Raw genomic sequence first — 57,671 nt, forward strand, 5'->3', positions numbered from 1 at the left:
GGGGGGGGGGCGACAGCCCGGTCTATCGACTTAGGTAGTTAATACACGTAAATAAGAAAATAATATTAATTATTATTTAATCACTTTTTTATACATAAGGCAATTTGACAATAAAAAATTATTACGCAAAGTAAAAAATTCACATGCTATTTAAGATATGAGGCTGCAAATATCGGTAGAACATGGCATTATGCTGGTTGTTTATGTGATAAAAAAACTACAAACTAATAAAAAAATATCATTATAGCGTTTACAATTGTGTAACTAAATGATACGATATTATCGTAATAATAATTTATTATCAATCCGGATTAAGACGTCACCGATAATCGATTATTAATAAAAAATAAAGAAGGTTTAGCATATGTTATCTATTCTTATAGGTGTTGTAATGCTCTTCTTGGTTATTGCTGCGATGAGTTTATTTACGTTTAAAGCTCCTCACGGTAAACAATCAGTGAGTGCATTATCAGGAGCCGCATGTGCCACGTTCTTACCACAAGCGTTTCTAAGTTACGCGATTGGTGAGGTCTTCCATGTTCAATTTGCGGAACAAGTTGGTAATGTCATGGGATCAATGGGTGGCTTAGCTGCTGGTGCTTTAGTGCCATTAGCGTTTGGTATTAGTCCTGTATTTTCTATGATTATCGGAATCTCTTTAATCAAGTTTAAGTTACTTCCTGCATTTATTGCTGCATATTTAATTTCTTTCCTTGTTAAGGAGATCGAAAAACGTGTTACTGGTGGTCTGGATTTAATTGTTGTTATCTTGGTTGCACCATTATTAGCAAATGGGATTGCCATGCTGATTCAACCGGGTGTTATGGCAATTTTGCAAGTAATCGGCGGTTCAATCAAGCAGGCAGAAACAGCAAATCCATGGGTAATGGGTGCAATTCTTGGTGGAATTATTCCGCTAGTTGGTATGACGCCACTATCCTCGATGGTCTTAACAAGTCTAATCAATCTTCTTGGTGTTCCAATGGCAATTGGGGCTCTAGGGTGTACAGGTAATTCATTCCTGAACTTCTCATTCTTCCGTTTGATGAAATTCGGAGATAAAGCAACAACAATTGCGGTAACTATTGAACCATTAACGCAACTAGACATCATTTCTGCAAATCCAATTCCAATTTTTATTACGAATTTATTTGCTGGTGCTGTAAACGGAATTATTGTTACGGCTTTTGGGTTAGTAGTTCATGTTACAGGGATGGCTACACCATGGGCAGGTTTAATTGTTGTGTTTGGAATGAACCCATGGTTGAAGACATTGGAAGCAGTAATTTTAATCTTAATCAATAGTACTATCTGGGCCTATATCGGTCATTGGGTATTTAAGAACTTTAAGATTCATACCGTTTCTGAAATTCGTAAAGGTGACATTGTCAAAGAAAGATAAAAATTTTACTTGTTGAATTAGCAGGAAAAGAGGAACCTACAATGAGTGGAAATTATAGAAGTGTTTTTGATATTATTGGACCAATTATGATTGGGCCTTCGAGTTCACATACTGCAGGAGCTGTTGCTATTGGTCAAGCCGCTAATAAGCTTTTTGGCGGTGTACCTAAAAAGGTTACGGTTCACTATTATGGATCATTTGCTCAGACACACCGTGGACATGGGACAGATTATGCAATTGCTGCAGGGGTAATGGGTTTTGCTACCGATGATCCACGAGTTCCAACTGCTCCAGAAATTGCTCGTGATAACGGAATTGATATCCGTTTTGTGGAAGAATCCGGTGAAAGTCCGATTAATCATCCTAATACTGCTGTTTTGGAAATGTCAGCACCTGGCAAAAATGTACGTATTTCAGGCTGTTCGATTGGTGGAGGGGCTATTGAGATTCGTGACTTTGTATTGGATGGGGTTGAAGTCCAACCATCTGGTCCTTTGCCGATTATCATTTATGTTGATAAAGAAAAAAAGCATGAGAATGCTCTTCCTGTTACAGCTGAGCTTGAAAAGGTTGCTCCATTTAGTCGTAAACAAGTATTACAAGGTAAAAATTGTGATATTTATGAATACGATATTAAAAACTATATGCGTGATGAAGTAATTAAGGAATTAAAGAATAAGTTTGAAAATATTATCTGCTTATAGGTTAAAGGGGAGTGTTCATTATGTACGATAGTATTAAAGAAATCGTTGATGACTCAATGGAATCAGGGAAACCAATCTCAGAATTGATTATTGAACAAGAATGCAAGTCATCGGGTTTGTCACGGCAAGAAGTTTGGGATAAAATGAAGCATAATCTTGAAACGATGCGAGCTGCGGTAAAGAAGGGTTCTGATGGCCAGGGAGTTTTCTCTAAGACAGGACTTACTGGTGGTGAAGCGGTTAAAATTAAAAATTACCGTCAGAATAAGCGTTCTCTTTCGGGCGATGCAATGATGGAGGCAGTCCAAGATGCAATTTCTACTAATGAAGTAAATGCGTCAATGGGGATTGTGTGTGCTACTCCTACTGCTGGATCAGCAGGGACATTACCAGGAATTATTTTTATGCTTGAAAAACGGTTGGAATTAGACGAAGAACAAATGGTTCGCTTCTTATTTGCCGCAGGTGGTCTAGGAATGGTCATTGCTAACCATGCTGGGATTGCAGGAGCAACTGGTGGCTGTCAAGCCGAAGTTGGTAGTGCCTCAGCAATGGGCGCAGCGGCTGCTGTTGAAGTTGCTGGTGGTAATGCTGAGCAGAGTTCACAGGCGCTTGCGATGGCGATTGCTAATCTATTAGGATTAGTTTGTGACCCTATTGCTGGTCTTGTTGAAGTCCCTTGTGTTAAGCGTAATGCTATTGGCGCTGGTAATGCATTGATTTCAGCTGATATGGCATTAGCAGGCTGTGTAAGTAAGATCCCTGCTGATGAATGTATTGAAGCTTTGGATAAAGTTGGTCATGGCTTGCCAGAATCGCTACGTGAAACAGGCCTTGGCGGATTAGCCGGTACACCAACTGGGAAAGCAATTCGTGCAAAAATTTTCGGCGATAAAGCCTAAAATAGGAAAGTAATTATGAGAGATAAACAAGCAATCAAAGACGACATCGTCCAACAGTTATCAACAGTAATTGACCCCGAACTTCATATTGATATTGTTAATTTGGGCCTTGTTTATACAATTGACCTCGATAACGATGGGATATGTTTAATTGAAATGACCTTAACGACAATGGGATGTCCGTTGACTAATGTTTTAGCTGACATGGTGGTTAAAGCAGTTAAGAAGGTGCCCGAAGTAAAAAACGTCGATGTAGAATTCGTTTGGGAACCGGTTTGGACAATTGATCGAATGAGTCGTTTCGCTAAATTATCGCTCGGTGTTCATTGATATTTAAATATTGGATAAAGGGAGAAAAGCTTTTCAATTTTGAAAGGCTTTTTCTTTTTGGAAAGGAAAAGTAATCGAAATATATAAAATTTTTGAAAAAAGTTTAAAAATAGTGGAAAAAGGGTAGTGAAGTTATTTATTATAATAGATAGTTATTTAGACAAGGAGCATGCTTATGGCGAGTGTAGAAACTAATAGTGATGCGCTTGATGTTACTCAAGCCATCAACCAACAAATTATTACAAAAGTAAAGTATTTACGACGCTTTAACGACGCAATTTCAAATCACCGTGATCGGGAAATCTACCAGTTGCTAGATAACCAACGCTATGCTAAAGAAATTGAACATCGCGAGCAGCAGCCAAATGATAAGGGTGTAATGAACTTAGTGGACGACCTGGCTGACCAGTTAAGTAATTACCTCAGTGAAAACTTAATTAAATACTTAGGCAAGACATATCCATTTTTCTATTACGAAGAATATCAGACGGGTCATTACCGGATTTATTTTGGTAATTGGTGGGATCGTCGCCAGTTTGGTGAATTAGATGTGTTAAATGTCCGTTTTTCTTTTGATCAGACGGAATATGAGAAACTGCGCACTGCTTTCGAACTTTCACGTGATAATAAGCGTTATAATAGCGAACGAATTAATAAAATTTCTAGTGAAAATGATCGGCTGCAAGACCTTATTGATCATCAGCGAGAGCGTGAAGAACGCAAAGAAGCACTCCAAGAACAGTTAAAAGATATTAGTTCCCGTTCTGGTATTTGGGAATCAAGCCGAAATAAAGAGAGTCGTCAGGAACTTGTGGAGCAATTGCAAAAGCTGGAAGACCAAGAAGACGAATCTCGTAATGCGGTTCAAACGATCAAAGATAATGAACGCGTTGTATTATCCTTATCTAAGGAAAATACAATTTTGAGTTATGAGCAAAAGAGTATTGTCGATACTTTTGGCAGTTTTGAAGATTTTGAACTAGCCAATCGCAACTTATATGCTAATTACTTAGAAAGCTTAAATGAAACAAACGGAAAGCAGGTGGATAGCGATGAGCAATAATCGAATCGTGACTTCTCCTAGTGAGCGAGTACAAGCGCTTTCTGATTCATTTAAGGATGTCTTAAGCTTAGGACAAAAGTATGTTGACTTACTAGATCGATTAGCGCAGACCAAGGACACTAAGGACCTTCTAGCAGCTACAATAAAGTTAACGAAAATGGATTTAGCAAATGCATTTGTTAACTTTCCTCCGCATTATAAAGCGGCTGATTACTTTTTGATTTTCATGGACCGCCTTTTGAAAATGCATGGGGATACTGCTGTTAATGTTACAGAGAATGAACTAAACCATGAATTTGAAGCGACAATGGCTTCAATCGGTAATGAAGCAATATTTAAATTTGAAATTGATAGTCGCGGTGAGGCTGCCTTTACTGAACAAAGCCAGCATGAACCTTTGTTTTACCTCAGTTTAGAAGATAAGCTAATGCAATTTAACAATCGTGCTTTGGTAAATTACTTCATTATATATGCGCTGAATCAACACACGGATCTTGAGTTGCGAGACGCGGTAAAACCATTGATTGATTTTGCTAAGTATCTGCAACAAGACCTTGATTTTACAATTGACCTCGGTATCCTTGCAACTGCTAATGATCGTCGTTTTATGCTGGATAAACCAGATCTCCCATTGACCGTAATTGACCGTCTATTTGTTGCAACTGCAGATGAAGATTATATGCTAATGAACCTACCGCGTAATAATGGGGCTGAATTAATATTAGATCAGGGTACTAAACTTGATATTGCTTTTGATCCAGATGATTATAGTCAAGAATGGGCCTTTTTAGTTGAAGATCCTGATGAACAGGTTTCATTCTTTGATGTCTTACTTCATTATGAATTAGTTCGTAAATGGTACTTGGCAGACCGCGATTCGCTAGCTGTTAGGACTGATCATATGGAAATAGCCGATGATGAAGAAACGGTGCCTGATAGTAATAGCTTGGCAGAAGACCATTCTGATGATGAAGCAGAAGTAATAGCAGAAAAAGATGATTCAGAAGAAACTGATGAATAATTGTTACTGCTTTTTTGTTGCGGAGGTAAAAGATGTTAGATATTACTAAAATGCTTCACCAAATCATTGACTTAGAATTAAAAATTGACGATGAAAAAGAATTGTTAATTGGCCCGGAAGTACGAAAGCAAACTATTTTTCTTGATCTCGATATTTCCTTATCTGATATGGCTGAAGCCGCTGGCTGGTATAAAGTTATTAATCCAAGTGAAGTGGATGAAAAGAAATTATTAAAAGCGTATGCCGAATCAATGGGGCTATTTCTTCTATTTAGCGCTAAAATGCAATGGACACATTTAGTAGTATTAGATGAGGAAGCTTGGCGTCGTATAACTGATGCGAAAAGGGCGACCAAGTTAGCTGACTTGAATAAATCCTATCTGGCGATTAAACACTTTTTAAGTGATGCATACTTTAATCATCAACAAGAGAGCTATCGTCATGCTTGGCATCTCTTATTAAAAATGGGGATCGTTGACTGGAAATTAACGCCGGAACAAATAGCAAAGGCTTACCAAACAATGATTGATCAATACTAAAATAACATTATGATCACGAAAAGGGTGCGAGATAATTATCATCTCGCACCCTTTTGTTGAACGGAATATAAGATTAAGCTTTTCGATCTCGTAAGTGACTGGTAGTAGCGCCATGTTTGCCACTCTCTTGGTTGTTGAGGCTGCCGAACATGAACTCACCAATTACTGACGCAACCAAAATTAAAACAATAATAAAAAATGGTAGCATAATAATCACCTCAAAAAGCAATCTCTATATACATTATTATTAAATAAGTCCATTTTTGCAATCAATTTGTAACATGAGATGAGCTATTTAATAAAATATTAAAAATTAATAAGAGAACCGCAACTGCGATGGGCCATTATTAGCTTTAAAGATAGAAAAGAGGCTGAGACATTTCCCAACCTTTTTTGTAAGTACACTATGAAAATGGAGCGAGCGAGACTTGAACTCGCAACCCTCGGTTTAGAAGACCGATGCTCTATCCAGTTGAGCTACCGCTCCAGACAGATTTAAGTATATAATTTTAAACTAAACTTTGTCAATAACAAAAAACTGATTATAAATAAATTGTTAATATAAAGCTAGTTATTTCATTGACAAAACGCTTTCATAACAACTATACTTTAAATTAGTAGAAGTACGAAAGCGGAAAGGACTTAAGCTGTATATGGAAGGATGATGATTAAATGGCTGCTAATAAGACAGATCCGCGTGTAATAAAAACACGTAATAGTCTGCGTAAAGCTCTTGTATATCTGATGAGACGTGAAAAGCTTGAAGATATTAGCGTCCAAAAGATTACTGAAACTGCCAACATCACCCGCGGGACCTTCTATCTACACTACAAGGACAAACATGATTTTATTAAATCAGCAATTCAAGAGATTATTGATGATTTCTTCAGCCAAGTAATGATTGATAGTAATTGGTCGAAAGAACAAATGGTGCAGGTATTTTCACTCCGCAAGGCATTTCAGTATATCGAAAACGATGCCGATATTTTTGATGTTCTATTGAATAATGAAAAGAATAACTTCTTTTATGAGCAACTTTATAATCGGCTGGCAAATGAGATGACGCATTTTAATGAGCAGGTTAATAAAAACCAGCAGTTAGAAGTTCCATTAAATTTGCAGATTTCCTTCGTTGATTCAGCGTTTTTAGGATTAGTAAGTCGCTGGTTAGAAGATGGTATGATTTACACCCCACGATACATGACTCAAAGTGTGGCAAAAATGCTGGATCAATTTAGTGGTGACAGTATTTCCTTGGTTAATTTCTTTAACGGTGAAAAAGAAGCGACCTTAGAGGAAATATAACGTTTACCGCAATTTAAGAGGATGGGAAAATAGTTTTTTCCATTCCTTTATTTTTATTTTGCATTAATTAAATCTCTGGGCAAATTAGAGTTGACGAAAAGAGGAATATTTGATATTATACAAACGTTGTATTTGTGAACCAACAACTACAACCGCACGTTACTAAGTTAAAAGCCATTTTAGCTGCTTGGAACGGCGAGTCTTAGATACTAAGGAGGTGCACAAAGTATGTACGCAATTATTGTTACTGGTGGTAAGCAATACAAGGTAGAAGAAGGTGCTTCTATCTACGTTGAAAAGCTTGAAGCTAAGGAAGGTGACAAGGTAACTTTTGATCAAGTTATCTTTGTCGGTGGAGACGACACTAAGATCGGTACTCCTGTAGTTGACGGTGCTTCTGTTGAAGGTACTGTTGACAAGCAAGGTAAGGAAAAGAAGGTTGTTACCTTTAAGTACAAGCCTAAGAAGCACACTCACACTAAGCAAGGTCACCGTCAACCTTACACTAAGGTTACTATTAACAAGATTAACGCTTAATGTGGAGGTGAGGTCATGATTCGAGTGCAATTTTCTCTAGATTCGAATCAGCGGATCACTTCTTTTAAAATGACTGGACATGCTGATTCTGGTCCGTATGGTCAGGATATCGTATGTGCAGCTGTTTCTGCATTATCTATTTCAACGATTAATGGTCTTGAGCAAGTAGTCCATACAAAGCCTGACCTTAATCAAGATAATGTCAATGGTGGCTTTCTCGAAGTTACTAAGCTGGATCTAGGTCATGATAGTCAGATTCTTCTTAGAACTTTGCTAAATGGATTACTTGATATTCAAGAAAGCTACCCAAAAAACATTGAAGTAAAAATGTTTAATTAAAGTTCATTGCTGGAGGTGAACAACTATGATTATGAATTTACAATTCTTCTCCCACCACAAGGGGGGTGGTTCCACTGCTAACGGTCGGAACTCAGCTGGTCGTCGTCTTGGTACAAAGGCTGCTGATGGTTCAATCGTAACTGCTGGATCAATCATCTACCGTCAACGTGGTACTCACATCAACCCAGGTGAAAACGTGGGTCGTGGTGGAGACGATACTTTATACGCTAAGGTAGCCGGTGTTGTTAAATTTGAACGCATGGGTCGTAGCAAGCGTAAGGTATCAGTATACCCAGTTGCTGAATAAGAATAAAAAGGCTTCAATTTTCCTTTTAGGAGAACAGAAGCTTTTTTTATTTTTTAAAATAATTTAGAATTAATACGAAAGCAAAGGAGTATATTTCATATGGATATTATCGAAAAAGGCGAAACGGTAAAAAAGCGGATTATTGCTGCTTGTAAACGAAGTGGTAGAAATCCGCAGGAAGTACAATTGCTTGCTGTTAGTAAAAATCACTCAGCAGATGATATTTTGCAGTTGAATAAATCGGGCTGGACAGATTTCGGTGAAAATTATGTTCAAGAACTGGCTAAAAAGCATGAAGAATTGCCTCAAAGCATTAGTTGGTATATGATAGGCCACTTACAAAGAAACAAGGTTAAATATATTGCTGATTATGTCAAAATGATTCAATCTGTTGATACGGTTAAACTATTACATACTATTGAAAAAGAAGCTAAGAAACATAATCGTCAAATTCCTGTTTTAATTGAAGTGAATGTTGGTGAAGAAGAGAGTAAATTTGGTGTTAGACCAACTTTAGAAGATTGTATGGAACTGGCTGATGAGTGTTTGAAATTACCACATGTGAAATTACGCGGTTTGATGACCAGTGCGCCGTATTTTGAAGATCCTGAGGAAACACGACCTATTTTTCGGAAGGTAAGAGAATTACGAGATGAGATGAATAAGCAAAATAGCCAGTTAAAGTTAGACGTTCTGAGTATGGGAATGACACATGACTTTGAAATTGCAATTGAAGAAGGGGCTACTTGCGTTCGAGTGGGAACGGCGATTTTTGGCCCGCGTGATTATGCTAATCGGCAATATTAAAAGGGAGAAATAATGTCTAGAATTAAGCGATTACAAAAGAAGTTTGATAAGCTGTATATTGATGCTTTTTTAGTTACTAATCCTGAAAACATCTATTATTTAACAGGTTTTCAGCTTACTGCTGGAGATGGTTGTTTATTGATAACACAGGATAATGCAATCATTATTACAGATGATCGTTACCAACTTGCGCTTGAAGAATTTGAGAGTGATGAGGCTGTGGGGATGATTACCCGCGACTACTACGGAACCCTCAATAAAATTTGTCAAGGCATTAAAATAACTGTGCTTGGGTATGAAGATACTCTTTCGTACTATTTATTTGACGTTTTAGATGAAACAATGAGTGCAGATATTGTTCCTTTTCATTATCAGATTGAACAAATGCGCATGGTAAAAGATAGTAGCGAGGTAGAGCTTTTACGGCAGGCAGCCAATTTGCATTCAGCGGGGTATCAGTATGTTTTAGCGAATATTCATCGTGGGATGACTGAACGCCATGTTGCTAATTTACTTGATTTTTGGATGAAAGAACATGGGGCAAGTAGCACATCATTTCCAACCATCGTTGCTAGTGGTAAAAATGCTGCCAAGCCACATGCTACAGCTTCAGAAAAAATAATTGAAGATGGTGATATTGTTACTCTTGATTTTGGCTACTATGTCAATGGTTATACGGCAGATATGACAAGGACATTTGCTGTTGGTTCAATTGATCCAGAATTACGTGATGTGTATCAAATTGTTAATGAAGCGCGTCAAGCAGTTATTGAGGCGGCACATGTTGGTCAACGTGGCGATCAGCTTGACTTAGCCGGGCGACAATTGATTGAAGAGGCAGGCTATGGAGATGAGTTTAATCATGGGATGGGCCATGGAATTGGGTTATCTGTCCATGAGTTACCTGCAAGCTATGGGCCAAATGCTAAGAATGTCAAACTTCGTAATAATGAAGTGATTACCGTTGAACCTGGTATCTATATTCCAGAAATTGGGGGAGTTCGAATTGAAGATGATATCCTTATTACCCATGGTGGTGTTGAAGTTCTAACAGATGCGTCTTCAGAGTTAATCATTGTTGGTGATTAAATGAAACTAGATGAACTGTATAATAATATCAACCAGCAGGGAATATTAGCGATAAAGAATCATCAAGAACAGCTAGACAAGTATTTATTAGCTCCAGAGACAGATCTGCGTCGTGGCTTGACAATAATTAACCCGCTCCCAGCGCACATTCGCCGTAATATTATGTTTTGTATCCAAAAATTGACAACAGTTGAGCCGGTTCAATATTTTTATCCTGCTTCTGATTTGCATATTACCGTAATTGATCTTATTGCGGCGAATAACAAATTTGATCTTCCCGTAGCTGAGAAGGAGAAATATATAGAAGTACTATCGAAAATTGTTGCCCAAGTTAATCCGATTCATTGGAAACTAAAAGGGATTATTGCTAGTCCCGGCGCCTTCTTAGTTAAGGGTTACTACTCTCATGAGTTGCTGGATTTACGTAATTTAATTAGAAAAGAACTTCCAGCAAATAATCTCGTATTACAGGAACGCTACCAGACCATTTCTGGACACGTAACATTTGCTCGGTTTACCAAACCTTTTCACGGGTCGCGGCAACTTCTCGATGTTTTAGCGGAAATGAAAACAATTGATTTAGGACAATTTACGACGAATACACTCGATTTAGTAGTTCATGATTGGTATAATCGTAGTCCACAGCTGATTTCTAAATTGCCGTTACGTTATTAACCAAGTTGTTGCAATTCATGCTGACATAGTGCAAAATAGAAATGATTACTATATAAGAGAAGAAATAAATTGGAGGGCTGACGATGGCTGAAGAATCAAAGATTGTTTTAAGCAGTGAAGATCAATCACTCGGGACAATTCAAATTTCGCCACGAGTTTTAGAAATTATTGCGGGAATTGCCGCAAGTGAAATTGACGGTGTTTCAAAGATGTACGGTTCATTTGCAAATAGCGTAAGTGAACTTTTGGGACGCTCAGATCGCCGACGTGGAGTAAAGCTTTCCAGCAATGATAAAGATATATCGCTTGATGTCGATGTTTATGTTGAATATGGGGTATCTGTACCTAAAGTTGCCGCAATGATTCAAGATAAAGTAAAACAACAAATTAATTTGATGACTGACTTAAAAGTTAAGGAAGTTAATGTTCATATCAAAGGAATTGTAACTTCAAAAGAAGATCAAAAGGTGGATCCAGATGACTTATTTGGTGAACACTTAGATGACGAGGCTGGTGAATAAAATGAGTTTAAACCGACACATGATTCGTGAAGAGGCGTTTCAGGTTCTCTTTGCATTACAATCAGATCCCGAAGCCGACATTCAAACGGTTTATGAAGCAATTCCTCATCATGATGAAAAGCAGATTCCTGCCTACTTAATGACACTTGTAAATGGAGTCCGCGAACACCAAGAGCAACTTGATGAACAAATTAACGGTTTGCTAGCAAGGGGCTGGACGCTTGGTCGTTTAGCAAAACCGGATTTGATAATTTTACGTCTTGCATTGTTTGAGATGCAATATGCAGAAAACGTTCCGGCTGTTGTTGCGATTAATGAAGCGTTAGAATTGACCAAGACTTTTAGCAGTGATAAATCACGAAAGTTTATTAATGGTGCACTTGGTAAGTTTGAAAAACAAGAAAGCCTAAATAATTAAATACATGGAAGGCTTTGTTAAGTAAAGTTATTTATGCCTTTTTACTATTTATTTCAATAACGCGATATGACTAAAGTGAGCAGTCATCCTCGCAGGAGTGGAGAGAAGTTATTATTGACTTTTGTTTCCACTCCCTTTTTATATGTTAAATATCACTGGACGTTTATTATGGTAGAATAAAAATTGGAAAATTAACGAGGAGGAAATCATGGTGGCAACAATTATTGATGGTAAAGCTCTCGCTAAAAAGGTTAATGCGCAGACCCAAGAACGAGTAGCAAAATTAAAAAAACAAAATATAACTCCCGGAATTGCAGTTGTACTTGCCGGCGACGATCCAGCAAGTTTAATTTATACGCGGAATAAACATAAAAAGGCAATCAAATTAGGTATTAACTCAATTTTGAAAAAATTCCCTGCTGATGTTAGTCAGGAAGAACTTCTCGCTGAGATTGATCGATTAAATAATGATGATTCAATTGATGCGATTTTAGTTCAGCAACCGTTGCCAGCCCAGATCGATCCAGAAACGATAACAAGTGCGATTTTACCGGAGAAAGATGTCGATGGATTAAATCCTTTAAATTTAGGGAAATTATATGCTAATCAACGTGGTAACTACCCGGTTGCTTGTACACCACGGGGAATTATGCGAATGCTGACTGAGTATGGGGTTGACTTAGAAGGCCAAAAAGCGGTAATCGTTGGTCGCAGCATTCTAGTAGGGAAGCCATTATTAGCCCTGCTTAATAATGCTAATGCCACGGTTACAATGGCGGGGAGCAAGACTGTGAATCTACCTTCTTTAACCCAAAATGCTGATATTTTAATTGTTGCTACCGGCACTCCTTCTCTTATTAAGCAAACAGATGTAAAACCTGGCGCGGTTGTGATTGATGTTGGAATTAACCGCTTGAGTAATGGTAAATTAGTTGGCGATGTGGACTTTGAAAATGTTAAGGAAAGAGCAAAAGCAATTACGCCAGTACCAGGGGGAGTTGGTCCAATGACGATTGCTACTCTAATGGAGCAAACAGTTGACTTAGCGCAATGGAGGCATCATGGATAGAAGTCGGTATTTAACAGTTAGTGAATTAACTAAATACTTAAAAATGAAATTTGATCGTGACCCATATCTGCACACAGTTTATTTAACCGGTGAACTTTCAAATTTTCGCTTGCGGCAACGTCACCAATATTTTAGCTTAAAAGACGATAACGCTGTAATTGATGCAGTAATGTTTGAACATCAATTCCGAAAAATTAAATTTACCCCAGAACAAGGGATGAAAGTTTGCGTAATAGGACATGTTAGTCTTTACGAGAAGAGTGGCCGCTACCAGATTTACATTGATCAGATGGAACCTGATGGCTTAGGGTCATTATATTTAGCGTTTGAACAACTAAAAAAGAAGTTAAGTGCTGAAGGGCTTTTTAACCTGCCTAAAAAACAAATTTCGATGTTTCCTAAGCGGATTGCGGTAGTAACTAGTATTGATGGTGCAGTTATCCGTGATATTAATACCACAGTTCGTCGGCGCTATCCAATTGCCCAGGTTGTTTTGTACCCAACAGTAGTTCAAGGTGATAAAGCTGCTGCAGATATTGCAAGGCAAATTAAGCGGGCAAATGAGCGGGGAGACTTTGATACTCTTATCATTGGTCGTGGTGGGGGATCATTGGAAGATTTATGGCCGTTTAATGAAGAAATAGTCGCTCGTGCAATTGCCAATAGTAAGATTCCCGTTATTTCATCAGTGGGTCATGAAACAGATACAACAATTGCCGATTTGGTAGCTGATCAGCGTGCAGCAACTCCCACGGCGGCGGCAGAATTAGCTACGCCGATAAAGCTTAATGATGTTTTAATGACGATTAGGGATAATCAAAATCGGTTATTTAATACAATGAGGACACAGATTAACTTCGATCGTCAACAGTTAAATAAACAGTTGCAGAGTTATATTTTCCAGCAACCAACACGGCTATATGAGAATTATGCCCAAAAAGTGGACCAATTAACCCACCAGCTTAACCAATCGGCACAGAATCAAATGAGAGATGCACGGGTTAATGTTGAACGATTAAGTGCGAAGCTAATGAATTATTCACCCCTTCATCGTGTTCAGCAACAACGTCAACTGGTTGGTCAACTTCAAAAGCAGCTTGTTAGTGCAACGGTTGCTAATCAAAATGAAAAAAAGCAGCAAGTTGCAAGCCTCATTAAGCAGCTGGATTCATTGAGTCCGCTAAAAATTATGAGTCGTGGCTATACATATGTTACAAGTGATGAAAAAGTAGTTAACCATGCCCAACAGTTAACGGTCGGGCAAAATGTTCAATTACATTTTGATGATGGTGACGTCCAAGCAGAAATTAAAAAGATAAAGGAGCACTAAAATGGCAACAGAAAAACCAACCTTTGAAGAACAACTAACACAACTGCAAGAAATCGTTAATCATTTAGAGCAAGGAAACGTTCCTTTAGAAGAAGCACTTCAGCAATTTCAAGAAGGAATTAAGCTATCAAAAGAGCTGCAAACAAAGTTAACAACAGCGGAAAAAACATTAGGCCACTTAATTGACGACAATGGCGATGAAAAAGTATATGAAAAACAAAGCGATGATCCAAGCAACAACGGTGGCGGTAACCGCGGATTCGGCAGTGAAGATGAGTAATAGCGAGAGTAGTAAAAAATGATTACTTCAATTCCAGACTTAAAAGAACAAATTGATAATTATTTAGCAAAATTTCTCCCCCAAGATATTGATCAAGATACTTTACGTAATTCGATGGAATATTCAGTGATGGCTGGTGGGAAACGGCTTCGACCGGCCTTAACTTTAGCAACAGTTGAATTACTCGGTGGCACAATAAATGAAGATATTTTGCGGGTAGCAACAGCGTTAGAATTACTTCATACTTATTCTTTGATTCACGATGACTTACCAGCAATGGATAACGATGCATTGCGTCGTGGGAAACCAACCAATCATTGTAAATTTGGTGCTGGCATGGCGACTTTAGCTGGTGATGGCCTGTTAACGTTAGCGTTTCAATGGGTCACGGATAATAATCTTTCCGCTGATATTCGTAGCCGCCTATCATTTGAACTTGCCAAAGCTGCTGGTCCGGCAGGGATGGTTGCTGGTCAAGCGCGTGATATCGAAGGGGAACATCAGCGATTAAGCTTGGAGCAGTTAAGATACTTACATCGGCAAAAAACAGGCGCACTCATTCAGTATGCTGTTCTTGCTGGGGGAATTATAATGGATCAGCCTGCAAAGGTACAGCAAGAATTAGCTGCGTTTGGGGCAAACTATGGATTAGCCTTTCAAATTTATGATGATTTAATGGATGTCCTTGGTACAACTGAACAGATGGGGAAAGCAGTTCATAAGGATGCTGCTGAACAAAAAAATACCTATCCCGGTTTACTCGGAGTAGACGGTGCTAAGAAACAGTTACATAATGCACTTATTGCTGCTACTCAAAGTCAACGACAACTTGAAAAACTAACTAGTAAATCGTTTGCTGGTTACGATGAATTTTTAGCATACTTCAAATAGTAAGGACAAGAAAAATGAAAAAAGAACGTGTAGATGTATTATTAGTTCAACAGGGGCTTTTTAACTCACGTGAGCAAGCAAAACGTGCGGTAATGGCTGGTGAAATTCTTGGTAAAAACAATGAACGGTTAGATAAGCCAGGGCAAAAGATTCCGATAACAACTACTCTTCATATGAAGGGCCATAAAATGCCGTATGTCAGTCGAGGCGGACTAAAATTAGCAAAGGCATTAAAGGTTTTCGATATTTCGGTTAAAGATAAAGTTGTTTTAGATATTGGTTCCTCAACGGGGGGATTTACAGATGTAATGTTGCAAAGTGGCGCAAAACTAAGCTATGCCCTTGACGTTGGTACTAATCAGTTAGTGTGGCAATTGCGAGAGGATCCACGGGTAGTTGTAATGGAGCAAACAAACTTCCGTTATAGCAAGCTCGCTGATTTTACAAGTGGTCAGCCAGAATTTGCCTCAATTGATGTTTCGTTTATTTCCCTCCGCCTTATTTTGCCACCGTTAGCACAAATTCTTAAAATGGGTGGCGAAGTAGTTGCTTTAATTAAGCCGCAGTTTGAAGCTGGAAAGGAACATGTGGGAAAGAATGGTATCATCCATGATCATAAGGTTCATCGGGCAGTATTAGAAAATGTTTTGAATTTTGCTCGTGAAGATCACTTTGATGTTTTAGGATTAGATTACTCGCCAATAAAAGGAGGACAAGGAAATATGGAATTTCTCGTTCATCTTCGTTTGAGTGAAAATCCAGGCATCCTTGCTCAAAATGTTAACATTGATGAAGTTATTGAAGCCGCTGATGAGGATTTAAATCATAAAGAATAAACAAGGGTGACTTTATAAATGAAGAAATCAGAACGACAACAAAAAATTCGTGAAATTATTACCAGTGAGAGCATTGAACGACAAGATGACCTTGTTGAAAGTTTACGTAAAATAGGTTTGACAGTTACACAGGCTACTATTTCACGAGATATCAAAGAAATGCAATTAATTAAGGTTCCCGCAGATAATGGCGGATACCGGTACGGATTACCCACGTACCACCGTCAAGGACACGAAAATCAGTTAGCGTCAACATTACGTGATAGTTTAGAACAACTAAAACGTAATGACTGTTTTTTAGCACTAACAGTTCATCCGGGAAATGGTCCGGTAGTAGCGAGTCTAATTCGTAAAATGGATTTCCCTTCTGTTTTTACAACAATTGGTGATGATGGAAATGTACTGGTAGTATGTATGTCTGCAGAAGCCGCAGTGACATTAGAAGATAAGCTTAATGCAATGCTTGACTAAGTGAGGTGGCTATTTTTGTTACAAGAATTGACAATTGACAATTTAGCGATTATCAAACATCTTACACTAACTTTTGCTAACCAAATGACAGTTTTAACTGGAGAAACAGGTGCTGGTAAATCAATAATTATTGATGCGGTTGGATTATTAGCCGGTGGACGCGGTTCGCAGGAGTTCATTCGTCGTGGTGAAGAAAAATTAAGTTTGCAGGGTCAGTTTGCGATTCCAGACGATCCAGGATTTGATCAGCTGCTTGATTCTTTAGGAATTGATCACGAAGATGGAATCCTAATTGTATCACGGGAGATTCATCGAAATGGGCGTAATACAATTCGCGTTAACGGTCAATTGATTAACACAACTACTCTTCGCCAAATAGGTGCAGGCCTAGTTGATATTCAAGGTCAGAATGAACACCAACAATTAATGCAGCCAGAAACGCACTTGGGGATGTTAGATCAATTTGCCGCTAAAGAGGTTCACCCCCTTTTAGAGCAATATCAGGAAGAATATAAAGCATACTCAAAATTAAAGGCCGCAGTAAATAAAAAGCAAGCTAATGAACAACAGTGGGCCCAGCGATTAGATATGCTTCGTTACCAGGTAAATGAGATTTCAGAAGCTAATTTAAAAGAAAACGAAGAAGATGAATTGATTAGCGAACGTGACCGATTGGAGCATTTTCAACAAATTAATAATGCCCTTCAGTTGGCAGTAACGACTTTTAATGAAAGCGATCAAGCACCGGTTCTTGACCAAGTGGCGACGGTCATGGATGCAATTAGTGCAATTGCAGAATTTGATGATGCTTATGATAATCTTAGCAAGTCGTTAAATGATGCTTATTACGCTTTGCAAGATGTTGCTAATGAAGCTAGTCAGCAGCTGGATATGCTTGAATTTGATGATGAACGGTTAGCACAAATTGAGCAGCGTCTTACGACAATTGGTGACTTAGAGCATAAGTATGGGGATACATTGGCGGATGTCTTAAAGTACTATGCCAAAATAAAAAAAGAACTTGATTCGATGGAAGCAGCTGCCGATTCAAGCAATGATTTGGAACAGCGATTAACTGAAGTAGAGAATAAGCTTCGTGAAACCGGTCGTAAGCTAAGTCAAGTACGACAAAAAGCAGCTCATGAACTAGGTAAAAAAGTTCACCAGCAGCTTAAAGAACTTTATATGGAAAAAGCAGAATTTGAAGTCCATTTTGATAATCCTAGCCATGAGCAATTCACGCCTACTGGAATTGACCAGGTTGAATTCTATATTCGAACTAATCCTGGTGAGTCGATGGGGCCACTGGCTAAAATAGCATCTGGTGGAGAATTATCGCGGGTAATGCTGGCACTAAAAACAATCTTTGCACAAAAAGAAGGTGTCACTAGCATTATTTTTGATGAAGTTGATACTGGGGTTAGTGGACGAGTAGCGCAAGCAATTGCCGATAAAATTAGGTTGATTGCGCAACATTCTCAAGTTTTATGTATTACCCATTTACCACAAGTAGCAGCGGTTGCTCAACATCATTTTCTTATTAAAAAGTCAGTTCATGATGAACGAACTACAACTCGGGTAACACCATTAAAAGAAGATGAAAGAGTGGAAGAACTTGCACGGATGTTGTCAGGAGAAAAGATTACCCAGTTAACTAAAGAACATGCTCAGGAACTGCTTAATATGGCAAAATAAAAAATCAATGTATTCTACTATAAACGGTGGAATACATTGATTTTTTAAATAACTATGTATAAGTCCTATAAGTTCGCAATATAACGAATTTGGTCAAAATTAACAACGTAGCTTACATTTCGATTAGTGATAAGATATCGATCTGTGTCAGCTAATTGAGCAATGTTACCAGTAACGTTAACCGGATAACCATCATTATTAATGGGCATTAGTTGAAACGTTGCCTTAATTTTGTCTTTAATTGCTCGCTTTAAGAATAATTTTCGCTGCTGAGCAGGCTGTGGGGTTAATAATCCCGTTTGATCATCGTTGAGTGATTCTTCAAATAAGTGACGAAGCTTATTACTAATAATTTGTGGCGTAAATTTAAAAAGAGATTTTTGTTCAATTTGCATAATCGCGCCTCCGAACATTCGTTTGATTATAGTATACGAACATACATTCAGAATTGCAAGTAAAAAGCTCAATAATTTTTTGCTGTACATTTGCTTGATTTCGGTTCTAATCTAGTGCATTATAGTAGTAATACGATTAAACAAATAGGAGCGTTATAATGGCAAATCGTGGAATGTTAATTGTGCTTTCTGGTCCTTCAGGGGTCGGCAAAGGGACTGTTCGGAAAGCTATTTTTGATTCAAATGATAATGATTTTCAATATTCTATTTCAATGACAACTAGAAAGCCGCGGCCAGGTGAAGTTAATGGGGTAGACTATTTCTTTGTTAGCAAAGAAGAATTTGAACATCATATTCAAACCGGCGGAATGCTTGAATATGCTAAGTATGTTGACAACTATTACGGTACACCATTAAAATATGTTAATGAAACCTTAGATTCTGGGAAAGATGTGTTCCTAGAGATTGAAGTCAACGGAGCAATGCAAGTCCGATCTAAGTGTCCAGATGGCGTATTTATCTTCTTAACACCACCTGATTTAGATGAATTAAAGCAACGGCTGATTCATCGCGGAACTGATAGTATGGAAGTTATTAACAAGCGTATTCATAAAGCTTTTAGCGAGATCCAAATGATGCAAAACTATGATTATGCGGTTGTTAATGATGAAGTTCCAAAAGCGGTTGAGAAGATCAAGGACATTATCCGTACTGAACGGCTTCGTGTAACACGAGTTATGCCACGTTATCTTGAAATGTTAGGAGATTCCGAAAAATGATTCTATTTCCATCAGTTGATGAATTATTAAAACATATTGACTCACGTTATTCATTAGTAATGCTTGCTAGTAAGCGTGCTAACGAACTTGATGCAGGTGCTGCACCGTTACTTGAACATTATGATTCAAGTAAGTCAGTAGGAAAAGCTCTTGAAGAAATTCTTGCTGGAAAAGTAACGATTGATCCTGATCACACTGAAGATTTACAAGATTAATCAAACTACACAAAGATGACAAAAGGGACTAGAGCAAAACTGCGCTGGTCCTTTTTTGGCTCATAAAAGTCCAGATAATAAAGATAAAATGCTATAATCAACTATGGAAAATAATGAAGCTGAGGTGGAAAAATGACACGGATTGCAGTATATCTTACAGGCAGTATTGCTGCATATAAAGGGGTAGAAGTGGTACGCGGACTTCAAAAGATGGGACATGAAGTTCGCGTAGGGATGACAGATGCTGCTACTAAACTTGTTGCACCTGCCACGCTTTTTGCCTTAACTAAGAAAAAGGTTCTTACTGACCTTTGGGATGAGCATTCGACACCGATTCCGCATATTGAACTGGCAGATTGGTCTGAACTGGCAATCGTTGTTCCAGCATCAGCCGATATTATCGCTAAAATGGCACTTGGCCTTGCTGATGATGCGGTTTCAACAACTTTACTTGCAACGGCAGGACCCAAGATAATTGTTCCTGCGATGAATAACCATATGTGGCAAGCCCCGGCGACACAGCGCAATATTTCGCAGTTGCAACAGGATGGGGTAAATGTCATGCCACCAGCTAGTGGACGGTTAGCGGAAGGATATACTGGTCGGGGAAGACTGCCAGAACCAGCAGCAATCTGCCAATATATAAAAGATTTTTTAGCAGCTAAAAAGATTTTACAAGGTAAAAAAGTAATCGTGACTGCTGGCGGTACTCGAGAAAATATTGACCCAGTTCGTTTTATCGGCAATCGTTCTTCTGGTAAGATGGGAATTGCAATTGCACAGGCTGCCGCTCAAGCAGGAGCAACAGTCAAATTAATTGTCGGCCAAGTTTCAGTTGATCTTCCCCAGTCACCAGCTATTGAAGTTATCAAAATTACTACGACAGAAGATCTTTTTAAGGTTTTGCAAGAGCGCTTTCCAGAGAATGATATATTGATCATGGCGGCAGCAGTGGCTGATTATCGTCCAGTCGATTTTGCGGACCATAAGATTAAAAAGAAAGCAGATGATCCTAACATTACGTTAGAATTGACTGAAACGGTAGACGTGCTAAAGAAAATAGCAAAAACAAAAAAGAAAGACCAGCTTGTAGTGGGCTTTGCGGCTGAAACTAACGATTTGTTAACAAATGCTAATCGTAAACTTGCTAGTAAAAATGCAGATATGATTATTGCTAATAGTGTTGCTGGTAGTGATGGGGCGTTTGGCAATGATGAAAACCAGGTAACGGTTCTGCAGAAAAATCAGCCGCCAATTAGGATGGCGCGTCAATCCAAGAGCAAAGTTGCAACTAAAATTATTGAATTAATTAGTTCAAAGTTAAAGCAAGGTGATTAAATGCCAGAATTGGCCCAAGTAGTTGTTGATGTCCCAACCATGCAAACAAATCAGCCATATACATATCAAATTCCGCCAACATTAGAAAAGCAAATTCAAGTTGGTGTAAGGGTGATTGTCCCGTTTGGCAATGGAAGACGAACAGTTCAAGGGTTCGTTGTGGGAATTGATCAGGAAACAAAGTATGAGGGAAAACTTAAACCGATTCAAGCAATAATGGATTTACAGCCGGTAATTGGTTCTGAATTAATGGAGCTTAGTAAGTGGTTAGCGGATAGCACATATTCTTTTTGGATTTCTTGTCTATATACCATGTTGCCTAGTTTATTAAAAGCTAAGACGACAAGAATTATTCGGATCATTGATGAAGTTGATGAACATGTAGCATTTGATATTTTCCATGGTAAGGATGAATTAGAGATGACTGATGTTCAAGATAATCCAAAAATTTTAAGTGAATTATTAAAACTCCAAAAAGCAGGGAAAATAGCAATTGAATATCAAGTAGAAGACCGCGCTCACGCTAAAACGGTTACTGGAATCCGTCCTAGGCTTAATTTTGAACAATTAGAAGATGAGCGGATTTCACTTCATTCAAATGCCCATGCTCAAAATCGCCTTATCTCATATTTACAGTCATTGAATGGACAGACGGTTAAGTTCAAAGAAGCACAACGGATAACGGGGTTAAAGCCAGCTACCTTCAATCAGGGACAGAAAAAGGGATGGCTAGAAAAAGTACCGATTGAAGTCTACCGGCAACCTTTGGACATGCAGGGGACACCGGATGACCAACATTTAGCAGCCCCGCTTACCCTTAACGCAGATCAGGAAGCAGCGGTTAATAAAATTAATCATGCAATTGACGATCATGCTTCACAAGTTTTTTTACTTCAAGGAGTAACAGGAAGCGGTAAGACAGAAGTATATTTACAATCCATTGCTAATGCCTTGAAACAAGGGAAGACCGCCTTAATGTTAGTTCCTGAGATTTCTTTGACGCCACAAATTGTTAACCGTGTTCGTCGTCGATTTGGTTCTAAAGTAGCAGTGTTACATAGCAGCCTGTCAAATGGTGAACGATACGATGAGTGGCGACGAATTGAACGCGGTGAAGCACAGGTTGTTGTAGGAGCACGTTCCGCAATTTTTGCCCCGTTAAAGAATATTGGGTTAATTGTCTTAGATGAGGAACATGAATCTAGTTATAAGCAGGATGAGTCTCCCCGTTATCATGCGCGTGAAGTTGCAAAATGGCGGGGGAAATACAACCATGCGCCAGTCGTCTTAGGGTCTGCTACTCCTAGCCTTGAGAGCCGTGCACGGGCAGTGAAAAATGTCTATCATCTGCTAAGATTACCGCATCGCGTAAATCAGCAAGTACTTCCACCAATTAATATTGTTGATATGCGTGATGAGGTAAAAAAGTTTGGTGAGAGCAATTTTTCACAAACACTATTAGAAGAACTGGCAGACCGGCTTCAAAAAGGTGAGCAGAGCATTTTAATGTTAAATCGTCGTGGCTTTTCATCATTTATGATGTGTCGTGATTGCGGAGCTGTGTTAAGATGCCCCAACTGTGATATTTCGCTGACTTTACATATGGATACGCGAACGATGAAGTGTCATTATTGTGGTCATGAAGAGCCGATTCCTCATGAATGTCCGAACTGTCATAGCCGTCAGATCCGTTATTATGGAACAGGGACCGAAAAAGTTGAACAAGAATTGCATCGATTATTACCGGGTGCCTGCATTATTAGAATGGATGTTGATACAACACGGCGTAAAGGAATGCATGCTAAATTATTGCGTCAATTTGGTCATCATCAAGCAGACATTTTATTGGGCACTCAAATGATTGCAAAAGGGCTCGATTTTCCTAATGTTACCCTAGTAGGAGTTTTAAATGCCGATACTGGATTAGGATTGCCGGATTTTCGTGCAAGTGAACGGACCTTTGATTTACTGAGTCAGGTTAGCGGACGTGCGGGTCGTGCGAATAAGCAGGGAAAGGTCATTATTCAGACCTACAATCCGGACCATTATGCTATTCAAGATGCTAAAGAGCATAATTATGAAAAGTTCTTTAAGCAAGAAATGATGTTGCGACGGCAGGCAGGGTATCCGCCTTATTATTACACGGTACGGTTAATGGCAAGCCATCCAGAAGAAGCAAAGGCAGCGGGTGCGATGGCCAAAATTTACGAACAGTTAAAAAATGGACTTTCTTCGTCTACTATTATTCTCGGACCAACCCCCCGGGCAATTGCACGAATGAAAAGACGATATTATTATCAAATAGTAATTAAATATAAAAAAGACCCGCACTTACACCAATTATTATTTGATATTCTTCAAAACACTCAGAGTCGCGGGTTTAAAGATGTACAGGTAAGTATAGATCCAGATCCACAATATTTTATGTAAAAGAAAGGATGCATTTTAATGGCAACATCAATCGTTTTTATGGGTACACCAGAATTTGCTGTTCCCATTTTACAAAGTTTAATTGACAATTCAGAGTATGATGTTAAGGCTGTATTAACACAACCAGATCATCATATTGGTCGAAAGAAGACACTTCATAAATCGCCAGTTAAAGAATTGGCCGAGCAAAATAATATTGAAGTTTTACAACCTGCTAAATTGAGCAAGAGCCCAGAAATGGAAAAAATCATCGCCATGAAACCAGACTTGATGATTACGGCTGCATATGGTCAATTTTTACCAACAAAGCTATTAGCGGCGGCCCAAATTGCGGCCATTAATGTTCACGGTTCGCTCCTGCCTAAGTATCGCGGTGGTGCACCAATTCAATATTCAATTATTAATGGCGATAAAGAAACCGGTGTCTCCATTATGTATATGGTGAAGAAGATGGATGCTGGAGATGTATTAGCTCAAAAGGCAATTCCAATTGAGGATAATGATGATAGTGGCACGATGTTTAAGAAGCTTAGTCTGCTAGGTCGTGATTTATTATTGGAAACATTACCAAAGCTAATTAGCGGGGATGTTCATCCGGTTGCGCAAGATCCGGATAAAGTCGTCTTTTCGCCAAATATTACAAGTGAGCAAGAACAGATTGATTATCATTTGCCTGCTCGTTTAATTGATGCGAAGGTTCGTGGATTACGGCCAGCACCACTTGGCAACATGGTTATTGATGGCTTACGGACAAAAATTTACGATGTTACGCCATTAGATGAACAGACAGACCTTGAACCGGGAAAGGCAGTCCGTGTTACTAAACATCAATTGGTGATTGCAGCTGGTGATGGGACAACTTACCAGATTAATAAATTGAAACCAGCGGGTAAGAAGGCAATGGATATTACATCATATCTTAATGGGCATAAAGATATTACCGAGGGAGGACAAGTTGTAAGTGATGACTAAATTTCAGCCACAAAATGCGCGGGAATTAGCATTAGTAGCCTTGGAAGGAGTAGTCGAAAAAGGTGCTTATTCAAACCTGCAAGTAGATCAGCTACTTAAAAAATATCCTTTAGCAGATAAGGACCGTCGATTAGCAACTAATATTATTTATGGAGTATTGCAGCATAAACTAACCCTTGAATATTGGCTGCAATCCTTTGTTAAGGGAAAGCGTCTTGATCCATGGGTTAAAACATTACTTCTTTCTGCTATTTACCAATTTCATTATTTAGAACGAGTACCGGATTGGGCTGTTACTGATGAAAGTATAAAAATTGCAAAACGCCGCGGAAATCCCGGAATTCGTAAATTCGTTACAGGTGTTTTGCATGCCGTTTTAAGAGAAGGATTGCCCGATTTAGGGAAGATTAATAATCCTAATTTGCGGTTGAGTTTGCAAAGCAGTGTTCCGCAGTGGTTAGTAGCTGAGCTTATTACTGAATATGGACAGGAAAAGACGGAAAAGGTTCTCCAATCCATTAATGAACCGGCTCACCAAGTTGTTCGTGTAAACACTGCTAAAACAGACATGGAAACAATAAAAGAAGCATTGGATAAAATGGGCGTTGAGTATCATGAAAGTCAAGTGGCACAAGATGCCCTAGTAATTACTAAGGGTGAAGTTGTTACATCCAGCTTGTTTGAAAGCGGAAAAATCACAATTCAAGATGAAAGTGCAATGCTCGCTGTTGAAAGTATGCACATTAATCCTAACGATAAGGTGCTTGATGCATGTGCTGCCCCCGGTGGTAAAACTGCCCAAATAGCGGAAAAGCTTATTGGCGGTCATGTCGATGCGCTTGATATCCATCAGCATAAGGTTCGGTTGATTGAAAAAAACGTCCAACGCTTGGGAGTAGACGACCGTGTTACTGCTAATGCGCTTGATGCCCGTAAGGTTAACGAATTATTTACTGATGAGAGTTTTGATAAAATTCTTGTTGACGCTCCTTGTAGCGGAATGGGATTACTAAGACGTAAACCCGAAATTCGCTATACCAAGACACTAGATGACAGTAAGAAATTGCATCAAATTCAGTTGTCAATTTTAGATGCAGTCGCTGCAAAAGTAAAAAAAGGCGGTATAATCACATATAGCACGTGCACGATTTTACAACAAGAAAACGATCAAACTGTTCAGGCATTTCTTACTAAGCATCCTGAATTTGAGTTAGTAAAGACAACAACTGCACGTAAGATTAAAGATAATCGTCACTCATTAACTTTAACTATCTTACCGAGTGACTTTAATTCTGATGGCTTCTTTATTAGCAGCCTTAAGAAGGGAATATAGTAGATTGATGAAAGTTGCTTATCAAACAGATATTGGTCATCAACGAAAGCAAAATCAAGATCGGGTTGCTGTCTTCACTAATAAATTTGGCAATCAATTGCTGGTTATTGCTGATGGTATTGGCGGAAACAGAAGCGGCGATATTGCTGCAGAACAGACCGTAACTATTCTTGGCGATCAATTTAAGAACAGGCCGCCACGGACACCGATGGAAGGGATACGTTGGTTTGCTCGAGAAACGCAATCAATTAATGACCAAATCTTATCGCAATCAAAACATAACCTTCAGATGCAGGGAATGGGAACGACGATGGTTGCAGCCATTACTTTTAACGATGCAGTTGTCGTTGCTAATATTGGTGACAGTCGTGGATATATTCTCCACCAGAATCTGTTAACGCAGATCACAGTCGACCATTCTCTTGTTAACGAGTTAGTTAAAACTGGTGATATTTCTGAAGACGAAGCATTAAAACTACCGCAAAGCAATATCATTACGCGTGCCATTGGGATTTCTCCTGACGCACAAATAGAAGTGAACCGTTTTGAGCTAAATCACGGTGATCAATTATTAATGTGCTCTGACGGTCTATTTAAAACTGTTGCTAAGGATCAAATCATTAAGGTTTTAGAGTTGCCGATTCCACTTGAAGAAAAGTGTGCGCAACTAGTAAAAATGGCAAATGATGCAGGCGGTCCAGATAATATTACCGTTTTAATCGGGATTAATAGTGACCAGGAGGGATAAGCAATGAATCCTGGATACGAAATTGGTCACCGGTATAGGATAATTAAATCGCTGGGCGAAGGTGGAATGGCAAATGTCTACTTAGCTCATGATTTAGTATTAGATCGAGATGTTTCGGTTAAGCTTCTCCGGCTTGACTTACGAGATGATCCTAATACTAAACGGCGATTTCATCGTGAGGCGATGGCAGCCACACAGTTAAATGATCCGCACATTGTTGGTGTTTATGATGTTGGTGAAGATCATGGGCTGCAATATATGGTGATGCAGTATGTGAAAGGAACCGACTTAAAGGCATACATAAAAAAACACCATCCAATACCGTTGCCGCAAGTTATTGATATTATGGAACAGGTGCTTTCTGCTGTTGCTACAGCGCACGCCCACGGTATTATCCATCGTGACCTAAAACCGCAGAATATATTAATTGATGAAAATAAAAATATAAAAATTACTGATTTTGGAATTGCTGTTGCCGTGTCACAGGACTCCTTAACGCAAACCAATACATTAATGGGTTCTGTACATTACTTATCACCGGAACAGGCCCGCGGAAGTATTGCAACAAAGCAGTCTGATATATATTCTTTGGGGATCATCCTTTTCGAATTATTGACAGGAAAGGTGCCATTTGAAGGCGAGACCGCAGTATCAATTGCGTTAAAACATTTCCGTGAAGAGATCCCATCGGTGCGGGAACAGAATAAACAGATTCCCCAAGCACTAGAAAATGTAATAATTAAGGCAACCGCTAAGGAACCTGCTAATCGATATGCCTCGGTTGACGAGATGGCTGCTGACTTAAAGACTGTTTTAGATCCGCAACGGGCTAATGAGCCACGTCTAAAGCTGCAGGAAGATGATAATGGTGAGACAAAAGTATTAGATGTTAAACATTTAAAAAATGAAAGAAACCATCAAAAAAATACTGATGATCAACAGCAAAAACAACGGCCATCAACAAAATCATGGTGGAAAAAGTACGGGATTATTAGCGGAATCGTTATTATCGTTTGCCTAATGCTTGTTGGTGGCTGGTGGTTCTTTGTTCGACAGGTTATCATCCCAGATGTTGAGGGGATGACCGTTGTCAAAGCGGAACAACGATTACATCAACAGGATTTGCGAATTGGTAAGATTACCCGTGTAAATAGTCAGACTGTTGATAAAAATCGTATTGTGACAACAAGCCCGCACATCAGCCATAAAGCACGAGTAAGTACCCCCATCAACTTAACCGTAAGTACAGGGGTAAAGCAGTGGACAATGGCAGATTATGTAGGAGAAGATTATTCATCGGTGGCTGCTAATTTACGCCGCAAAGGCTTTCAAGTTCACCAGGAAAGTGTTTATTCCGATGATATTGATAAGGGACAAATAATTAAGCAGAATCATAAAAAAGGTGCGATTGTTAAAACGGCATCTGACACAATTGTCTTTCGTGTTAGTGCAGGTAAGGAACCGATAAAAATACCTAATTTTACGAATCAAGATATTAGTGCCGTTCAACAATTTGCAAATAAAAACAATTTGCAATTAACAACACAGGAGAAAAAGTCAAAGACAATTGCGACTAACCATGTTATTAGTCAGACTCCGCGAGCGGGGTCGACGCTAAATCATGGCGATACCTTGACAGTCTCGATTGCTAATTCTGGTAATCAGACGAAGACGACAAATATTCAGATCAATATTCCGTTTGATGGTAATGGTGGACAAAGAGAAAACCGAGTACAAGTGTATATTCGGGACGCAAACCATAACTTAACAATGGAATATCAAGATATTACGATTAATCAGGAAACGACAATTAACGTGCCGTTTACCCTTAAACAAGGCCAAATGGGAGCCTATCGGGTTGTTCGTAACGGGCGGACAATTATGAGCGCAACAAATATTACAGGATAATGGAGGTGCCATTTGAAGAAAGGAATAATTCAACAATCATTAAGCGGCTTTTACGATGTTTTTGCTGATGATAAAATTTATCGAACAAGAGCACGAGGCAATTTTCGACAACGGAAAATAAAGCCTGTTGTCGGTGATTACGTCGAATTTAGCGCGGAAAACCAACAAGAGGGGTATTTACTCAAAATTTTACCGCGACGAAATCAATTAGTTCGGCCGCCTGTTGCGAACGTAGATATGGCGGTTGTCGTCACTTCTGCTAAGGAGCCGGCATTTTCCGCTAACTTATTAGACCGGCAATTAATCGCATTGGAAGCGCAAAAAATTACCCCTTTGATTTATTTTTCAAAAACCGATTTACTTACTGCAGAGGAGTATCAGCGATTATTACCAACAGTTGAAGGATATAAAAAAATCGGCTATCAGGTTTATGCGGATTACGATCCTTTTAATCCGCAACAGTTAGCTGCTGTGATGAAAAAGTTAACGGGTAACGTGGTGACAATGATGGGCCAAACTGGAGCTGGTAAGTCAACACTACTCAATCATTTGGCACCACAATTAAAATTGGCAACCGGCGAAATTTCGCAAGCTCTTCAACGTGGTCGGCACACGACAAGAAAAGTAAGCCTGTTAGATGTTAATGGGGCATTAATTGCCGATACACCAGGATTTTCATCGTATGAAACCTTTGATATGACCGTTAATGACCTACCATTACTATTTCCTGAAATGGTAGAATTATCTGCTAATTGTAAATTTCGTGGATGCCTTCATTTAAAAGAGCCACAATGTGCTGTGAAGGAAGCGGTAAACAATGGTATAATCATGAAGAGTCGGTATGATGATTATGTTCAGTTCCATGAATTGATTGCTAATCAAAAACCAAATTATAAGAAATGAGGGAATTAGAATGATTAAAGTTGCACCATCAATTTTAAGTGCAGATTACGTAAACTTGCAAAAGGATATCGAAAAGGTAGAAAAGGCTGGTGCGCCATACCTTCACATCGATGTTATGGACGGTACATTTGTTCCAAGTATCTCTTATGGACCAGGTTTTGTGAAAGCTATTCGTCCTATTACAAATATGGTGTTAGATGTACACTTGATGGTTGAAAGTCCAGAACACATCTTGCCAATGTTCATTGATGCTGGAGCTGACATTATTGGTGTTCAAGTCGAAGCTACCCAACACATCCATCGTGCTCTTCAGATTATTAAGAACGGCGGAGTTAAAGCTGAAGTTGTTATTAACCCCGGCACGCCTGTAGCCATGATCGAACCAGTATTACACATGGTTGATCAAGTATTAGTAATGACAGTTAACCCTGGTTTTGGTGGTCAGAAGTTCTTGCCAGAAACTGTTGATAAGATTGCGCAATTAAATGCAATTAAGGAAGAAAAGGGCTACGACTTTGATATTGAAGTTGATGGCGGCGTTAACGATAAAACGGTTGCTGACTGCTACAAGGCTGGTGCTACAGTAGCAGTTGCTGGTTCTTATGTTTTTAATGCTGAAGACCCAGCTGAACGAATTAAAGCACTTGAAGATGCGACAAAGTAATTAGTTGCTGAGGAATAAGAAGGTCTTTGGTGTTCAGGAGATATCCGAATGCTAAAGACTTCTTTTTTGTTTTGACGAAGTTCTTAGTTTTAGAGGATAGAATAATGCGGATAAATGTACTTGTCGGCGGTCCTGTTGAAATGGTTCCGACTGAACTCATCTTAGAGCGTAAGAATGAAAAGTGGATTGGCGTTGATCGCGGAGCAGTAAGATTATTGAAATGGGGGATTAAACCACTAATTGCAGTTGGTGATTTCGATTCAATTGATAAAGAAGAATTATTAGGGCTAGAAGATACCTTAGAACAGATTAAAATCTATCCACCAGAGAAAAACTATACCGATACCCAACTCGGTATGAAATTTGCTATAAATGAAAATCCTGATGAAATTAATGTCTTTGGTGCAACTGGTGGCCGGTTGGATCACTTATTGGCAAATTTGTTTCTGCCCCTGCAAGAAGAATTTAAGCCTTATCTTACACGGACTAAATTTATTGATTGTCAGAATGTAGTAAGTTATTATTTACCGGGTGAATATACTATTTCAAAGATACCAGCGATGAAATATCTTGCTTTTGTTAACCTTACCCCCGTTCGCGGACTGACCCTAAAAGATGAAAAGTATCCCTTAGAAAATTGGAGCAGTCAAATTCCATTTTCCTGGACCAGCAACGAATTTACAGCTGTTAATAATCATTTTTCGTTTAGAAGTGGAGTAGTGGCTGTAATCCAATGTAACGATCCATTAAAATAGTAATTTGCGGGTGTTAAAAAGTGTGTCAAGGAAAATTACTTGAAAGAAAACTATTGCATTGTGGTGGCGCCTATGGTAGATTAATTAGGTGAGTTACATCGCAGTTTTGCGTAAACGAAAAAATTATGAAGCAAAGAGGAGGGTATCACCAATGGCTAAAGATTTTATCAACGGTAAACGGACGCAATTTGGTAACAAGCGTTCTCACGCCCTTAACTCAAGTCGGCGTAGCTGGAAGCCTAACTTGCAAAAGGTAACCATTTTAGTTAATGGTAAGCCTAAGAAGGTTTACGTTTCAGCACGTACACTGAAGTCAGGTAAAGTGACTCGGGTTTAATTAAAAATGATGCCGTCCAGTTGGGCGGCTTATTTTTTACGTGAATTAATTAACCCCATTAACCAATGCAAAAATATGGAGAGGTTACTTTTTTACTTAAATATGCTATGGTATGATGGTATTGATTTAATTGTGGACATTAGTAGAGGTTACTAAGTCCTGAGATTATCCGGTCTCTGTATTAGGCCGGCACTTTATAAGGAGGCCATGACGATGGCAGTAAAAATCAAAACTAAGTCAGGTACAATTGACATTGATAATGATGTGATTTCATCAGTTGTTGGTGGGGCTGCTACTGATAACTACGGTGTTGTTGGAATGGCAAGTCGAAACCCCTTGCGTGATGGGGTCAATCAAATTCTTCGTCGCGAAAATTTTGCACGAGGAGTTGTTGTTCGGCAACAAGATAATGGAGTAGCTGTTGATGTTAATATTATCGTAGGCTATGGCACTAAGATTTCAGAAGTATCAAAGAGTGTCCAAGCAAAGGTAAAGTATAATCTTGAAACAATGCTCGGAATCACGGCTAACTCAGTTAATGTATGTGTCCAAGGTGTTCGGACACTAGAAGATTAAGCGAGCATTGGGGAGGAATTTCGAATTGGCTGTAACAAAAATTACAAACCTTGAATTTGGCAAGATGGTTCAAGCGGCTGCAGATAAACTTGGCAAAAATGCTGAATTTATTAATTCATTAAATGTTTTTCCGGTTCCAGATGGGGATACGGGAACTAACATGACTTCTTCAATGGCTAGTGGTGCTAAGTATGAACGTAATGAAACAAGTAAAAAGGTTGGCGATCTAAGCGCAGCATTAGCAAAGGGGCTACTGATGGGTGCCCGTGGGAATTCGGGGGTTATCTTATCTCAAATTTTCCGTGGCTTTGCAAAGGCAACAGAAGGCATGGATGTTTTATCTGCCGCTGATTTTGTAAATGCTTATGCTAATGGTGCTAAGACAGCATACAAAGCTGTTATGAAACCAACTGAAGGAACTATTTTAACTGTAGTTCGTGAATCTGCTCAAGAAGGTCTTAATAAGATAAAAGAAACCGATGATCTTATTGAGATTATGCATGCAATTTATGAAGCAAGTGAAGAAGCGCTGAAAAAGACTCCTGATTTATTGCCCGTCTTAAAAGAAGTCGGGGTAGTTGACTCAGGTGGTCAAGGGTTAGTTTTTGTTCTGCAGGCATTTGATGAAGCTTTAAGCGGCCGTGTCGATAAGAGTGAAGACTACAAGCCTGATAATGCAGAAATTGATGAAATGGTTCACGCAATGGACCATCAGAGTGTTCAAGGTAAACTTAATCCAGAAGATATTAAGTATACATATTGTACACAGATGTTGGTTCGGATTGGCAAAGGGAAACAGGTAACTCAAAAGTTTGATTACGATACCTTTTATAACTACTTAGCTGAGTTAGGAGATAGCCTGCTTGTCTTGAATGATGATCAAGTTGTACGGGTTCACGTTCATACAGAGCATCCTGGGAAAGTTTTATCTTGGGGTCAGCAATTTGGTGATTTGCAGACAATCGAAATTCATAATATGGTATGGCAGCAAGAAGAGATTATGGAAAACGATGAGGAAAATTCAGCCGAAGAATCCCCAATTGAAAAAGCCAAGGCTGCTAATGAGGCTAAAGAGGACCTTAAGACTGCTGTGATTGCGGTTGCCTCTGGAAAAGGTATTGCTAAATTATTAAAGAGTTTGGGAGTCACTCATATTATTACCGGTGGTCAGACAATGAACCCAAGTACTCAGGACATTTTAGACGCAATTAATAATAGTGGCGCTAAGCAGGCGATTGTTCTTCCTAATAACGGGAATATTTTTATGACTGCTGACCAGGCGGCAGATGTGGCCGATATCCCAACAAAGGTGGTTCATAGTAAGACGATTGCTCAGGCGATGAGTGCATTGCTTGAGTACAATCCAGAAGCATCCTTAACTGAAAATCAGACTAGTATGGAGAGTAATCTTGACGCAGTTGCCAGTGGTGCAGTTACTAACGCTGTCCGCGATACAACAATTGATGGCCGTGAAATAAAGAAAGACGACTATATGGGAATTGTTGACGGTAAGATCGTCACTACTGACCTTAACCTTAAAGAGGCAGCAATCAAGATGGTGAAAGCCATGTTAGATGAAGATAGTGAAATTGTGACAATTCTATATGGAGCGGATGGTGACCAGTCAACTGCTGAAGAAATCAAAGCGGCTGTTGAGGAAGTAGATGATGAATTAGATATTCAGATTTACAATGGTGGACAACCTGTTTATCCATACCTGATTTCTGTCGAATAGAATTATATTATTTTATAGGGGTGGGATAATAAAGAGCGATTGGCTTTTGATCCCACTCCTATTTTGAATGCTGGCTACGTTTAAGCGAGGTGAGATAGGTGAGAAGCTTAGCAGATTCAGTTGCTAATTTAAAGGGTGTTGGTCCTAAACGGGTAGCTGATTTAGCAACTTTAGGCATTGATACGATTGAAGATTTATTAACTTACTATCCGACTCGGTATAACGACTTTACGCCGACAGATATTGACAGCGCTAAGGATAAACAAAAGATAACCTTGCAGGGAGTCATTGTCTCAGAACCAATTTTAACTAGGTATGGATATCGTCGTAATCGGCTCGCTCTTCGCATGCAGGTTGGGAAAGAAGTAATTCTTGTAACATTTTTTAACCAGCCTTACTTAAAAAAACAGCTGGCATTAAACCAACAGGTAACAGTAATGGGTAAATGGGATGCGAAACGTCGTCAGATAATAGCAAACAAACTGATTAAGGAGCAGGCAGATAATCGCAATGAATTTGGGGCGGTTTACTCGGTTAACAAACATATCCGCCAAAACACTTTGCAGAGTTTTATCCGTCAAGCTTATGAAGAGTATGCTAATATAATTCCTACTTATCTACCTGAGACGCTTCGGCAACGGTATCGATTATTAGATCGCCGACAAATGATTAAGGAAATTCATTTTCCGCAGAACCAAGCGACAGCAAAAGCAGCCCGTCGAACAGCAGCTTATGAAGAATTCTTTTTGTTTCAGCTGCGCTTGCAAGCCATTCGCCGGGCTCATCGGCAAGAAAATGGCGACCGGATTCTATACCGTAATGACGAGTTAAAAGAATTTATTGCTGGCCTCCCTTTTGAACTAACAACTGCACAAAAAAGGGTTGTTAATGAGATATGTCGAGACATGCGCCAGCCTTATCAAATGAACCGGCTTCTTCAAGGGGATGTTGGTTCTGGAAAGACAATTGTAGCGGCAATTGCCATTTATGCAGCAATCACTGCAGGCTACCAAGCGGCATTAATGGCCCCAACTGAAATTCTGGCAGGACAACATGCTGAAAAATTGGCGAAGGTTTTTGAAGGGACTCATGTTCATGTTGCATTGTTAACTGGTTCTTTAACCGCTAAGCAACACCGTGAATTAATGACGGCAATGAAACGCGGGGACGTTAACCTGATTGTCGGAACCCATGCTTTAATTCAAGATGATGTTGAATATGCTAATCTCGGGTTAGTAATTACTGATGAGCAGCACCGGTTTGGAGTTAACCAGCGGCAGCAGCTACGAGAAAAAGGTGAGCACCCTGATGTCCTTGCAATGACAGCAACTCCGATTCCGCGAACATTAGCAATCACCAGTTATGGAGAAATGGATGTTTCAGTAATTGATGAGCTTCCAGCTGGGCGTAAACCAATTCGGACTAATTGGCTGCAATCGAACCAACATGCAGAAGCAATCCGCTTTTTACGCGAACAATTAAAAGATGGCGCGCAGGCTTATGTTGTTAGCCCGCTAATCGAAGAATCGGCAGCTCTAGATGTTCAAAACGCCACTGACCTGTATAATCAGTTGTCGGTGGATCTGGGGCCTTCTTATAAAGTTGGCTTGTTGCATGGTCGTATGGGAACTGATGAAAAAGATGAAACAATGCGGCAATTTAAGGAAGGCAAGCTACAGGTACTAGTAGCAACAACGGTGATTGAAGTAGGAGTAGATAATCCTAATGCTACGGTAATGGTTATCTATGATGCCGACCGATTTGGTCTTGCCCAGCTTCATCAGTTACGAGGCCGGGTTGGTCGAGGGAGCCGCCAAAGCTATTGTTTGTTAATTGCTGATCCTAAAACAGATGAGGGAAAAGCACGAATGAAGACGATGGTCGCTACTAATGATGGGTTTAAGGTAGCCGAGCAGGACTTGAAGCTGCGGGGATCTGGAGATGTGCTAGGCAAAAAACAATCAGGGATGCCGGAATTTAAGGTTGGTGACCCGGTTGCTGATTTAAAAATGCTTCAAATTGCCCGTGCTGATGCCGGTAATCTTTTAGCTACTCCTAACTGGGATGATATTGACGAGAATCAGCCACTTGTTTTGTACCTAAAACGTCATGAATTAAAAACGCATTTTGACTGATGTGAGGAGGATTTTTATGAAAATTGCAGTTGATGCAATGGGTGGCGATAATGCTCCCCAAGTAATTATTGAGGGTGTCGAACAGGCACGAGACCTTTATCCTGACCTAGAATTTGACCTTTATGGTAATCCGGATAAAGTAAAGCCATTAATAAAAAATAACGATCGCTTAAATATGATCGCTACAACTGAAGAAATTTCAATGGGTGAAGAACCGGTTCGAGCAATTAGAAGGAAAAAGGACTCATCAATTGTTCGGGCAGCTACAGCGGTCAAAGAAGGAAAAGCAGATGCGTTCTTCTCTGCAGGGAATACAGGGGCAATCTTAGCGGCTGGCTTATTTATTGTTGGGCGGATTAAAGGGATTGACCGTCCAGGGTTAACAAGTATTTTACCAATTGCCCAGCCCGGTGCTAATCGGCATAACTTTGTGTACTTAGATACTGGAGCAAATGCCGAAAGTAAAGAGAAAAATCTTGAGCAATATGCTTATCTTGGCAAGTTCTATGCAGAAAATGTACTGGGGGTTGCTAATCCACGGATTGCCCTGCTAAATAACGGGGCTGAAGAGGATAAGGGAGATAAATTACATAAAGAAGTATGGCAAATTCTTAATGGTAAAGATGATTTGAACTTTGTCGGTAATGTTGAAGCTGGCGACCTTTTATTCGGTAAAGCTGATGTTATTGTAAGCGATGGCTGGACAGCTAATGCGGCATTAAAGGCAACCGAAGGAACCGCTAAAATGATGATGACGCTGATTAAACATGGGATCCTTCATGGCGGACTGCGAGCTAAGTTGGGTTACTTAATGCTAAAGCCAACATTCCATCAAATTGGCCAAAAGATGAGTGCGTCAACATATGGAGGAGCCGTTCTTCTAGGCTTAAAGGCGCCAGTTGTAAAGACGCATGGTTCATCAGATGCATTGGCTGTAAAGAATACTATTAGTCAGATTAGAACGATGCTGAAAACAGGTGTCATTGAAAAAACAGTTGAATTTTTTGATAATACTGAAAATCTAGACAATTCTAACAAAAACGAATAGAATAAGTAGCGAACTAGTAAAGAGAGGTTAATAATAATGGCTGATGATAAGAAAACAGAAATCTTTAATAAGGTTTCAGAAATTGTTGCGGACCATTTTGACGTTGATCGGGCCAAAATTACTGATGATCTAAATTTAAAAACAGACTTAGACGCAGACTCAATTGATTTCGTTGAATTTGTTCTTGAATTAGAGGATACTTTTGGTGAAGAAATTGATGATGAAGATGCTGAAAAACTCAGTACAATTGGTGAGGTAGTTGATTATATTGCTGCCCATACTGCTGATTAATGACGTTTTGCTTATTAGAAAAGTTATGATAAAGCTGAAGAGGCTGGGAAAAGACAAAATAGTTTTTTCCGCAGCCTCTACTTTTTGCTTAATTTTCAATATTTACCTAATTATACATAAAATTACCTGCGGAAACGAAGGTTGTCTAGTATAATAAGCGGTAGACATTTTTATAAACATTTAGTCAATAATGAAAGGAATTTTTTATGATCGAAGAATTACAAGACTACCTGGCCAAGGAATTTAATATTCATTTTGATAATCCTGCTTTGTTAGCAGAAGCTTTTACTCAGGCTTCTTATGTAAATGAACATCCTAATCAAGGACTGAAATTTTATGAACGGATTGAATTTCTTGGCGATGCTGTGTTGGAACTGATCGTCTCGGAGTATATTTATAAACGTTTCCCAGAATTGCCACAGGGGAAGCTTACCCGGTTACGAGCAGCGATGGTTTGTGAAGATAGTTTTTCAAAGTTTGCTAAAGAATGTCATTTTGACCAATACATTCGTCTGGGTCATGGTGAAGAAATGGCTGGGGCACGTCAACGGCCGGGTCTACTATGTGATATTTTTGAATCCTTTATTGGAGCACTATATTTAGATCAAGGACGTCCGGCAGTTGAAAAATTTGTCCAACGGGTTATTTTCCCTAAGCTTGATATGGGGTGGTTTGACCATGCAGTTGACGCCAAGACAAGCTTGCAAGAATTTCTTCAACGTGATGGGGATATCGATATCGAATATCATTTAATTGATGAGAGCGGTACTGAAAACGATCCTAACTTTAAGGTGAATGTCACGGCTAATGGTGAAGTTATTGGTGAAGGGGAAGGATCTTCTAAGAAACACGCTGAGATGCAGGCTGCCCAACAAGCACTTGATAAGATGAGAAACAAAAATAAATAGTAAGTAGGAATAACTGATGCAATTATTGTCTTTAACTTTGGATGGGTTTAAATCTTTTGCCCAAAAAACAACAATTAAATTTGAACCAGGGATGACCGGAATTGTTGGCCCTAATGGTAGTGGTAAAAGTAATATTATTGAGGCTATCCAATGGGTAATGGGTGAACAATCTGCCCATCATCTACGGGGAGACCGAATGGCTGATGTCATTTTTAATGGCTCTGCTGATCGGAAACCATTAAATCGCGCACTGGTTTCAATTACATTAGATAATAGTGACCACTACCTTGCAAGTGAATTTACAGAACTAACGATTACAAGAAAAATTTATCGTAATGGTGATAGTGAATATTTAATTAACGATCAAAATGTTCGCTTAAAGGATATTACCGACCTATTTATTGATTCTGGCTTGGGTCGTGAGTCCTTTTCTATTATTTCACAAGGCCGGATTGAGGAGATTTTCAATGGGAAACCGCTAGACCGGCGAAGTATTATCGAAACTGTGGCGGGGGTTGCTAAATATAAAAAGAATAAAGAAACTGCTGAAAAAAGATTAGCTACAACCATGGAAAACCTCAATCGGGTAAACGATATTATTAGCGAGCTCGAAAAGCAGATTGAACCATTAGAAGAGCAAAGTGCAATTGCTCAGGATTATTTAGAACAAAAAAAGCAATTTGATGTTTTAGACCGGACGCAAACGGTTCGTCGTCATGATACCTATCATCAAATGAAAGATGACTTAGAAGATAAATTAATACAAGCTCAGAGAATGGTAAGTGATTATCAAAAACAAGCAGACCACGACCAGCAACGGCTCAATCAGTTAAAGCAGCAACGACGGGAATTGATCGCAAAAAAGGATCATTTGCAGGCGATTATTCTTAGTCAAACTGAAGCAATTGCTAAATTGGAAAATCAACAATCTGTTTCGAGTGTCCGTCGTGAACAACGAGAAAATGAGCAACAACGCTTACGGTCTCAACGAGCTGAGCTTCAAGGACGATTAGAATCATTAAAAACTCAACAACGAGAAAATGAGCAACAGATTAACCTGCAGCAAACAACAATTAAAAAGCAGCAGGAGGATTTTGAAGCTGCCAAAAAGATGAGCAGCAGCGAACGGATTGCCAAGTTAAACCAGCAAGTTGATGAATTAAGAGACCAGCAAGTTAGTTTAATGCAAGAGTCTACGACCATCCATAACCAAAAGTCATTCTTATCACGTAATTATGAACAAACTGTAAGTTCACAGCGTCGTAATAGTGACGAATTAAAGAAATTAAAAACTGAATTAGCTGAAATAACTAGCAAATATGATAGCAGTAAACATGCAGCTGAAATTGCACAAGAAAATGTTAGTGGTGTTGAAAAAAGCTTAACTCAAGCCCGTCAGCACCATGATGAGCTTAATCAACAATATCAGACGCAGCAACGAAATTGGTATCAAGTCCTCGGGGATATTCGTTCCCTGAAATCACGGATCAATGCTTACCAATCAATGGCAGATGAATATAGTGGCTATTATCGGGGAGTCCAAAGCGTTCTTCGGCAACGGCAACAATTTCCCGGATTAGCTGGTGCAGTTAGTGAACTGTTTGATGTTCCTGCTAAATATACGACTGCCGTTGAAACAGTTCTAGGAAGCCAAGTACAGCAGTTAGTTGTTGACCGGCAAACAACTGCAAAACAAATTATTAATTTCTTAATCAAGACGCGCGCTGGCCGAGTTACGATTCTGCCGTTAGATACGCTTAACCGCCGTCGACCATTAGCTATTTGGCCACAATTAACTGCTTTACCAGGATACTTAGGCCGGGCAACTGAATTGATCAATTATGATAGTAAATTTCAAGTTATTGCTGATCATTTATTAGGAACAACGGTGATTGCTGATAACCTCGATAATGCTACCGCAATTGCCAAGGCTGGTCGCCATATGATTCGGGTTGTCACTTTAGATGGTCAGTTGATTAACGCCAGCGGAGCAATGACGGGGGGCGCTACTCGTAATCAGCGGGCAGGATTGCTAAGCCAAAAGCAAATGGCAAAGCAGCTTGAAGCAGAGTTAAATAAACAAGAAAGGGCAGCAAGCGCTTTAGAACAGGAGATTGGTAAATTAAAACAGGCTCAGACAGCTAATGAGGAAGTGGTAGCTAATTATCAAGAACAGCAACGAAATTTGCAAAATGAATTTCACGAACAACAGAGTAATTGCCAGCTTGTTGCTAATCAGCGAGCTACATTAACGAATCGGGTAAAAATCTTAGAATTAGAAAACAAACAACAAGATACGCAACACCAAGACTATGAAACAAAAGTAAAGCAAAACGAAGAGCAAGCGGTGAAAGTTAATCATGATTTAGCAGCGGTCAAAGATAAGATTGCAGCCACGCTCAGACTAATTGATGAACTGCAAAATAATGAATCAACGCAGGCAGAGCAATTAGCCCAAATGCAGCAACAGATCGCAGTAGCTAAGGAACGTCTTCAACAATATATTCGACAAGCTCGCGAATACGACCGGCAAATGCAGTCCATTGATAAAACTTTAGCGGAAGTGACGAAAGAATTAACTAAGCTAACGGACCAATCGGCTAGTCAATCAACTAGTGACGAATCCACTAAGACGGCTCTTGATGAGGCAAAAGGAAAACAAGAGAAAGCTAACGATCAGCTTACAGAGAATGCCGTTGCCTTAGAAGAACTTGAACAACAATTATCAAAAGCAGAGGCCCATTATAATCGATTGCAAGAATTACAACGGGTTGCCCTTGATGATCGTAATAATTTGAATGAAAAGCATGTCAAATATGAAGCAATAATTGACCAGTGCCTTAATCGCTTGAATGAGCAGTATTCAATGACCATTGATGAGGCCCGCCAGCATATGAGCGATCTTGATGAGGAGACGCTTGCTACACGGTTGAAATTACTGAAACGTGGCTTAGATGATCTTGGACAGGTTAATGTGGGGGCGATTGAAGAATATAAGCGTGTCCGTGAACGCTATGATTTTCTAAAGAGTCAGCAGGAAGATTTGCTGGATTCTCGTGCGCAGCTTAACCAGACGATGAGCGAGATGGACGCACAAGTGAAAGACCGTTTTATTACCACGTTCAATCAAGTTTCTCAAAGATTTGATGAGACTTTCCAACAAATATTCTCCGGTGGACGTGCCAAGCTGGTGTTAACTGATCCTCATGATTTGTTAACGACCGGGGTAGATATTATGGCACAACCGCCTGGTAAGAAAAATCAGCATCTATCATTATTATCAGGTGGGGAACGAGCATTAACCGCGATTACATTACTGTTTGCGATTCTTAAAGTGCGGCCGGTTCCATTTGCGATTCTTGATGAACCTGAAGCGGCTTTGGATGAAGTTAATGTTCAACGGTTTGCCCATTACCTTAGTCAATTTGGTAGTGAAGGTCCGCAATTTATTGTTATTACTCACCGTAAGGGCACGATGATGGATGCGGATGTTTTATACGGGGTAACAATGCAAGAATCCGGTGTTTCTAAAATGGTATCAGTCGATGTTGTAGATACTTTACAAGACGATAATTAAATTAGGAGGCTTTAATATGGGATTATTTGATATTTTCCGTCGTCATAAAAAGAAGGAAGAAGAAAAATCAGCCGAAAGCTCAAGCTCGGCAGTTCAATCAGCAACAGCAGATGAAAAATCGGCAAATGCTACGAGTACCGCGCCATCATCTTCGGCAATTAAGCAACCAGAGCCGGTAAATATTCCGCCTGCTGATAGTTATGAAGAAAAGATTAATCCAGATGGTTCACATGAAGTAATTCACAATGGAAAGGAAGAGAAAACAGAAGAGGTTCCTCAATCTTCAGTAGCGACAGAAGAAGTATCTGGAGAACCGGAATCATCTGCGGCTGTGACCGAAGAAGCTACTAATGATGAAGCTGAGGCAGTACCAGCGCAAGGTGAATCAGTTAGTGAAGAAGGGATTGTCAAAGAAAAAAACGAAACTCCAAAAGATGAAGCGCTAGGCGGTATAGATGAGGCTGCTAAAAGCGATGATGATGTGGCAACCACTGAAGAATCAGCGGAACCTGCAGAAGAAACGGAAACAGTAAAAAAGTATGACCGTGGGCTTGAGAAGTCACGGACCGGCTTTGGTGCGCGGTTAAATAAATTTTTGGCGAATTTCCGTCACGTTGATGAAGATTTCTTTGACGACCTCGAAGACATGCTGATTGAATCCGATGTAGGTTATGATATGGCCATGAAACTCAGTGATGAATTACGTGAAGAAGTTAAATTACAAAATGCTAAAAGCAAGCAGGACGTTTCAAACGTGATCATTGAAAAAATGGTTGAATTATATGATGAAGCCGGACAAGACGAAAATCCAGATTTGACGATGGCTAAGGAAGGACCAACCGTTATCATGTTTGTTGGTGTTAATGGTGCTGGTAAGACAACGACAATTGGTAAGATGGCTGCTTTATTTAAGAAACAAGGCAAAAAGGTATTACTGGCAGCTGCTGATACCTTTAGAGCTGGAGCAACGGAACAGTTAGATGTGTGGGCAAAACGTGATGGCGTTGACATCGTTACAGGGCCCGAAAATGGTGATCCGGCAGCAGTTGTTTTTGATGCGGTAAAACGGGCAAAAGAAGAGAACTATGATGTTTTGTTTGTAGATACTGCTGGTCGGTTACAAAATAAAGTTAACTTAATGAATGAGCTGGCAAAAATGAAACGTATTCTTACTCGAGAAATTCCTGATGCACCACATGAAGTTTTGCTCGTTCTGGATGCCACAACCGGTCAAAATGCCCTTAACCAGGCTAAGTTATTTAAGGAAAGTACGGATGTTACCGGAATTGTTCTTACTAAACTTGACGGAACGGCACGGGGTGGAATTGTTCTCGCAATTCGCAATGAACTTCATCTTCCAGTTAAATATGTTGGGCTCGGTGAAAAGGTTGATGACTTACAAAAGTTTGATGCTGGCGACTTTGTATACGGTCTCTTTAAGGGATTAGTAGAAGTCGATTAAGTTATAGGTGGTGACTAAATGGAAATTGAGAAGAACTATCGGATAAATTCATTATTTGAGTTTTACCAACCGTTATTAACTAAAAAACAAAATGATTATTTAGAGCTTTATTACGGGGATGACTACTCATTGGGCGAAATTGCCGAGAATTTCCATGTTAGTCGTCAGGCCGTGTATGATAATATAAAGCGAACAGAGAGTATATTAGAAGATTACGAAGCAAAGCTACACTTATATGCTGAATTTCAAAATCGTAATCAACAAGCGGATCGCATTCAACGATACGTCCGTGAAAACTATCCGGATGATGCAACCCTAAACCATCTGGTAAATCATTTGGAAAGCTTGGAGGAAGAATAAAATGGCATTTGAAGGTTTAACAGATCGTCTCCAAAAGGCGATGGAAAAATTACGGCGAAAGCCTAAAGTTACCGAAGCAGATCTTCGGGAAACGATGCGCGAAATTCGTCTCGCACTTTTAGAAGCCGATGTTAACTTTAAGGTTGTAAAAGACTTTGTCAAAACAGTACGTGAGAAAGCCGCTGGAGCCGAAGTATTAAAAGGATTAAATCCAGCACAGCAAATCGTTAAGATTGTTAACGACGAATTAACTAAATTAATGGGGGAAGAAGCTGTTCCCCTTAACAAAGCTCCGCATATTCCAACGGTAATTATGATGGTCGGTCTTCAAGGGGCCGGTAAAACAACGACTGCTGGTAAGTTGGCTTTGCGGTTAAAAAACGAGAACAATGCCCGTCCGATGTTTATTGCAGCCGATGTTTATCGTCCAGCTGCAATTACGCAATTGCAACAGGTGGCTGACCAGATTGATGTTCCAGTTTTTGAAAAAGGAACAGATGTTGATCCTGTTGAGATTGTTCGTGAAGGAATGGAAGTTGCCAAACAAAATCATAATGATTATGTCATTATAGATACTGCTGGTCGGCTTCAAATTGATGAACAATTAATGGATGAGTTGGCTAATATTAAAGAGTTAGTAAAGCCAAACGAAATTCTGCTTGTTATTGATTCAATGACAGGTCAAAATGCTGTCAACACGGCGCAAGGCTTTGATGATAAGCTTGATATTACTGGGGTTGTCTTAACTAAATTAGATGGGGACACCCGTGGCGGGGCAGCGATGTCTATTCGTGCGGTTGCTGGTAAGCCGATTAAATTTGTCGGTGAAGGGGAAAAGATGGAAGACCTTGATGTTTTCCACCCAGACCGGATGGCTTCACGAATTTTGGGTATGGGGGATATGATGACCCTAATCGAGAAAGCCCAAAAGAATTTTGACGAAGAACAAGCCCAAGAAACAATGGATAAGATGCGTGAAAACACGTTTGATTATAATGATTTCTTGGCACAAATGGATCAAGTTACTAAGATGGGTCCATTAGAAAATATTATTAAGATGATGCCGGGAATGGCTAATAATCCCGCATTAAAGAACTTAAATCTTGATCCAAAGCAGTTTGCCCACATTAAAGCGATCGTGCTTTCAATGACGCCAGAAGAACGAGAAAATCCAGATGTAATGAATCCTAGCCGCCGTCGACGATTAGCAGCTGGATCAGGACGGCCAATCGTTGAAGTTAACCGAATGATTAAGCAATTTAATCAAATGCGAAAGATGATGAAGCAGGTTACAAATGGAAACTTCAATGGAATGCAGAATGTGTTTGGCGGGCAAATGCCAGGTGGTAAAATGGGTCAGATGGCGATGAACCGAATGGCACGTAAGATGAAAAAAGATAAGCAAAAACGGATAAAGCAGCTTCGTAAATTACGAAAGAAGAAATAATTTCAAAAAAATTAAGCCTGTCAAGAAAAAATACTTTACATTCTATTTGAACACTGGTATATTATTATCTGTTAAAAGAAATCAGGGAGGTGCAAAGAATGTCTGTTAAAATTCGTTTAAAGCGCATGGGTTCAAAGAAGCGTCCATTTTACCGGATCGTTGTAGCTGACTCACGTGCCCCACGTGATGGTCGTTTTATTACTTCATTAGGTACTTACAACCCATTGACTACTCCTAAGGAAGTCAAGTTTGATGAAGACGCTGTTATGGAATGGTTACAAAAGGGTGCTCAACCTTCAGATACTGTTCGTAACATGCTTCAAGCAGCTGGTGTTATGAAGAAGTACCACGAAGCAAAGTACGCAAAGAAGTAGTGATAATTAATCATGGCTGAGACAAATGTAGAGTCGTTAATTCGTAGTTTAGTTATCCCGCTATTAAAGCAGCCACAGGCATTATCAATTACTCAAAGCGATGAGGGAAGATATCATCGGTACATAATTGATGTTGATCCTAATGATGTCGGTCGGTTAATTGGTCGACAAGGTCATGTTGCTGCGGCATTGCGAACAGTAGTCGAGGGTGCTCAATCTCAACGGGCTAACTCTAAGAGAGTCCGGTTATTGATTAATGACCATCGTCACTAAATTTAAAACTCCCACACTAATCTGTGGGAGTTTTTGCCTTTTTTGGAGGAAAATATGGAATATTATAATGTTGGTAAAATTGTAAATACTCATGGGGTACGTGGGGAAGTCCGCGTATTAGCAACTACTGATTTTATTGATGAACGATTTGCGGCTGGTAATACCCTCTATTTGCAGCAGTCTGGAGAACCATTACCGTTGAAAATTGAACAGGCTCGACAACATAAAGGCTTTGTTTTAGTAAAGTTTGCGGGATATGACAATATTAATGATGTTGAAAAATTTCGTGACCATGAATTGATGGTAAGTGCTGATGATCAGCAGCCTCTTGATGATGGTCAATATTACTACCATCAAATTATCGGACTTAACGTTGAAACAACAGATGGACAAAAACTTGGGAAGATAAAAGAGATTCTGTCACCAGGTGCTAATGATGTCTGGGTAGTTGAACGACCAGAAAAAAGGGATTTACTATTACCTGTGATTGATGATGTTATTAAAAAAGTTGATCTTGACCAGCAGCTTGTGATTGTTGAGTTAATGGAGGGACTTGAATAGTAATGAGAATTGATATTTTAAGCTTATTCCCAAATATGTTTCAAGCAACAATGGGAGAATCAATTATTGGAAAGGCCCAGGACAATGGATTCATTGACATTAATGTAACTGATTTCCGACAGTACACTACTGATAAACATAATCATGTAGATGACGCGCCATTTGGTGGCGGTGCAGGAATGCTCCTTCAAGCTCAGCCTATTTTTGACGCAATGGATGCAATTCAGCAGCAAACTGAAGGGCAGTATTCAAAGGGACGGGTCATTTTAATGGATCCAGCTGGGAGAAAGTTTGATCAGGCATATGCAAAGGAACTAGCTCAAGAGGATCATTTAACCTTTATCTGTGGTCATTATGAAGGCTATGATGAACGAATTCGACAACTGGTTACCGATGAAGCCTCACTAGGAGATTATGTTTTAACTGGCGGAGAGCTTGCCGCAATGGTAATGATTGATGCAACTGTTCGCTTTGTACCTGGTGTGTTGGGGAACATGTCCTCACCAATGGGGGATTCATTTAGTAATGGTTTGCTAGAATATCCACAATATACCCGCCCAGCTGATTTTCGCGGAATGAAGGTACCTGAAGTTTTAACAAGTGGTAACCACCAAAAGATTAAAGAATGGCGGATGCGTGAATCATTGCGGCGTACCCTCCATCGTCGGCCAGACCTGCTTAAAACTGCTAAGCTCAGTCGGGAACAGCAATTAATGTTAGAAGATATTAAGTTAGACGAAGATCCAACTGTTCCAGACTAAGGTGATATGAATGAAAAAATTAATTAAACGCTTATTTCTTAAACAGAATCCGCAAGTTTACGAGGAAAAAGATGCTCAATTAACTCCCAGTCTTAGAACGAGGGATTTAATCGGTTTAGGAACAGGAATGGTTGTTGGGACAGCAATCTTTACATTACCGGGAATTGTTGCTGCTGAACATACTGGTCCAGCGGTGCCGCTTGCATTTATTGTCGCTGCGATTGGAGCAGGATTATCTGCTTTAGCCTATGCTGAAACCTCATCAGTGTTACCATTTGCTGGTTCAGCTTTTTCGTGGATTAACGTCCTGTTTGGCGAATTTTTCGGTTGGGTTGCAGGCTGGGCACTCTTAGCTGAATATTTTATTTCAGTCGCGTTTGTGGCTTCCGGATGGTCCGCATATATGCAAGGCTTTTTAGGAAGTTTTGGAATTAAATTACCACATGCATTAACGGGTGGTTTTAATCCCCATACTGGTTCATACATTGATATTTTGGCTGCGTTCGCAATTCTAATTGTAGGAGTATTAATCTCACGAGGAGTGCATCAGGTAAGCAGGATTGAGAATGTTATTGTCAGTGTTAAATTATTGGTAATCCTAATGTTCATTGTAGTTGGCGCAACTGCTATCCATCCGCAAAATTATGTCCCATTCCTTCCAGCACATCAGCCGGGAACAACATTTGGCGGGTGGCAAGGAATATTAGCCGGGACAGCGCAAATCTTTATTGCTTATGTCGGTTTTGATGCAATTGCCGCTAATACTGCTGAAACTATTGATCCTGAAAAAACAATGCCACGGGGACTAATTGGTACCCTGTTGCTTGGGACGGGTTTCTTTATTGCGGTTTCACTTGTATTGGTCGGAATGTTTAAATATAATCGTTATGCAAATAATGCGGAACCAGCTGCTTGGGCCTTACGTCAATCGGGACACTATATCACAGCTAATTTATTATCAGTTGTCGCGATTGTTGGTATTTTTTCCGCTTTAATTGCAATACTTTTAGCGTCATCCCGTTTAATCTATGCGTTTGGTCGTGATGGGTTATTACCCAAAACACTTGGCCAGATTGATGAAAAACATGTCCCTAATCACGCATTATGGATGATTACCGCATTGGCAATGATTTTAGGCTCCGTATTCCCATTTACGTTTTTAGCAACCCTCGTCTCTGCAGGAACATTAGTTGCATTCATCTTTGTTTCATTAGGAATCTATGCATTACGGCCGCGTGAAGGGGTAGACTTGCCGGAAGCACAGTTTAAAATGCCACTTTATCCTGTCTTGCCAGCAATTTCGGCAATTTTCTCTGCAGTGATTTTTTGGGGCTTAAATACAGATGCCAAAATTTTAATGGTTGGTTGGTTTGTAATTGGATTATTAATTTATTTTATATATGGAATTAGACACTCAATCATTAATAAAAAAACTCATTAAATTTACCCTTGAAAGACAAATGAAAACAATGTATAGTAGTTAGTGGCTGTTTAGCTGTGAATAACGGTGTTCCGCTGCCCGTGTTAAAGGACATGAATGTCGGCGAAAGGAAAGAATTATATTATGCGTCAAAACAAGTTAATCGAAAAGATTACTGCTAGTCAATTACGGGATGATATTCCAGAATTCCGTGCAGGTGATACTGTTCGTGTTCACGCTCGTATCGTTGAAGGTTCACGTGAACGTATCCAGATGTTTGAAGGTGTTGTTATCAAGCGCCATGGTGCTGGTATCAGCGCTACATACACTGTTCGTAAGATCAGTAACGGTGTTGGTGTTGAACGTACTTTCCCAGTTCACTCACCACGTGTTGACAAGATTGATGTTCTTCGTCATGGTCGTGTACGTCGTGCTAAGCTTTACTACTTACGTGAACGTACTGGTAAGGCTACTCGTATCGCTGAACGTCGTCGCGATAACTAGTAGTGTGGAACCCTTGTGTTGCAGGGGTTCTTTTTGTTTTAAATTAATTTTATTAGCAAATTATTACTAGAATTTCATTGCCCGTTTTTTCCTTTTACCTTATAGTAAAAATAGTGCGAAAAACTGTTGATTGAGGTGACAAAATGAAGGATTACGAGAAGTTATTTCAAAAAATAACATCATGGGCACATGAACGAAAAATTGATCAGGCCGATCCACGAGTTGAATTTATGAAAATGACCGAAGAACTTGGTGAATTATCCAGTGCTTATAATAAAGAAAATTACGAAAAATTGGTAGATAGTATCGGTGACCTTCAAATTGCCCTATTAATTTTCTGCAAGTTGGTAGGGGTGGACCATTATCAAGCAATGGTTACAGCTTATAATGAAATTGCTCAGCGGACAGGAATGACAACGGATGATGGTGTTTTTATCAAAGAAACCGATTTAAAAGCGATCAATGGAGAAAAGAGGAAGTCATAATGAAGTTTATTTCATGGAACATCGATTCAATTAATGCTGCCTTAACAGGGACATCTGTACGAGCAGGTGAAACGCGGGAAGTCCTAAAGAAAATTGCTGCAGAAAGTCCAGACGTAATTGCCATTCAGGAGACAAAACTATCGAAAAATGGTCCTACAAAGAAGCATTTGACAGTTTTGCAAGAGCTTTTTCCAGACTATGAAGTAGCATGGCGGAGTTCAGTTGAACCGGCAAGAAAAGGATATGCCGGGACCATGTATCTTTATCAAAATCAATATGCACCAATCGTTACTTATCCGCAGATTGGTGCACCGGAGCCAATGGATGAGGAGGGACGGATTATTACTCTCGAATTTCCAGATTTCTTCGTTACAGAAGTTTATACTCCTAACTCCGGTAATGGTCTTAAACGCCTTGATGAACGACAGGTGTGGGATGATTGTTACCGAAAGTATTTACAAGATCTTGACCAGCAAAAGCCCGTTATTGCTAGTGGGGACTTTAATGTTGCTCATGAAGAGATTGACCTTGCTCATCCTGCCAATAACCATCATTCAGCAGGGTTTACTGACGAAGAACGGGAACATTTCACTAAATTATTAAATGCCGGTTTTACTGATAGTTTCCGGCACCTCCACCCGAATGAAAAGGGGGCCTATTCTTGGTGGGCACAACGGGTAATTACCAGTAAGCAAAACAATTCGGGCTGGAGAATTGATTACTGGTTGGTCAGTGACCGGTTGGCTGATAAGATTACTTCAGCGGGAATGATTGATAGTGGTGAACGTCGTGATCACACGCCAATTGAGTTAGAAATAGACCTTTAATTGAAAAAGAGATTTAGAAGTTAATGGACACTTTGCAGTGGTAAACTTCTAAATCTCTTATTTTTATTTATTCCAGATGATGTGGTGATTATCATTTTTGGCTGTTTGACCAATTACATGTCCGTTAAGGTAAATGGTAGTCTTACAACCCTTTTGAATGTCCTTTTCGGATAATTTCTTTAAATCGTTATCTGCAAGTGTTCCATAAACACCATTTTGTAAATCCTGAATGAGTAATGAGCGTCGTGCTTTGGGTAATTTATAAATATCATCGTTAACATCAATTTTGATCTTATTATCGCGAGTATAAGTAATGTCTTTAATTGAAGTAAAGCCCTTAAAAGTTTTATCATTTTGTTCATATTGTTGACAATTACCAAGATAATCGGCAATGTAGCGGTTAGCTAAATCGTTCTTTTCCTTTGACATACTAGCTGCATAGGCAACTGTTGCAGGTTGGAAAAGTGTAGTGCTAAGTCCAGTACTAGTCCCAACGGTAATACCAGCAAGAGCAAGTACAAGGCCCTTAGAAACTTTATTCATAATATAAATCTCCTCATCAATAAATATCTTCTTCTTAATTATGATCATTTTAAGTGGAATAAACAAGGAAAAATAATTAATAAATATCGTTTGTCATTGTATACTTCAAACTAGTGTATAATATTTACTAAATCCATTACTAAAAAGAGGTGAGAACATGGCTACCATCAAAGAAATCGCAGAAAAATCAGGATATTCGCCGGCAACGGTCTCCCGACTCTTAAACAATGATCAAAATTTATCAATTAGTCCAACTACTCGGAATAAGATAATGACAGTTGCTAATGAACTTGGATATTGGAAAAGTCATCGAAAACAGTCACAGCAACCTATTCGCCCTAATATTGCCCTATTGTATCGGGTAAGTGGTAAAGAGCAGCTTCAGGACGAATACTTTGCTTTTCTTCGTAATGAGATTATTAAGGAAGTTGACAAGGCAGGACTACAGGTTGAAATCTTTGGTCATATTGCGGACCTTACTAAGGCTGCCGATTCTTTCCAGGGCTTTATCGGTGTTGGAGCCGACCGTGTAACCCAGGATCAACTAATAGCACTTCATCATAAATTACCTCACGGGGTTTTTGTCGATATTAATCCGATGCCTAAACTGTTTGATTCTGTCCAGCCAAATCTAGAATTAACAGTTCAGGATGCTTTAAGTCGTCTTGTGAAAGCAGGCTATGAACGAGTCGGCTTTATTGGAGGAAAAGGACTTAACCTTAATAATATCCAGCAAGCTGATGCACGTGAAATAGCCTTTCGGGAATTTGCTAGTATGCAGGGGATAAAAGAAGCCCCGTTATATGTTGATGGACCGTTTAATGTTGAGAACGGGTACCGACTTGGTCGAATGGTAATCGACCAAAGCAAGGATAATCTTCCGGAAGCATTTATTATTGCTTCTGATACATTAAGTGTTGGCGTTTTGCAGGCATTTAATGAAGCAGGAATTTTGGTTCCTCGTGATACGGCTGTGATTAGTATTAATAATAGTGAAGTTGCAAAATATGTTTCACCACCACTGACATCATATAATATTAATCAGCAAACCCTTAGTCGAATGGCAATTGAACTATTACAGGACTTAATAACGCATCCCGATCGTCCCCACGTCCATTTAAAGGTAAATACTGATATTGTTTATCGTAAAAGTTTTTTAAATAATAATGGCTAACTAGACGCTTGCCTGATATGAGGTTAACGCTGTTAGCTTTTTATTTATTTTAAAAGTAAATCATTTACTTTTAAAATAAATATTTACTAAATTAAGCTAAAGAACTATAATGTACTTGTAAGCGATTTCAAGGAGATGTAGTTTGGAGGTCTTAAGATGACAGATGGTCATAAGCTGACGGGGAAACAACTGATTTCACGCGCAGCATTTTGTTTTGGTAATGTTGGACACTCTGCTTTTTATGGTGTTATGAGTACTTACTTTATTATTTTCGTAACAAGCGGAATGTTTAACGGCTTATCGAAGGCCGTTTCGACAAAACTAATCGGATTAATCACCGGTTTGATTGTTAGTGTCCGTATTCTAGAACTATTGATTGATCCTTTATTAGGAAATATTGTTGATAATACAAAATCACGGTGGGGCAAATTCAAGCCATGGATTATGCTTGGTAATATTGTCAGTGTAATTTTACTGTTGATTTTGTTTACAGGTATCTTTGGTTTAGCAAAATATAATTGGGTTCTATTTGCAATCTTATTCGTTATTATCTTTGTCACTTTTGATATTTTCTATTCCTTATCTGATGTTTCCTATTGGGGAATGGTACCGGCAATTAGTGAAGATTCCGCTGAACGGGGGATTTACACTTCATTAGGGGCCTTTGCCGGAACAATTGGTTGGAACGGATTAACAATTATTGTTGTTCCGATTGTTACTTACTCTACATTTCTTGCAACCGGTAAGCATGAAGAAGGCCCTGTTGGTTGGTTTGCATTTGCTGCTGTTGTTTCGATTGTAGCTTTGCTAAGTGCCTTTGCCGTTTGTGCTGGAACAGAAGAAAAACATAATGTGATTCGTAATTCGGCTCAAGATAAAACAACGATTCGCGAAGTTTTTTCGGCAATTTTTCACAATGATCAAATATTATGGCCGAGTTTAGCGTACCTACTCTACTCTTGTGCGTACGTTATTACTAATGGTGTCCTTTTCTACCTTTATAAGTTTGTTATCGGTAAGCCAAGCGAATTCTGGATTGTGGGGGTTATTGCGACAATTATTGGATTCTGCACCAGTCCACTATTCCCAATCTTAAATAAGTTTATTCCACGGAAATGGTTATTCATTGGTGGACAGGTTTCAATGGTTTTAGCCTATGTCATCTTTATTTTCTTCCGTTCAAATGTCTTTATGATGGATCTTGGGCTAGTCCTTTTTAACATTAATTTTGCGCAGCTTGTTACGGTCCTAACACTGACAGATGCAATTGAATACGGTCAGCTAAAATCTGGACAACGAAATGAAGCGGTTGTTTTAGCCGTTCGTCCAATGATTGATAAATTAACTGGTGCAATTTCTAATGGACTAGTTGGTTACATTGCAATTGCTGCCGGAATGACTGGAAGTGCAACCGCTGCTGATATGACTAGTCATGACATTCGTACCTTTGATAGCATGGCGTTTTATATTCCGTTAGCTTTAGCAATCTTGTCAATCTTTGTCTTCCTGTTGAAGGTTAAATTGAGCGAGGAGAAACATGCAGCGGTAGTTGAAGAATTAAAGAACAAACTAGCAAGCGGTCAGCAAGAAGAGGCGTCAACAAAAGCGGCAGGTGCAATAAAGCGCGAAACAATTTACGCTCCTGTTGATGGACAACTGGTTGCAATGAAAGATGTTGTTGATCGTGACGGTAACCCATTCCCTGGCAGGGGCTTTGCAATTAAACCTACTAGTAATAAGTTATACGCCCCATTTGACGGCAAGATAAACTTTACATTTGGCACACGTCATGCTTTTGGAATTACTTCGGATAATGGATTAGAGATGGTTGTCCATATTGGAGTTGGAACCGTTAATATGCGTGGTGAAGGCTTTAATGCTCACTATACTGATGGACAGGAAGTAAAGGAAGGCCAGTTACTCTTTGACTTTAACCGTGACCTAATTAAGAAAAAGGGATATAGTGATTGGGTAATTACATTCTTTGCACAACCACACAGTATTGAAAAGGTTGATGGCTTTGCTGCTGGTAAGACAGTCACTCACGGCGACAAGGTAGTAGCGGTCGAATTTAAATAGGGTGAGAAATGATGAAAAAAGAGTTGCCGCATTTTTTATACGGCGGAGATTATAATCCTGAACAGTGGCCAGAAGAAACCTGGTCAGATGACATTAAAGTATTTAAGCAAGCTGACATTAATTCAGCAACAATCAACGTTTTTTCTTGGGCATTGTTGGAGCCAGCAGAAGGGCAGTTTAATTTTTCAAAACTAGATAAAATTATTAAAGAACTGTCTAATGCGAACTTTGATATTGTATTAGCAACTTCAACTGCTGCAATGCCAGCATGGATGTTTAAGAAGTATCCGGATGTTGCCCGTGTAGATTATCAGGGACGGCGGCATGTTTTTGGTGCCCGTCATAACTTTTGCCCCAGCAGTAAGAACTATCAGCGCTTAGCTAGTGACTTAGTTCGCCGATTAGTTGAGCGATATGCCGATAACCCTCATATTGTTGTATGGCACGTTAATAATGAATATGGTGGCAACTGTTATTGTCAGGAATGTCAAGCGGAATTTAGAAAATGGCTAAAAGACCGTTATCATAGCCTTGACAATCTTAACCGTGCTTGGAACACGAATGTTTGGAGTCACACCATCTATAACTGGGATGAGATTGTAGTTCCTAATGAACTTGGTGATGCATGGGGACCAGAAGGCACAGAAACAATCGTTGCCGGTTTGTCGATTGATTATCTGCGCTTCCAGTCAACACAAATGCTGAAGCTATTCAAAATGGAAAAACAGATTATTGAAGAATACGATCCAGAAACCCCGGTTACGACTAACTTTCATAGTCTACCCAATAAGATGATTGATTACCAACAGTGGGCGGCGGCACAGGATATTATTTCCTATGATAGTTACCCGGCTTACGATATGCCGAAATACCATCCAGCATTTTTATATGATTTGATGCGATCGTTAAAACACCAGCCATTTATGTTGATGGAATCGACACCTTCGCAGGTTAATTGGCAACCGTATAGTCCTCTTAAACGACCGGGCCAAATGCGGGCAACCGAACTACAAGCGGTTGCTCATGGCGCTGATACAGTTCAATTTTTCCAGCTTAAGCAAGCGGTTGGCGGATCTGAGAAATTCCATGGAGCAGTAATTCCCCACTCTGGCCGAACAGATACTCGCGCGTATAGGGAAGTAGAAAGACTCGGACATGATTTAAGGAAGGTTGGACCGGTAATTAAGGGATCACAGAATCCTGCAAAGGTTGCCATATTATTTGATTGGAGCAACTTTTGGTCATTTGAATATGTTGATGGTATTACGCAGGATTTTGCTTATCTTCCTATTATTCTTGATTATTATCGTCAATTTTATGAGCGAAATATCCCGACCGATGTAATTGCGGTTGGTGATGATTTTAGCAATTATGATTTAGTCGTTGCGCCGGTTTTATACATGGTAAAACCAGGATTAGGAAAAAAGATTACGGATTATGTTGCTAGTGGTGGTAATTTTGTCACTAGCTTTATGTCAGGAATGGTTAATAGCACGGATAATGTTTACCTTGGCGGCTATCCTGGCCCGTTAAAGGAAGTTACTGGTGTCTGGGTTGAAGAAAGCGATGCGATTCTCCCTGAGAAAGATGTTAAATTACAAACTAATGATGGTAAGCACCTTACAGGAACTTTGATTGCAGACCTGATTCATCTGGAGCACGCGGAAGCAATTGCAAAGTATGATAGTGAATTTTATGCTGGAATGCCGGCAGTAACTGAAAATCATTATCACCGTGGCAAAACTTGGTACATTGGCAGCCGGTTAGATCATGCAAGCCTTAGTACGATATTTGATCAAATTATTGGCAGCTTAAAGCTTAAGCCGTTGTCTGCCAAAAAAACCGCGCTTGAAATTACTAAGCGGGTAACAGCTGATGGTCAGGAATTGTACTTTATCCTCAATATGGGAAACGACCAGCAACCGTTACCGGATGACTTTAAGGAGGGGTATCATGATTTACTGACAGGCCAATCACCTAAAAATGTTCTTAATCCATGGGACGTTGAACTGCTAACACATTAAATATTCTTACAAAAAAAGCAAAGAATGGTAAAATTTCTTATTACCATTCTCTGCTTTTAATTTACCCGTGTTAATAATTTCTTTGCCATTGTGGCTAGTAATTTTCGCGCGTGTGTATTAGGAAGGGATTGAATCTCATCTTGCGCCTTTTTGGTAAACTTTTCCGCGATAATCTTAGCTTGTTCGACTCCGCCACAACTTATTACAATTTCTTGGACCTGTTCCATATCCTGCACAGTCATCTGATGTTTCTTAGTAAGGAACGGTTCTAATTTGTTACGATGATCCTGTAAGGCAAGAAGGAGGGGAAGTGAATATACCCCGGTGGCAAGGTCTTCAAGGACAGGTTTGTTAAGGCGCTCATCGCCAGAATAATCCAAGATATCATCAAGAATTTGAAAACTAATCCCAATGTTTTGTCCAATCCGTTTTGCTAAATTGATTGTGTGGTGGTCTGCATGACCAAAATAGGCACCTTCTTCAGCCGCTAAGCTAAAAATAGCCGCTGTCTTGCCGTTAATGTTGCGATAATAGTCTAGCAAGGACTGATCAAGATCAAAACGGTTATCCATTTGTCCCAATTCACCAGTAAGAATTTTCCGCATAGTTTTGGCATTTCGTGTCAGATAAGGTGAAGAACTCATCGTCTCAACTAATAAGTCGAAGAAAACGGTAAACAGGAAATCACCACTATAAACAGCCGTATCTTTACCAAAAGCTGCTTGGATGCTAACGGCCCCGCGGCGCTTTGGTGAATCATCAATGATATCGTCGTGAATCAAGGTTGCCATATGAAGGATTTCAAGGGATGCAGCAATCTTGACTAGTTTAGCTTGTTCGTCAACTGCGCTTTTATTGATATTCGCAAATAGAAGGAAGAAAGCGGGACGTAGATACTTACCACCGTTTGATGCCATCTGTTGAAGGGCGTCATGAAGTTGTGAATTTTTAATTGTAATCCGGTCATTGATAAGTTGGTTTACCTCGCCAAGGGCATGGTTAATCGCCGGATAAGTATGAAAAAAATGTTGTTTCATTAATCGATAATTCCTTTGTTATGGTGTACCATCTATATTGTACCGAACAAGTAATGTATTATGAAAGGAAAATTTACTAAATGTCATTAAATGTTTTTTTAGAACTAGTGGAGATTAAGGCGAAAACTGCTAGTATTTTGCCGATGCTGCTGGGGGTATGCCTTAGCGCTTATTATTATCACTCCTTGAACTTAATGAATTCCGTTTTGTTTTTCATTGCAATGTTGTTGTTCAATATGGCAGTTGATATGATGGATAATTATAATGACTATAATCACGCAATCGATACAGTTGATTATAAGAAAAATACTAATATTATTGGGCGGGAAAATATCTCGCCACGATTAGTATTAGGTCTTCTTCTTACTTTTAGTATTGTTGCTGGCCTAATCGGGATCTACTTAGTAACACGTGTCGGCTTACCATTGCTGTGGATGGGGATCTTTTGTTTTGCAATTGGAATTTTATACTCTTCAGGACCTTTCCCATTATCTGGTTTGCCGGTTGGTGAATTTGCCTCTGGTTTTACCATGGGATTTATGATTACGTTGATTTCAGTATTTATCAACGCTGCTCCCCAATTTACATGGACGTGGGCAAATATCGGGGTTGTATTTTTAGTTGCTTTACCAGATGAACTATGGATTTCTAACTTGTTATTGGCTAATAATATTTGTGATGCGGGGGAGGACGAGGACAATCACCGGCATACAATTATTCATTTCATTGGTCAGCGTAATGGTCTATATTCTTTTGCAATTA

The 57,671-nt window shown here is 39.4% G+C and carries 61 protein-coding genes, 1 tRNA gene and 1 other annotated feature (1 of these 63 running past the window's edge); of the genes, 57 read left to right on the forward strand and 5 right to left on the reverse strand.

Annotated features, from left to right (window positions below; genetic code table 11):
* Positions 1-364 precede the first annotated feature (364 nt).
* The 7 genes from H5S41_RS10960 (at position 365) to H5S41_RS10990 (ending at position 5,961) form a co-directional block, all read left to right on the forward strand.
* Positions 365-1,402, forward strand: a complete 1,038-nt coding sequence (locus tag H5S41_RS10960; protein ID WP_259395133.1) for a PTS sugar transporter subunit IIC — start codon at positions 365-367, stop codon at positions 1,400-1,402.
* 41 nt (positions 1,403-1,443) lie between these two features.
* Positions 1,444-2,106 carry an L-serine ammonia-lyase, iron-sulfur-dependent subunit beta gene (gene sdaAB / locus H5S41_RS10965; RefSeq protein WP_182603339.1) on the forward strand — a complete coding sequence of 221 codons (663 nt, stop codon included), beginning with the start codon at positions 1,444-1,446 and terminating at the stop codon, positions 2,104-2,106.
* A gap of 20 nt (positions 2,107-2,126) precedes the next feature.
* A complete protein-coding gene (gene sdaAA, locus H5S41_RS10970) occupies positions 2,127-3,008 on the forward strand; it encodes an L-serine ammonia-lyase, iron-sulfur-dependent, subunit alpha (protein ID WP_182603340.1) in 882 nt (293 codons plus the stop codon).
* A 15-nt stretch (positions 3,009-3,023) separates the two neighbouring features.
* Positions 3,024-3,338, forward strand: coding sequence for a metal-sulfur cluster assembly factor (locus H5S41_RS10975; protein WP_163704998.1), 315 nt, complete (start codon positions 3,024-3,026; stop codon positions 3,336-3,338).
* Between the two features lie 169 nt (positions 3,339-3,507).
* Positions 3,508-4,401 (forward strand): exonuclease SbcC, encoded by an 894-nt coding sequence (locus tag H5S41_RS10980; protein WP_375139030.1) that lies wholly within the window; start codon positions 3,508-3,510, stop codon positions 4,399-4,401.
* Positions 4,391-5,422 carry a hypothetical protein gene (locus tag H5S41_RS10985; RefSeq protein ID WP_182603342.1) on the forward strand — a complete coding sequence of 344 codons (1,032 nt, stop codon included), beginning with the start codon at positions 4,391-4,393 and terminating at the stop codon, positions 5,420-5,422. Before H5S41_RS10980 ends, H5S41_RS10985 begins: the two co-directional genes overlap by 11 nt.
* A 32-nt stretch (positions 5,423-5,454) precedes the next feature.
* Positions 5,455-5,961 (forward strand): hypothetical protein, encoded by a 507-nt coding sequence (locus tag H5S41_RS10990; RefSeq protein ID WP_182603343.1) that lies wholly within the window; start codon positions 5,455-5,457, stop codon positions 5,959-5,961.
* Positions 5,962-6,034: 73 nt separating this feature from the next.
* Here the strand turns inward: H5S41_RS10990 and H5S41_RS12025 are convergent, their stop codons facing one another.
* Positions 6,035-6,169 carry a hypothetical protein gene (locus H5S41_RS12025; protein ID WP_259395134.1) on the reverse strand — a complete coding sequence of 45 codons (135 nt, stop codon included), beginning with the start codon at positions 6,167-6,169 and terminating at the stop codon, positions 6,035-6,037.
* A 205-nt stretch (positions 6,170-6,374) separates the two neighbouring features.
* A tRNA-Arg gene (locus H5S41_RS10995) sits at positions 6,375-6,448 on the reverse strand.
* Positions 6,449-6,633: 185 nt separating this feature from the next.
* On the opposite strand from H5S41_RS10995, the gene H5S41_RS11000 reads away from it, so the two are divergent.
* The 16 genes from H5S41_RS11000 (at position 6,634) to recN (ending at position 18,531) form a co-directional block, all read left to right on the forward strand.
* On the forward strand, positions 6,634-7,266 hold the full coding sequence (locus H5S41_RS11000) for a TetR/AcrR family transcriptional regulator (RefSeq protein ID WP_182603344.1): 633 nt from the start codon (positions 6,634-6,636) through the stop codon (positions 7,264-7,266).
* 140 nt (positions 7,267-7,406) lie between these two features.
* Positions 7,407-7,479, forward strand: a sequence feature (ribosomal protein L21 leader region).
* 15 nt (positions 7,480-7,494) lie between these two features.
* Positions 7,495-7,803, forward strand: coding sequence for a 50S ribosomal protein L21 (gene rplU / locus H5S41_RS11005; protein ID WP_163705001.1), 309 nt, complete (start codon positions 7,495-7,497; stop codon positions 7,801-7,803).
* A 15-nt stretch (positions 7,804-7,818) separates the two neighbouring features.
* Positions 7,819-8,142, forward strand: coding sequence for a ribosomal-processing cysteine protease Prp (locus H5S41_RS11010; protein ID WP_182598739.1), 324 nt, complete (start codon positions 7,819-7,821; stop codon positions 8,140-8,142).
* 25 nt (positions 8,143-8,167) lie between these two features.
* Complete coding sequence (gene rpmA, locus H5S41_RS11015; RefSeq protein ID WP_019254008.1) at positions 8,168-8,449, forward strand: 50S ribosomal protein L27; 282 nt, start codon at positions 8,168-8,170, stop codon at positions 8,447-8,449.
* 99 nt (positions 8,450-8,548) lie between these two features.
* Complete coding sequence (locus tag H5S41_RS11020) at positions 8,549-9,256, forward strand: YggS family pyridoxal phosphate-dependent enzyme (protein WP_182603345.1); 708 nt, start codon at positions 8,549-8,551, stop codon at positions 9,254-9,256.
* Between the two features lie 12 nt (positions 9,257-9,268).
* Positions 9,269-10,345: a M24 family metallopeptidase gene (locus H5S41_RS11025; RefSeq protein ID WP_182603346.1), complete on the forward strand. Its 1,077-nt coding sequence runs from the start codon at positions 9,269-9,271 to the stop codon at positions 10,343-10,345.
* Positions 10,346-11,020 (forward strand): hypothetical protein, encoded by a 675-nt coding sequence (locus H5S41_RS11030; RefSeq protein ID WP_182603347.1) that lies wholly within the window; start codon positions 10,346-10,348, stop codon positions 11,018-11,020.
* Between the two features lie 83 nt (positions 11,021-11,103).
* Positions 11,104-11,541 (forward strand): Asp23/Gls24 family envelope stress response protein, encoded by a 438-nt coding sequence (locus H5S41_RS11035; protein ID WP_153710703.1) that lies wholly within the window; start codon positions 11,104-11,106, stop codon positions 11,539-11,541.
* 1 nt (position 11,542) lies between these two features.
* Positions 11,543-11,959 (forward strand): transcription antitermination factor NusB, encoded by a 417-nt coding sequence (gene nusB, locus H5S41_RS11040; RefSeq protein ID WP_182598735.1) that lies wholly within the window; start codon positions 11,543-11,545, stop codon positions 11,957-11,959.
* A gap of 211 nt (positions 11,960-12,170) precedes the next feature.
* The gene (gene folD / locus H5S41_RS11045) at positions 12,171-13,028 is read left to right on the forward strand and encodes a bifunctional methylenetetrahydrofolate dehydrogenase/methenyltetrahydrofolate cyclohydrolase FolD (protein WP_182603348.1); all 858 of its coding nucleotides are present in this window, start codon (positions 12,171-12,173) and stop codon (positions 13,026-13,028) included.
* Positions 13,021-14,358, forward strand: a complete 1,338-nt coding sequence (gene xseA, locus H5S41_RS11050; protein WP_182603349.1) for an exodeoxyribonuclease VII large subunit — start codon at positions 13,021-13,023, stop codon at positions 14,356-14,358. Before folD ends, xseA begins: the two co-directional genes overlap by 8 nt.
* 1 nt (position 14,359) lies before the next feature.
* Positions 14,360-14,638 (forward strand): exodeoxyribonuclease VII small subunit, encoded by a 279-nt coding sequence (locus H5S41_RS11055; RefSeq protein WP_153710699.1) that lies wholly within the window; start codon positions 14,360-14,362, stop codon positions 14,636-14,638.
* Positions 14,639-14,656: 18 nt separating this feature from the next.
* Positions 14,657-15,529 carry a polyprenyl synthetase family protein gene (locus H5S41_RS11060; RefSeq protein WP_182603350.1) on the forward strand — a complete coding sequence of 291 codons (873 nt, stop codon included), beginning with the start codon at positions 14,657-14,659 and terminating at the stop codon, positions 15,527-15,529.
* A 14-nt stretch (positions 15,530-15,543) separates the two neighbouring features.
* A complete protein-coding gene (locus H5S41_RS11065) occupies positions 15,544-16,365 on the forward strand; it encodes a TlyA family RNA methyltransferase (RefSeq protein ID WP_182603351.1) in 822 nt (273 codons plus the stop codon).
* 18 nt (positions 16,366-16,383) lie between these two features.
* Entirely contained in the window at positions 16,384-16,836 is a 453-nt protein-coding gene (locus tag H5S41_RS11070; protein ID WP_182598731.1) for an arginine repressor, read from the forward strand.
* Between the two features lie 15 nt (positions 16,837-16,851).
* The gene (gene recN, locus H5S41_RS11075) at positions 16,852-18,531 is read left to right on the forward strand and encodes a DNA repair protein RecN (protein ID WP_182603352.1); all 1,680 of its coding nucleotides are present in this window, start codon (positions 16,852-16,854) and stop codon (positions 18,529-18,531) included.
* A gap of 65 nt (positions 18,532-18,596) precedes the next feature.
* On the opposite strand, the gene H5S41_RS11080 is transcribed toward recN, so the two are convergent.
* On the reverse strand, positions 18,597-18,944 hold the full coding sequence (locus H5S41_RS11080) for a hypothetical protein (protein ID WP_182598790.1): 348 nt from the start codon (positions 18,942-18,944) through the stop codon (positions 18,597-18,599).
* A 140-nt stretch (positions 18,945-19,084) separates the two neighbouring features.
* Between H5S41_RS11080 and gmk the strand changes: the two genes are divergently transcribed.
* The 30 genes from gmk (at position 19,085) to H5S41_RS11230 (ending at position 50,052) form a co-directional block, all read left to right on the forward strand.
* Positions 19,085-19,705 carry a guanylate kinase gene (gmk, locus tag H5S41_RS11085; RefSeq protein WP_153710694.1) on the forward strand — a complete coding sequence of 207 codons (621 nt, stop codon included), beginning with the start codon at positions 19,085-19,087 and terminating at the stop codon, positions 19,703-19,705.
* A complete protein-coding gene (gene rpoZ / locus H5S41_RS11090; protein ID WP_003663855.1) occupies positions 19,702-19,920 on the forward strand; it encodes a DNA-directed RNA polymerase subunit omega in 219 nt (72 codons plus the stop codon). Before gmk ends, rpoZ begins: the two co-directional genes overlap by 4 nt.
* Positions 19,921-20,052: 132 nt before the next feature.
* On the forward strand, positions 20,053-21,258 hold the full coding sequence (gene coaBC / locus H5S41_RS11095; protein ID WP_182603353.1) for a bifunctional phosphopantothenoylcysteine decarboxylase/phosphopantothenate--cysteine ligase CoaBC: 1,206 nt from the start codon (positions 20,053-20,055) through the stop codon (positions 21,256-21,258).
* The gene (gene priA, locus H5S41_RS11100; protein WP_182603354.1) at positions 21,259-23,688 is read left to right on the forward strand and encodes a primosomal protein N'; all 2,430 of its coding nucleotides are present in this window, start codon (positions 21,259-21,261) and stop codon (positions 23,686-23,688) included.
* Between the two features lie 18 nt (positions 23,689-23,706).
* Positions 23,707-24,660 carry a methionyl-tRNA formyltransferase gene (fmt, locus tag H5S41_RS11105; RefSeq protein WP_182598727.1) on the forward strand — a complete coding sequence of 318 codons (954 nt, stop codon included), beginning with the start codon at positions 23,707-23,709 and terminating at the stop codon, positions 24,658-24,660.
* Positions 24,650-25,993, forward strand: coding sequence for a 16S rRNA (cytosine(967)-C(5))-methyltransferase RsmB (rsmB, locus tag H5S41_RS11110; protein WP_182603355.1), 1,344 nt, complete (start codon positions 24,650-24,652; stop codon positions 25,991-25,993). Before fmt ends, rsmB begins: the two co-directional genes overlap by 11 nt.
* 7 nt (positions 25,994-26,000) lie before the next feature.
* On the forward strand, positions 26,001-26,741 hold the full coding sequence (locus tag H5S41_RS11115) for a Stp1/IreP family PP2C-type Ser/Thr phosphatase (RefSeq protein ID WP_182603404.1): 741 nt from the start codon (positions 26,001-26,003) through the stop codon (positions 26,739-26,741).
* A 3-nt stretch (positions 26,742-26,744) separates the two neighbouring features.
* The gene (pknB, locus tag H5S41_RS11120; protein WP_182598725.1) at positions 26,745-28,649 is read left to right on the forward strand and encodes a Stk1 family PASTA domain-containing Ser/Thr kinase; all 1,905 of its coding nucleotides are present in this window, start codon (positions 26,745-26,747) and stop codon (positions 28,647-28,649) included.
* A 12-nt stretch (positions 28,650-28,661) separates the two neighbouring features.
* Positions 28,662-29,552 carry a ribosome small subunit-dependent GTPase A gene (gene rsgA / locus H5S41_RS11125; protein ID WP_182598724.1) on the forward strand — a complete coding sequence of 297 codons (891 nt, stop codon included), beginning with the start codon at positions 28,662-28,664 and terminating at the stop codon, positions 29,550-29,552.
* Positions 29,553-29,562: 10 nt separating this feature from the next.
* Positions 29,563-30,216, forward strand: a complete 654-nt coding sequence (gene rpe / locus H5S41_RS11130; protein ID WP_153710688.1) for a ribulose-phosphate 3-epimerase — start codon at positions 29,563-29,565, stop codon at positions 30,214-30,216.
* Positions 30,217-30,320: 104 nt separating this feature from the next.
* The gene (locus tag H5S41_RS11135; RefSeq protein ID WP_182603356.1) at positions 30,321-30,971 is read left to right on the forward strand and encodes a thiamine diphosphokinase; all 651 of its coding nucleotides are present in this window, start codon (positions 30,321-30,323) and stop codon (positions 30,969-30,971) included.
* Positions 30,972-31,122: 151 nt separating this feature from the next.
* Complete coding sequence (gene rpmB / locus H5S41_RS11140) at positions 31,123-31,308, forward strand: 50S ribosomal protein L28 (protein ID WP_003663833.1); 186 nt, start codon at positions 31,123-31,125, stop codon at positions 31,306-31,308.
* A gap of 213 nt (positions 31,309-31,521) precedes the next feature.
* A complete protein-coding gene (locus tag H5S41_RS11145) occupies positions 31,522-31,884 on the forward strand; it encodes an Asp23/Gls24 family envelope stress response protein (protein WP_003663831.1) in 363 nt (120 codons plus the stop codon).
* Between the two features lie 25 nt (positions 31,885-31,909).
* On the forward strand, positions 31,910-33,619 hold the full coding sequence (gene fakA / locus H5S41_RS11150) for a fatty acid kinase ATP-binding subunit FakA (protein ID WP_182603357.1): 1,710 nt from the start codon (positions 31,910-31,912) through the stop codon (positions 33,617-33,619).
* A 98-nt stretch (positions 33,620-33,717) separates the two neighbouring features.
* A complete protein-coding gene (gene recG / locus H5S41_RS11155) occupies positions 33,718-35,754 on the forward strand; it encodes an ATP-dependent DNA helicase RecG (RefSeq protein ID WP_182603358.1) in 2,037 nt (678 codons plus the stop codon).
* Between the two features lie 16 nt (positions 35,755-35,770).
* On the forward strand, positions 35,771-36,802 hold the full coding sequence (plsX, locus tag H5S41_RS11160) for a phosphate acyltransferase PlsX (protein WP_182603359.1): 1,032 nt from the start codon (positions 35,771-35,773) through the stop codon (positions 36,800-36,802).
* A 36-nt stretch (positions 36,803-36,838) separates the two neighbouring features.
* Positions 36,839-37,093, forward strand: coding sequence for an acyl carrier protein (acpP, locus tag H5S41_RS11165; protein WP_153710684.1), 255 nt, complete (start codon positions 36,839-36,841; stop codon positions 37,091-37,093).
* 206 nt (positions 37,094-37,299) lie between these two features.
* Positions 37,300-38,001, forward strand: a complete 702-nt coding sequence (gene rnc / locus H5S41_RS11170; RefSeq protein ID WP_153710683.1) for a ribonuclease III — start codon at positions 37,300-37,302, stop codon at positions 37,999-38,001.
* A 16-nt stretch (positions 38,002-38,017) separates the two neighbouring features.
* Positions 38,018-41,578, forward strand: coding sequence for a chromosome segregation protein SMC (gene smc, locus H5S41_RS11175; protein WP_182603360.1), 3,561 nt, complete (start codon positions 38,018-38,020; stop codon positions 41,576-41,578).
* 16 nt (positions 41,579-41,594) lie between these two features.
* Positions 41,595-43,040 (forward strand): signal recognition particle-docking protein FtsY, encoded by a 1,446-nt coding sequence (ftsY, locus tag H5S41_RS11180; RefSeq protein ID WP_182603361.1) that lies wholly within the window; start codon positions 41,595-41,597, stop codon positions 43,038-43,040.
* An 18-nt stretch (positions 43,041-43,058) separates the two neighbouring features.
* A complete protein-coding gene (locus tag H5S41_RS11185) occupies positions 43,059-43,400 on the forward strand; it encodes a putative DNA-binding protein (protein ID WP_163705025.1) in 342 nt (113 codons plus the stop codon).
* A gap of 1 nt (position 43,401) precedes the next feature.
* On the forward strand, positions 43,402-44,847 hold the full coding sequence (gene ffh / locus H5S41_RS11190; protein ID WP_182603362.1) for a signal recognition particle protein: 1,446 nt from the start codon (positions 43,402-43,404) through the stop codon (positions 44,845-44,847).
* A gap of 98 nt (positions 44,848-44,945) precedes the next feature.
* Positions 44,946-45,221: a 30S ribosomal protein S16 gene (rpsP, locus tag H5S41_RS11195; RefSeq protein WP_153710678.1), complete on the forward strand. Its 276-nt coding sequence runs from the start codon at positions 44,946-44,948 to the stop codon at positions 45,219-45,221.
* Positions 45,222-45,233: 12 nt separating this feature from the next.
* The gene (locus H5S41_RS11200) at positions 45,234-45,494 is read left to right on the forward strand and encodes a KH domain-containing protein (RefSeq protein ID WP_153710677.1); all 261 of its coding nucleotides are present in this window, start codon (positions 45,234-45,236) and stop codon (positions 45,492-45,494) included.
* A gap of 54 nt (positions 45,495-45,548) precedes the next feature.
* Positions 45,549-46,055, forward strand: coding sequence for a ribosome maturation factor RimM (rimM, locus tag H5S41_RS11205; protein WP_182603363.1), 507 nt, complete (start codon positions 45,549-45,551; stop codon positions 46,053-46,055).
* Positions 46,056-46,057: 2 nt separating this feature from the next.
* On the forward strand, positions 46,058-46,816 hold the full coding sequence (trmD, locus tag H5S41_RS11210; RefSeq protein ID WP_182598713.1) for a tRNA (guanosine(37)-N1)-methyltransferase TrmD: 759 nt from the start codon (positions 46,058-46,060) through the stop codon (positions 46,814-46,816).
* Positions 46,817-46,826: 10 nt separating this feature from the next.
* On the forward strand, positions 46,827-48,257 hold the full coding sequence (locus H5S41_RS11215; protein ID WP_182603364.1) for an APC family permease: 1,431 nt from the start codon (positions 46,827-46,829) through the stop codon (positions 48,255-48,257).
* Between the two features lie 123 nt (positions 48,258-48,380).
* Entirely contained in the window at positions 48,381-48,740 is a 360-nt protein-coding gene (rplS, locus tag H5S41_RS11220) for a 50S ribosomal protein L19 (RefSeq protein WP_153710673.1), read from the forward strand.
* Between the two features lie 143 nt (positions 48,741-48,883).
* Complete coding sequence (locus H5S41_RS11225; RefSeq protein WP_182603365.1) at positions 48,884-49,225, forward strand: MazG-like family protein; 342 nt, start codon at positions 48,884-48,886, stop codon at positions 49,223-49,225.
* The gene (locus H5S41_RS11230; protein WP_182603366.1) at positions 49,225-50,052 is read left to right on the forward strand and encodes an exodeoxyribonuclease III; all 828 of its coding nucleotides are present in this window, start codon (positions 49,225-49,227) and stop codon (positions 50,050-50,052) included. Before H5S41_RS11225 ends, H5S41_RS11230 begins: the two co-directional genes overlap by 1 nt.
* Before the next feature lie 63 nt (positions 50,053-50,115).
* Here the strand turns inward: H5S41_RS11230 and H5S41_RS11235 are convergent, their stop codons facing one another.
* A complete protein-coding gene (locus H5S41_RS11235; RefSeq protein WP_153710670.1) occupies positions 50,116-50,595 on the reverse strand; it encodes a hypothetical protein in 480 nt (159 codons plus the stop codon).
* Positions 50,596-50,752: 157 nt separating this feature from the next.
* Here H5S41_RS11235 and H5S41_RS11240 point away from each other — a divergent pair, with 157 nt between their 5' ends.
* The 3 genes from H5S41_RS11240 to H5S41_RS11250 all read left to right on the forward strand — a co-directional run bounded on the left by H5S41_RS11240 (position 50,753) and on the right by H5S41_RS11250 (position 55,872).
* On the forward strand, positions 50,753-51,769 hold the full coding sequence (locus H5S41_RS11240) for a LacI family DNA-binding transcriptional regulator (protein ID WP_182603367.1): 1,017 nt from the start codon (positions 50,753-50,755) through the stop codon (positions 51,767-51,769).
* 156 nt (positions 51,770-51,925) lie between these two features.
* A complete protein-coding gene (locus H5S41_RS11245; protein WP_182603368.1) occupies positions 51,926-53,848 on the forward strand; it encodes a sugar MFS transporter in 1,923 nt (640 codons plus the stop codon).
* 8 nt (positions 53,849-53,856) lie between these two features.
* Positions 53,857-55,872 (forward strand): beta-galactosidase, encoded by a 2,016-nt coding sequence (locus H5S41_RS11250; protein ID WP_182603369.1) that lies wholly within the window; start codon positions 53,857-53,859, stop codon positions 55,870-55,872.
* Positions 55,873-55,928: 56 nt separating this feature from the next.
* On the opposite strand, the gene H5S41_RS11255 is transcribed toward H5S41_RS11250, so the two are convergent.
* Positions 55,929-56,909 carry a polyprenyl synthetase family protein gene (locus tag H5S41_RS11255; RefSeq protein WP_182603370.1) on the reverse strand — a complete coding sequence of 327 codons (981 nt, stop codon included), beginning with the start codon at positions 56,907-56,909 and terminating at the stop codon, positions 55,929-55,931.
* 80 nt (positions 56,910-56,989) lie between these two features.
* On the opposite strand from H5S41_RS11255, the gene H5S41_RS11260 reads away from it, so the two are divergent.
* Positions 56,990-57,671: the 5' portion of a prenyltransferase gene (locus H5S41_RS11260; protein ID WP_182603371.1), read on the forward strand. 218 nt of this gene lie beyond the right edge of the window; only the first 682 of its 900 coding nucleotides appear in the window; the start codon lies at positions 56,990-56,992; the stop codon falls past the right edge of the window.

Source organism: Limosilactobacillus albertensis (assembly GCF_014145555.1).
Taxonomy (GTDB): Bacteria; Bacillota; Bacilli; order Lactobacillales; family Lactobacillaceae; genus Limosilactobacillus; species Limosilactobacillus albertensis.

What these genes read in the sequence shown, in the direction of transcription:
- rpmA (WP_019254008.1), top strand. Translation starts at nt 8,168, where the DNA reads ATGATTATGAATTTACAATTCTTCTCCCACCACAAGGGGGGTGGTTCC.
- H5S41_RS11010 (WP_182598739.1), top strand. Translation starts at nt 7,819, where the DNA reads ATGATTCGAGTGCAATTTTCTCTAGATTCGAATCAGCGGATCACTTCT.
- gmk (WP_153710694.1), top strand. Translation starts at nt 19,085, where the DNA reads ATGGCAAATCGTGGAATGTTAATTGTGCTTTCTGGTCCTTCAGGGGTC.
- H5S41_RS11115 (WP_182603404.1), top strand. Translation starts at nt 26,001, where the DNA reads ATGAAAGTTGCTTATCAAACAGATATTGGTCATCAACGAAAGCAAAAT.
- sdaAA (WP_182603340.1), top strand. Translation starts at nt 2,127, where the DNA reads ATGTACGATAGTATTAAAGAAATCGTTGATGACTCAATGGAATCAGGG.
- acpP (WP_153710684.1), top strand. Translation starts at nt 36,839, where the DNA reads ATGGCTGATGATAAGAAAACAGAAATCTTTAATAAGGTTTCAGAAATT.
- H5S41_RS11035 (WP_153710703.1), top strand. Translation starts at nt 11,104, where the DNA reads ATGGCTGAAGAATCAAAGATTGTTTTAAGCAGTGAAGATCAATCACTC.
- H5S41_RS11185 (WP_163705025.1), top strand. Translation starts at nt 43,059, where the DNA reads ATGGAAATTGAGAAGAACTATCGGATAAATTCATTATTTGAGTTTTAC.
- H5S41_RS11250 (WP_182603369.1), top strand. Translation starts at nt 53,857, where the DNA reads ATGATGAAAAAAGAGTTGCCGCATTTTTTATACGGCGGAGATTATAAT.
- rnc (WP_153710683.1), top strand. Translation starts at nt 37,300, where the DNA reads ATGATCGAAGAATTACAAGACTACCTGGCCAAGGAATTTAATATTCAT.
- smc (WP_182603360.1), top strand. Translation starts at nt 38,018, where the DNA reads ATGCAATTATTGTCTTTAACTTTGGATGGGTTTAAATCTTTTGCCCAA.
- rpmB (WP_003663833.1), top strand. Translation starts at nt 31,123, where the DNA reads ATGGCTAAAGATTTTATCAACGGTAAACGGACGCAATTTGGTAACAAG.
- H5S41_RS11255 (WP_182603370.1), bottom strand. Translation starts at nt 56,909, where the DNA reads ATGAAACAACATTTTTTTCATACTTATCCGGCGATTAACCATGCCCTT.
- ffh (WP_182603362.1), top strand. Translation starts at nt 43,402, where the DNA reads ATGGCATTTGAAGGTTTAACAGATCGTCTCCAAAAGGCGATGGAAAAA.
- H5S41_RS10980 (WP_375139030.1), top strand. Translation starts at nt 3,508, where the DNA reads ATGCTTATGGCGAGTGTAGAAACTAATAGTGATGCGCTTGATGTTACT.
- trmD (WP_182598713.1), top strand. Translation starts at nt 46,058, where the DNA reads ATGAGAATTGATATTTTAAGCTTATTCCCAAATATGTTTCAAGCAACA.
- H5S41_RS11215 (WP_182603364.1), top strand. Translation starts at nt 46,827, where the DNA reads ATGAAAAAATTAATTAAACGCTTATTTCTTAAACAGAATCCGCAAGTT.
- pknB (WP_182598725.1), top strand. Translation starts at nt 26,745, where the DNA reads ATGAATCCTGGATACGAAATTGGTCACCGGTATAGGATAATTAAATCG.
- H5S41_RS11060 (WP_182603350.1), top strand. Translation starts at nt 14,657, where the DNA reads ATGATTACTTCAATTCCAGACTTAAAAGAACAAATTGATAATTATTTA.
- H5S41_RS11020 (WP_182603345.1), top strand. Translation starts at nt 8,549, where the DNA reads ATGGATATTATCGAAAAAGGCGAAACGGTAAAAAAGCGGATTATTGCT.
- H5S41_RS11065 (WP_182603351.1), top strand. Translation starts at nt 15,544, where the DNA reads ATGAAAAAAGAACGTGTAGATGTATTATTAGTTCAACAGGGGCTTTTT.
- nusB (WP_182598735.1), top strand. Translation starts at nt 11,543, where the DNA reads ATGAGTTTAAACCGACACATGATTCGTGAAGAGGCGTTTCAGGTTCTC.
- priA (WP_182603354.1), top strand. Translation starts at nt 21,259, where the DNA reads ATGCCAGAATTGGCCCAAGTAGTTGTTGATGTCCCAACCATGCAAACA.
- H5S41_RS11235 (WP_153710670.1), bottom strand. Translation starts at nt 50,595, where the DNA reads ATGAATAAAGTTTCTAAGGGCCTTGTACTTGCTCTTGCTGGTATTACC.
- H5S41_RS10990 (WP_182603343.1), top strand. Translation starts at nt 5,455, where the DNA reads ATGTTAGATATTACTAAAATGCTTCACCAAATCATTGACTTAGAATTA.
- rpoZ (WP_003663855.1), top strand. Translation starts at nt 19,702, where the DNA reads ATGATTCTATTTCCATCAGTTGATGAATTATTAAAACATATTGACTCA.
- rplS (WP_153710673.1), top strand. Translation starts at nt 48,381, where the DNA reads ATGCGTCAAAACAAGTTAATCGAAAAGATTACTGCTAGTCAATTACGG.
- H5S41_RS11135 (WP_182603356.1), top strand. Translation starts at nt 30,321, where the DNA reads ATGCGGATAAATGTACTTGTCGGCGGTCCTGTTGAAATGGTTCCGACT.
- sdaAB (WP_182603339.1), top strand. Translation starts at nt 1,444, where the DNA reads ATGAGTGGAAATTATAGAAGTGTTTTTGATATTATTGGACCAATTATG.
- H5S41_RS11230 (WP_182603366.1), top strand. Translation starts at nt 49,225, where the DNA reads ATGAAGTTTATTTCATGGAACATCGATTCAATTAATGCTGCCTTAACA.
- H5S41_RS11070 (WP_182598731.1), top strand. Translation starts at nt 16,384, where the DNA reads ATGAAGAAATCAGAACGACAACAAAAAATTCGTGAAATTATTACCAGT.
- xseA (WP_182603349.1), top strand. Translation starts at nt 13,021, where the DNA reads ATGGATAGAAGTCGGTATTTAACAGTTAGTGAATTAACTAAATACTTA.
- H5S41_RS12025 (WP_259395134.1), bottom strand. Translation starts at nt 6,169, where the DNA reads ATGCTACCATTTTTTATTATTGTTTTAATTTTGGTTGCGTCAGTAATT.
- H5S41_RS11055 (WP_153710699.1), top strand. Translation starts at nt 14,360, where the DNA reads ATGGCAACAGAAAAACCAACCTTTGAAGAACAACTAACACAACTGCAA.
- H5S41_RS11030 (WP_182603347.1), top strand. Translation starts at nt 10,346, where the DNA reads ATGAAACTAGATGAACTGTATAATAATATCAACCAGCAGGGAATATTA.
- H5S41_RS11200 (WP_153710677.1), top strand. Translation starts at nt 45,234, where the DNA reads ATGGCTGAGACAAATGTAGAGTCGTTAATTCGTAGTTTAGTTATCCCG.
- H5S41_RS11025 (WP_182603346.1), top strand. Translation starts at nt 9,269, where the DNA reads ATGTCTAGAATTAAGCGATTACAAAAGAAGTTTGATAAGCTGTATATT.
- fmt (WP_182598727.1), top strand. Translation starts at nt 23,707, where the DNA reads ATGGCAACATCAATCGTTTTTATGGGTACACCAGAATTTGCTGTTCCC.
- coaBC (WP_182603353.1), top strand. Translation starts at nt 20,053, where the DNA reads ATGACACGGATTGCAGTATATCTTACAGGCAGTATTGCTGCATATAAA.
- H5S41_RS11000 (WP_182603344.1), top strand. Translation starts at nt 6,634, where the DNA reads ATGGCTGCTAATAAGACAGATCCGCGTGTAATAAAAACACGTAATAGT.
- H5S41_RS10975 (WP_163704998.1), top strand. Translation starts at nt 3,024, where the DNA reads ATGAGAGATAAACAAGCAATCAAAGACGACATCGTCCAACAGTTATCA.
- ftsY (WP_182603361.1), top strand. Translation starts at nt 41,595, where the DNA reads ATGGGATTATTTGATATTTTCCGTCGTCATAAAAAGAAGGAAGAAGAA.
- H5S41_RS11145 (WP_003663831.1), top strand. Translation starts at nt 31,522, where the DNA reads ATGGCAGTAAAAATCAAAACTAAGTCAGGTACAATTGACATTGATAAT.
- H5S41_RS11225 (WP_182603365.1), top strand. Translation starts at nt 48,884, where the DNA reads ATGAAGGATTACGAGAAGTTATTTCAAAAAATAACATCATGGGCACAT.
- rimM (WP_182603363.1), top strand. Translation starts at nt 45,549, where the DNA reads ATGGAATATTATAATGTTGGTAAAATTGTAAATACTCATGGGGTACGT.
- H5S41_RS11240 (WP_182603367.1), top strand. Translation starts at nt 50,753, where the DNA reads ATGGCTACCATCAAAGAAATCGCAGAAAAATCAGGATATTCGCCGGCA.
- H5S41_RS11080 (WP_182598790.1), bottom strand. Translation starts at nt 18,944, where the DNA reads ATGTTCGGAGGCGCGATTATGCAAATTGAACAAAAATCTCTTTTTAAA.
- rplU (WP_163705001.1), top strand. Translation starts at nt 7,495, where the DNA reads ATGTACGCAATTATTGTTACTGGTGGTAAGCAATACAAGGTAGAAGAA.
- H5S41_RS10960 (WP_259395133.1), top strand. Translation starts at nt 365, where the DNA reads ATGTTATCTATTCTTATAGGTGTTGTAATGCTCTTCTTGGTTATTGCT.
- rpsP (WP_153710678.1), top strand. Translation starts at nt 44,946, where the DNA reads ATGTCTGTTAAAATTCGTTTAAAGCGCATGGGTTCAAAGAAGCGTCCA.
- H5S41_RS10985 (WP_182603342.1), top strand. Translation starts at nt 4,391, where the DNA reads ATGAGCAATAATCGAATCGTGACTTCTCCTAGTGAGCGAGTACAAGCG.
- rpe (WP_153710688.1), top strand. Translation starts at nt 29,563, where the DNA reads ATGATTAAAGTTGCACCATCAATTTTAAGTGCAGATTACGTAAACTTG.
- plsX (WP_182603359.1), top strand. Translation starts at nt 35,771, where the DNA reads ATGAAAATTGCAGTTGATGCAATGGGTGGCGATAATGCTCCCCAAGTA.
- H5S41_RS11245 (WP_182603368.1), top strand. Translation starts at nt 51,926, where the DNA reads ATGACAGATGGTCATAAGCTGACGGGGAAACAACTGATTTCACGCGCA.